Annotated in this window: 47 protein-coding genes and 1 pseudogene (2 of these 48 cut by a window edge); 31 read left to right on the forward strand and 17 right to left on the reverse strand. The window is 68.0% G+C overall.

Features of this window, described 5'->3' with window-relative positions:
• Positions 1 to 122: the 5' portion of an N-acetylglutaminylglutamine amidotransferase gene (locus LRR16_RS11775; RefSeq protein WP_232205947.1), read on the reverse strand. The gene continues 1660 nt to the left of window position 1, outside the view; the window shows 122 of its 1782 coding nt (coding positions 1–122); the start codon lies at positions 120 to 122; its stop codon lies off the left edge, out of view.
• Positions 123 to 424: 302 nt separating this feature from the next.
• Positions 425 to 1687 (reverse strand): MFS transporter, encoded by a 1263-nt coding sequence (locus tag LRR16_RS11780; protein ID WP_064576783.1) that lies wholly within the window; start codon positions 1685 to 1687, stop codon positions 425 to 427.
• 392 nt (positions 1688 to 2079) lie between these two features.
• On the opposite strand from LRR16_RS11780, the gene LRR16_RS11785 reads away from it, so the two are divergent.
• The gene (locus tag LRR16_RS11785; RefSeq protein WP_232205948.1) at positions 2080 to 4260 is read left to right on the forward strand and encodes a TonB-dependent siderophore receptor; all 2181 of its coding nucleotides are present in this window, start codon (positions 2080 to 2082) and stop codon (positions 4258 to 4260) included.
• A gap of 108 nt (positions 4261 to 4368) precedes the next feature.
• Here LRR16_RS11785 and LRR16_RS11790 read toward each other — a convergent pair whose 3' ends face one another.
• Together LRR16_RS11790 and LRR16_RS11795 are read right to left on the reverse strand one after the other, a co-directional pair.
• Positions 4369 to 5943 carry a peptide chain release factor 3 gene (locus LRR16_RS11790; RefSeq protein WP_006577923.1) on the reverse strand — a complete coding sequence of 525 codons (1575 nt, stop codon included), beginning with the start codon at positions 5941 to 5943 and terminating at the stop codon, positions 4369 to 4371.
• A gap of 168 nt (positions 5944 to 6111) precedes the next feature.
• Complete coding sequence (locus LRR16_RS11795) at positions 6112 to 7083, reverse strand: YihY/virulence factor BrkB family protein (protein WP_232206066.1); 972 nt, start codon at positions 7081 to 7083, stop codon at positions 6112 to 6114.
• Positions 7084 to 7309: 226 nt separating this feature from the next.
• Here LRR16_RS11795 and LRR16_RS11800 point away from each other — a divergent pair, with 226 nt between their 5' ends.
• A complete protein-coding gene (locus tag LRR16_RS11800; protein ID WP_006576720.1) occupies positions 7310 to 7492 on the forward strand; it encodes a hypothetical protein in 183 nt (60 codons plus the stop codon).
• Between the two features lie 861 nt (positions 7493 to 8353).
• Entirely contained in the window at positions 8354 to 8707 is a 354-nt protein-coding gene (locus LRR16_RS11805; protein WP_232205950.1) for a hypothetical protein, read from the forward strand.
• A gap of 68 nt (positions 8708 to 8775) precedes the next feature.
• On the opposite strand, the pseudogene LRR16_RS11810 reads toward LRR16_RS11805, so the two are convergent.
• The 3 genes and pseudogenes from LRR16_RS11810 to LRR16_RS11820 form a co-directional block, all read right to left on the reverse strand.
• Positions 8776 to 10145, reverse strand: a pseudogene (locus LRR16_RS11810) (sigma 54-interacting transcriptional regulator).
• 125 nt (positions 10146 to 10270) lie between these two features.
• On the reverse strand, positions 10271 to 10750 hold the full coding sequence (locus LRR16_RS11815; RefSeq protein ID WP_006576723.1) for a hypothetical protein: 480 nt from the start codon (positions 10748 to 10750) through the stop codon (positions 10271 to 10273).
• A gap of 531 nt (positions 10751 to 11281) precedes the next feature.
• Positions 11282 to 12601, reverse strand: a complete 1320-nt coding sequence (locus tag LRR16_RS11820) for an NCS2 family permease (RefSeq protein WP_006576724.1) — start codon at positions 12599 to 12601, stop codon at positions 11282 to 11284.
• A 423-nt stretch (positions 12602 to 13024) separates the two neighbouring features.
• On the opposite strand from LRR16_RS11820, the gene LRR16_RS11825 reads away from it, so the two are divergent.
• Together LRR16_RS11825 and LRR16_RS11830 are read left to right on the forward strand one after the other, a co-directional pair.
• The gene (locus tag LRR16_RS11825) at positions 13025 to 13228 is read left to right on the forward strand and encodes a cold-shock protein (protein ID WP_006576725.1); all 204 of its coding nucleotides are present in this window, start codon (positions 13025 to 13027) and stop codon (positions 13226 to 13228) included.
• Positions 13229 to 14745: 1517 nt separating this feature from the next.
• Entirely contained in the window at positions 14746 to 15840 is a 1095-nt protein-coding gene (locus tag LRR16_RS11830; protein ID WP_006576253.1) for a replication protein RepA, read from the forward strand.
• Positions 15841 to 15965: 125 nt separating this feature from the next.
• Here LRR16_RS11830 and LRR16_RS11835 read toward each other — a convergent pair whose 3' ends face one another.
• Entirely contained in the window at positions 15966 to 16169 is a 204-nt protein-coding gene (locus LRR16_RS11835; RefSeq protein ID WP_006576252.1) for a cold-shock protein, read from the reverse strand.
• A 362-nt stretch (positions 16170 to 16531) separates the two neighbouring features.
• Between LRR16_RS11835 and parA the strand changes: the two genes are divergently transcribed.
• A complete protein-coding gene (gene parA, locus LRR16_RS11840) occupies positions 16532 to 17188 on the forward strand; it encodes a ParA family partition ATPase (RefSeq protein ID WP_023263312.1) in 657 nt (218 codons plus the stop codon).
• Between the two features lie 5 nt (positions 17189 to 17193).
• Positions 17194 to 18222: a ParB/RepB/Spo0J family partition protein gene (locus tag LRR16_RS11845; RefSeq protein ID WP_006576251.1), complete on the forward strand. Its 1029-nt coding sequence runs from the start codon at positions 17194 to 17196 to the stop codon at positions 18220 to 18222.
• Between the two features lie 61 nt (positions 18223 to 18283).
• On the opposite strand, the gene LRR16_RS11850 is transcribed toward LRR16_RS11845, so the two are convergent.
• Entirely contained in the window at positions 18284 to 19969 is a 1686-nt protein-coding gene (locus LRR16_RS11850; RefSeq protein ID WP_232205952.1) for a phage integrase family protein, read from the reverse strand.
• Positions 19970 to 20513: 544 nt separating this feature from the next.
• On the opposite strand from LRR16_RS11850, the gene LRR16_RS11855 reads away from it, so the two are divergent.
• The 13 genes from LRR16_RS11855 to LRR16_RS11915 all read left to right on the forward strand — a co-directional run bounded on the left by LRR16_RS11855 (position 20514) and on the right by LRR16_RS11915 (position 36900).
• A complete protein-coding gene (locus LRR16_RS11855) occupies positions 20514 to 21371 on the forward strand; it encodes a response regulator transcription factor (RefSeq protein ID WP_232205960.1) in 858 nt (285 codons plus the stop codon).
• 159 nt (positions 21372 to 21530) lie between these two features.
• Positions 21531 to 21998 carry a response regulator transcription factor gene (locus LRR16_RS11860; protein WP_043436615.1) on the forward strand — a complete coding sequence of 156 codons (468 nt, stop codon included), beginning with the start codon at positions 21531 to 21533 and terminating at the stop codon, positions 21996 to 21998.
• Positions 21999 to 22096: 98 nt separating this feature from the next.
• A complete protein-coding gene (locus LRR16_RS11865; RefSeq protein ID WP_231906542.1) occupies positions 22097 to 22405 on the forward strand; it encodes a hypothetical protein in 309 nt (102 codons plus the stop codon).
• 408 nt (positions 22406 to 22813) lie between these two features.
• Positions 22814 to 23566, forward strand: a complete 753-nt coding sequence (locus LRR16_RS11870; RefSeq protein ID WP_232205962.1) for a phosphatase PAP2 family protein — start codon at positions 22814 to 22816, stop codon at positions 23564 to 23566.
• 183 nt (positions 23567 to 23749) lie between these two features.
• Entirely contained in the window at positions 23750 to 25162 is a 1413-nt protein-coding gene (locus LRR16_RS11875; RefSeq protein WP_232205963.1) for an undecaprenyl-phosphate glucose phosphotransferase, read from the forward strand.
• 107 nt (positions 25163 to 25269) lie between these two features.
• Positions 25270 to 25521, forward strand: a complete 252-nt coding sequence (locus LRR16_RS11880; RefSeq protein WP_006579866.1) for an acyl carrier protein — start codon at positions 25270 to 25272, stop codon at positions 25519 to 25521.
• Positions 25522 to 25619: 98 nt separating this feature from the next.
• Positions 25620 to 26750, forward strand: a complete 1131-nt coding sequence (locus LRR16_RS11885; protein ID WP_370646798.1) for an acyl-CoA dehydrogenase family protein — start codon at positions 25620 to 25622, stop codon at positions 26748 to 26750.
• Between the two features lie 11 nt (positions 26751 to 26761).
• A complete protein-coding gene (locus LRR16_RS11890; RefSeq protein ID WP_232205966.1) occupies positions 26762 to 27775 on the forward strand; it encodes an amino acid--[acyl-carrier-protein] ligase in 1014 nt (337 codons plus the stop codon).
• Complete coding sequence (locus LRR16_RS11895) at positions 27768 to 28760, forward strand: DUF1839 family protein (protein ID WP_023263316.1); 993 nt, start codon at positions 27768 to 27770, stop codon at positions 28758 to 28760. Before LRR16_RS11890 ends, LRR16_RS11895 begins: the two co-directional genes overlap by 8 nt.
• Positions 28761 to 28830: 70 nt before the next feature.
• Positions 28831 to 31422, forward strand: coding sequence for a glycoside hydrolase family 2 protein (locus LRR16_RS11900; protein ID WP_232205969.1), 2592 nt, complete (start codon positions 28831 to 28833; stop codon positions 31420 to 31422).
• A 315-nt stretch (positions 31423 to 31737) separates the two neighbouring features.
• The gene (locus LRR16_RS11905) at positions 31738 to 32460 is read left to right on the forward strand and encodes a Crp/Fnr family transcriptional regulator (protein ID WP_006577453.1); all 723 of its coding nucleotides are present in this window, start codon (positions 31738 to 31740) and stop codon (positions 32458 to 32460) included.
• 27 nt (positions 32461 to 32487) lie between these two features.
• Complete coding sequence (locus LRR16_RS11910; RefSeq protein ID WP_231906540.1) at positions 32488 to 34866, forward strand: polysaccharide biosynthesis tyrosine autokinase; 2379 nt, start codon at positions 32488 to 32490, stop codon at positions 34864 to 34866.
• A 186-nt stretch (positions 34867 to 35052) separates the two neighbouring features.
• Complete coding sequence (locus LRR16_RS11915) at positions 35053 to 36900, forward strand: alpha/beta fold hydrolase (protein ID WP_232205971.1); 1848 nt, start codon at positions 35053 to 35055, stop codon at positions 36898 to 36900.
• 82 nt (positions 36901 to 36982) lie between these two features.
• Here LRR16_RS11915 and LRR16_RS11920 read toward each other — a convergent pair whose 3' ends face one another.
• The 5 genes from LRR16_RS11920 to LRR16_RS11940 form a co-directional block, all read right to left on the reverse strand.
• A complete protein-coding gene (locus LRR16_RS11920) occupies positions 36983 to 37459 on the reverse strand; it encodes a hypothetical protein (RefSeq protein ID WP_232205973.1) in 477 nt (158 codons plus the stop codon).
• Positions 37460 to 37732: 273 nt separating this feature from the next.
• On the reverse strand, positions 37733 to 39976 hold the full coding sequence (locus tag LRR16_RS11925; protein WP_023265077.1) for a polysaccharide biosynthesis tyrosine autokinase: 2244 nt from the start codon (positions 39974 to 39976) through the stop codon (positions 37733 to 37735).
• The gene (locus LRR16_RS11930; protein WP_023265076.1) at positions 39973 to 40437 is read right to left on the reverse strand and encodes a protein-tyrosine-phosphatase; all 465 of its coding nucleotides are present in this window, start codon (positions 40435 to 40437) and stop codon (positions 39973 to 39975) included. Before LRR16_RS11930 ends, LRR16_RS11925 begins: the two co-directional genes overlap by 4 nt.
• 9 nt (positions 40438 to 40446) lie before the next feature.
• A complete protein-coding gene (locus LRR16_RS11935; RefSeq protein WP_052511460.1) occupies positions 40447 to 41628 on the reverse strand; it encodes a polysaccharide biosynthesis/export family protein in 1182 nt (393 codons plus the stop codon).
• A gap of 490 nt (positions 41629 to 42118) precedes the next feature.
• Positions 42119 to 43054 carry a response regulator transcription factor gene (locus tag LRR16_RS11940; RefSeq protein WP_023265075.1) on the reverse strand — a complete coding sequence of 312 codons (936 nt, stop codon included), beginning with the start codon at positions 43052 to 43054 and terminating at the stop codon, positions 42119 to 42121.
• A gap of 860 nt (positions 43055 to 43914) precedes the next feature.
• On the opposite strand from LRR16_RS11940, the gene LRR16_RS11945 reads away from it, so the two are divergent.
• The 6 genes from LRR16_RS11945 to LRR16_RS11970 all read left to right on the forward strand — a co-directional run bounded on the left by LRR16_RS11945 (position 43915) and on the right by LRR16_RS11970 (position 50254).
• Positions 43915 to 45120, forward strand: coding sequence for a glycosyltransferase (locus LRR16_RS11945; RefSeq protein ID WP_232205980.1), 1206 nt, complete (start codon positions 43915 to 43917; stop codon positions 45118 to 45120).
• Positions 45121 to 45141: 21 nt separating this feature from the next.
• Positions 45142 to 45903 (forward strand): ChbG/HpnK family deacetylase, encoded by a 762-nt coding sequence (locus LRR16_RS11950; protein ID WP_064576767.1) that lies wholly within the window; start codon positions 45142 to 45144, stop codon positions 45901 to 45903.
• The gene (locus tag LRR16_RS11955) at positions 45900 to 46847 is read left to right on the forward strand and encodes a glycosyltransferase family 2 protein (protein ID WP_232205982.1); all 948 of its coding nucleotides are present in this window, start codon (positions 45900 to 45902) and stop codon (positions 46845 to 46847) included. The genes LRR16_RS11950 and LRR16_RS11955 overlap by 4 nt, the downstream gene beginning before the upstream one ends.
• A gap of 31 nt (positions 46848 to 46878) precedes the next feature.
• Positions 46879 to 48024 (forward strand): glycosyltransferase family 4 protein, encoded by a 1146-nt coding sequence (locus LRR16_RS11960; protein WP_043442257.1) that lies wholly within the window; start codon positions 46879 to 46881, stop codon positions 48022 to 48024.
• A gap of 150 nt (positions 48025 to 48174) precedes the next feature.
• Entirely contained in the window at positions 48175 to 49095 is a 921-nt protein-coding gene (locus tag LRR16_RS11965) for an NAD(P)-dependent oxidoreductase (RefSeq protein ID WP_006577399.1), read from the forward strand.
• Positions 49088 to 50254, forward strand: a complete 1167-nt coding sequence (locus LRR16_RS11970) for a glycosyltransferase family 1 protein (protein WP_232205984.1) — start codon at positions 49088 to 49090, stop codon at positions 50252 to 50254. Before LRR16_RS11965 ends, LRR16_RS11970 begins: the two co-directional genes overlap by 8 nt.
• Positions 50255 to 50313: 59 nt before the next feature.
• Here LRR16_RS11970 and LRR16_RS11975 read toward each other — a convergent pair whose 3' ends face one another.
• The gene (locus LRR16_RS11975) at positions 50314 to 50871 is read right to left on the reverse strand and encodes a colanic acid biosynthesis acetyltransferase WcaF (RefSeq protein ID WP_006577400.1); all 558 of its coding nucleotides are present in this window, start codon (positions 50869 to 50871) and stop codon (positions 50314 to 50316) included.
• 154 nt (positions 50872 to 51025) lie between these two features.
• Between LRR16_RS11975 and LRR16_RS11980 the strand changes: the two genes are divergently transcribed.
• Together LRR16_RS11980 and LRR16_RS11985 are read left to right on the forward strand one after the other, a co-directional pair.
• Complete coding sequence (locus tag LRR16_RS11980; RefSeq protein WP_232205985.1) at positions 51026 to 51898, forward strand: MBL fold metallo-hydrolase; 873 nt, start codon at positions 51026 to 51028, stop codon at positions 51896 to 51898.
• A 208-nt stretch (positions 51899 to 52106) separates the two neighbouring features.
• Entirely contained in the window at positions 52107 to 52847 is a 741-nt protein-coding gene (locus LRR16_RS11985; RefSeq protein ID WP_232205987.1) for a hypothetical protein, read from the forward strand.
• A gap of 16 nt (positions 52848 to 52863) precedes the next feature.
• Here the strand turns inward: LRR16_RS11985 and LRR16_RS11990 are convergent, their stop codons facing one another.
• Both LRR16_RS11990 and LRR16_RS11995 read right to left on the reverse strand, forming a co-directional pair.
• Positions 52864 to 54129, reverse strand: a complete 1266-nt coding sequence (locus LRR16_RS11990) for a glycosyltransferase WbuB (protein ID WP_232205989.1) — start codon at positions 54127 to 54129, stop codon at positions 52864 to 52866.
• A 28-nt stretch (positions 54130 to 54157) separates the two neighbouring features.
• Positions 54158 to 55159: a GDP-L-fucose synthase gene (locus tag LRR16_RS11995; protein WP_006577970.1), complete on the reverse strand. Its 1002-nt coding sequence runs from the start codon at positions 55157 to 55159 to the stop codon at positions 54158 to 54160.
• A 277-nt stretch (positions 55160 to 55436) separates the two neighbouring features.
• On the opposite strand from LRR16_RS11995, the gene LRR16_RS12000 reads away from it, so the two are divergent.
• The 3 genes in view from LRR16_RS12000 to LRR16_RS12010 are tightly spaced (each overlapping or abutting the next) and all read left to right on the forward strand, a layout consistent with a single transcriptional unit that may run on beyond the window.
• The gene (locus tag LRR16_RS12000) at positions 55437 to 56708 is read left to right on the forward strand and encodes a hypothetical protein (protein WP_232205990.1); all 1272 of its coding nucleotides are present in this window, start codon (positions 55437 to 55439) and stop codon (positions 56706 to 56708) included.
• Positions 56705 to 57508, forward strand: coding sequence for a glycosyltransferase family 2 protein (locus tag LRR16_RS12005; RefSeq protein ID WP_006577968.1), 804 nt, complete (start codon positions 56705 to 56707; stop codon positions 57506 to 57508). Before LRR16_RS12000 ends, LRR16_RS12005 begins: the two co-directional genes overlap by 4 nt.
• Positions 57505 to 57671, forward strand: the beginning of a protein-coding gene (locus tag LRR16_RS12010) for a hypothetical protein (protein WP_006577967.1). Its footprint extends 508 nt past the window's final position; the window shows 167 of its 675 coding nt (coding positions 1–167); it begins with the start codon at positions 57505 to 57507; the stop codon falls past the right edge of the window. The genes LRR16_RS12005 and LRR16_RS12010 overlap by 4 nt, the downstream gene beginning before the upstream one ends.

The following is a 57671-nucleotide window of genomic DNA, read 5'->3' on the forward strand; positions in this document are numbered from 1 at the left end:
CCAAGGCCGAACAGCCCTTCGCCGTCAGGGCCGCGCGCGGCCTGCACCCGCGCCATGTCGGCCACGGCGTGAAGGTCCGCCATTTGTTGATCGAAACGTATTTCTCCTGCGATACCGCACATCGATGGTCTGCTCCCTTGCCCGCAGGCGCGCGGGACACCCTTGCTTATCGCACGGGGCGATTTCGGGGTCTGCCCGCGCTCATCCGACGCAATGTCGGATTTCGCCTACAGATAATCGAAATTGACAATATTTTCGGGACAGATCGATGGAGAAATGGTTTCCCTGAATATTCGGCGGGGAACCGGGCGGACGGGCGCCAGCCCTTGCTGGGCAAGGCCTGCAGCGGTTTGAAAAAATATTGGGAGTAGTGGCGCCGACGCCGCTTGCGCCGGGCCGGCGCCACGCAGAAACGGGTACGCCCTCAGGCCGGGCCTGGCGTGTCGTGCAGGCGATCGCGGCTCGCCAATGCCGGAAACAGACGCATCCACACCGCCACGACCACCAGCGTGCCGATGCCGCCAAGCAGCACGGCGCCGACCGGGCCGAGCCAGGCCGCGGTCACGCCGGACTCGAATTCGCCGAGCTGGTTCGAGGCGCCGATGAAGACCGAATTGACCGCACCGACGCGGCCGCGCATATCGTCGGGCGTATCGAGCTGGACCAGCGTCGAGCGCACCACCACGCTGATCATGTCGGAGGCGCCCAGCACCACCAGCGCCAGCATCGACAACGGCAGCAGCGTCGACAGCCCGAAGCAGATCGTCGCCAGGCCGAACAGCGCCACCGCGCCGAACATCACGCGGCCCACCTTGCGCTCGAGCGGATGGCGGGCCAGCCAGATCGCCGTGGCCAGCGCGCCGATCGCCGGCGACGAGCGCAGCAGGCCCAACCCCCATGGACCGGTGTGCAGGATGTCGCGCGCATAGATCGGCAGCAGCGCGGTGGCGCCGCCCAGCAGCACCGCGAACAGGTCGAGCGAAATCGCGCCTAGCAGCACCGGCCGGCTGCGGATATAGGCAAACCCGGCGAACAGCGTGCTGATGCTGACCGGTGCCGTCAGCCGCTGCGGCCGCTGGCGCAGCCGCAGCAGCGTGATCAGCGTCGCGGCCGCCAGGAACAGCAGCGCGCCGATGCCGTAGACCACGCCGGGACCCGCCACATAGGCGAAGCCGCCGAGCGCCGGGCCGACGATGATCGCCGTTTGCGTCGCCGAGCTCGACAGCGCCACCGCCCGCGGCAGCTGGCGCGGCGTCACCACGCTGGGCAGCAGCGCCTGCAGCGTCGGCGTTTCGAACGCGCGGGTCGCGCCCAGCAGCGCGACGAAGATGAAGATGTGCTCGTGCCGAACCCAGCCGGCCAGACTGGCCGCCGCCATGCCGATGGCGATCGCAGCTTCGGTCAGCTGGCAGATCCGGACGATCTGGCGGCGGTCGAAGCGGTCGGCCACGTGGCCCGACATCAGCAGCAGCACCACCGACGGCAGGAATTGCACCAGGCCGACCAGGCCCAGCATCAGCGCATCGCCGGTCAGGTCGTACATCTGCCAGCCGACGGCCACCGTCAGGATCTGGTAGCCGATCGTGGTGCACAGACGCGCGCACCAGAACATGCGGAAACCGGGGTCGCGAAAGACCGAATCCGGATCGGAAGCGGCCGGGGTCGTGCTGGCAGGGGTGGAAGGCATGGCGGGAGAGAGAAGCGGCGCCGCCTTGTGCGGTGACGGCTGCCGGGACAGCGGGAGGCCGGTGTGAGGCGCCCATGGGTCGCCATGGCTCGCTACGCCGGCAAGCCGCAATTCTAGCGGAGCGCCGCCATGCGCGCTCGACGCTACATGAGTCCCTTCCGGCGGCGCGGTGTTGGGCCGGTGTTGGGCCGGTGTTGGCGGTGTTGGCCTCCTGCAACGTCGACCATGACGGCGAGGCAGGTTTCGGGCGCTTGAGAATGCTTCGCATTTATAATCCGCCGCTTCTCGGGTGACGCCGACGCCGTGATGCCGCTCATCCGGTCACGTGTCGGTCATCGCGCGCCGTCTCGCGAACCCGATGCCGCTTTCCCGCCTTTCTTCAGGATCCGATCTTGCAAGCCGCCTTCCGCCTGACCGCCGCAGCCGCCGGCGTCGCCCTGCTGTGCCTGTCGTCCCCGGCCCGTGCCGCCGAGCCTGTCGTAACCGCCCAGGCGTCGCCGCAAACCCAGGCGCAAGCCGCCACCGCGGTGGCCGACGCCGACAAGACGCTGAGCACGGTGACAGTGGTCGGCAACTGGCTCGACCAGCCCAACGAAACCAAGGTGCTGGAGCATCCCGGCGCGCGCTCGATCGCCGACCGGCGCACCATCGAGGAAAGCGGCGCGACCAATGTGCGCGAGGTGCTGCGCCGCATGCCGGGCGTGCAGGTGCAGGACAGCAATGGCACCGGCGGCAGCGACATCTCGCTGAACGTCGGCGTGCGCGGTCTCGCCTCGCGGCTGTCGCCGCGCTCGACCGTGCTGCTCGACGGCATTCCGCTGGCGGTCGCGCCCTACGGCCAGCCTCAGCTGTCGATGGCGCCGCTGTCGATGGGCAATATCGACACCATCGACGTGGTGCGCGGCGCCGGTTCCGTGCGCTATGGCCCGCAGAACGTCGGCGGCATCATCAACTTCGTGACCCGGCCGATTCCGCAAACGTTCGCCGCGCAGGCGTCGGTGGAAACCGAGATCGCGACGCACGGCGGCAATGTGAAGACCATGCCGAGCGTCTTCATCGGCGGCACCAACGACAACGGCCTGGGCGGTGCGCTGATGTATTCGGGCGTGCACGGCGACGGCTATCGCCGCGGCAACGACCGCGTCGACGTCGACGACCTGATGCTCAAGGGTTCGTACCGGATCTCCAGCACGGACCAGATCACTGCCAGCTACCACTATTACGAGGCGCTGGCCGACATGCCGGGCGGGCTGACGGCCGCCCAATACGCCGCCGATCCGTTCCAGTCGGTACGGCCCTACGACACCTTCGCCGGCCGCCGCAACGACGTCTCGCTGAAGTACTCGCACCAGGACAACAACCGCAAGTTCGAGGTGCTGACGTACTACACCGACAGCTTCCGCGGCAGCCAGATCGAGAGCGAGAGCGCCGGCCGCCGCCGGCTGGGATCGTTCCCGCGGCACTACCACACCTTCGCCGTCGAGCCGCGCTATTCGCAGCTGTTCCGCGGCGCCAACGTCAGCCACGAGGTCAGCGTCGGCTACCGTTACCTGCGCGAGTCGAGCGACGAGCAGGCATCGCGCACGGCGTTCTACACGCCCGGCACCGTCGATCCGACCACGATCGCCTCGCCGATGTACCAATGGCGCAGCGGCGGCACCACCGCCAACGCGGTCTACATCGACGACACCATCAACGTCGGCAACTGGACCATCACGCCGGGCCTGCGCTATGAAATGATCCGCTCCAACGTGACCGACCATTTCACGCAGCGCCGCACCGACATCAAGTCGGACGAGCCGCTGCCGTCGCTGGCCGTGATGTACCACGTCAGCGACAACTGGAAGCTGTTCGGCAATGCCGGCGTGTCGTTCGGCCCGCTGCAGTACTTCCAGATCGCGCAGACCACCAATGGCCTGGCCCCGGAAAAGGCCAAGACCTACGAGCTGGGCACGCACTTCAACGCCAACGGCTGGGGCGGCGAGCTGACGCTGTTCAACATCGACTTCGACGACGAGCTGCAGCTGCGCGGCGGCACGATGGGCAGCCCGGACGCCTGGACCAATCTCGGCGCGACGCGCCACCGCGGCGTCGAGAGCTCGCTGCGCTACGACTTCGGCACGCTGTCGAAGACGCTGGCCGGGCTGTCGGCGTACGCCGGCTACACCTATACCGAGGCGACCTACAACCACGGCACCTTCGCCGGCCGCGACCTGCCGTTCTACTCGCGCCATGTGGCGACCGCCGGCGTGCGCTACAGCCGCAACCGCTGGACGCTGAACGTCGATGGCTTCGCGCAATCGCGCCAGCATTCGCCGGGCGATCCGACCGATGGCACGCCGTACCAGACTGAAGAGAGCGCCAACGGCGCGCTCGGCGACATCCCCGGCTACGCGCTGGTGCACATGCGCCTGGGCTACGACTTCGGCAAGTCGATGTCGAACCTGAAGCTGGCGGTCGGCGTCAAGAACTTGTTCGATCGCCGCTATTTCACGCGCTCGACCGACAACAACCTGGGCAAGTACGTCGGCATGCCGCGCACGTTCTACGTGCAGGCGACGCTGGCGTTCTGAGCGGCGGGTTGGAAGCGCGGTTGAATGCTTGCCCGCGGCACGATGGGTGTCCGCGGGCAGGACGGTGAGTCCCCGCATGCGCGGGGACGACGATGAGGCGCGAGCCGCCTAGACGATCTCGCGCGTTTCCATGAACTGCAGGTTCGGGAAGCGCTCCTGGGTCAGCCGCAGGTTGACCATGCTCGGGGCCAGATAGACGTGGTCGCCGGCGCCGTCCAGCGCGACGTTGTGGCCGGCCTTCTCGATCAGCTTCTCGATCTCGGCCGGGTCGCCCTTGAGCCAGCGCGCGGTCGCGCACTCGTGCGATTCGAAGATCGCGTCGACGCCGTACTCGTGCTCGAGCCGGTGCGCCACCACGTCGAACTGCAGGATGCCGACCGCGCCGAGCACCAGTTCGTTCGAGGCGATCGGGCGGAACATCTGCGTCGCGCCCTCCTCGGCCAGCTGCTGCAGGCCCTTCTGCAGCTGCTTGACCTTCAACGGGTTGTTCAGCCGCGCACGGCGGAAGAATTCCGGCGCGAACGACGGAATGCCGGTGAACTTCAGCGGCTCGCCTTCGGTGAAGACATCGCCCAGCCGGATCGTGCCGTGGTTCGGCACCCCGATGATGTCGCCGGCGTAGGCCTCCTCGGTGGTGTTGCGATCCTGCGCCATGAAGGTGATCGCGTTGTTGATGGCCACCGTCTTGCCCGCCGACACGTGCAGCAGCTTCATGCCGCGCGTGAAGCGGCCGGAGCAGACCCGCACGAAGGCAATGCGGTCGCGGTGGCGCGGGTCCATGTTCGCCTGGATCTTGAACACGAAGCCGCTGAACTTCGCTTCCTCCGGCTGCACCGTGCGGCTGTCGGTCGCGCGCGGCTGCGGCGCCGGCGACAGGTCGCACAGCGCGTCGAGCAGCGACTGCACGCCGAAGTTGTTGATCGCCGAGCCGAAATAGACCGGGGTCTGCTTGCCGGCCAGGAAGGCGGCCTTGTCGAAGGCGTGCGAGGCGCCGCGCACCAGCTCGATTTCGACGCGCAGTTCATCGGCCTGCGAACCGAGCACGCGATCGAGTTCCGGATTGTCCAGCCCGTCCAGGATCGCGGCGGTGCCCTTGTCGCCGTGCGGATCGAACAGCTGCACCTTGTCGTCGATCAGGTGATAGACGCCGCGGAACGACTTGCCCATGCCGATCGGCCAGGTCATCGGCGCGCACTGGATCTTCAGCACGTCCTCGATCTCGTCGAGCAGTTCGATCGGCGAGCGCCCTTCGCGGTCCAGCTTGTTGATGAAGGTCAGGATCGGCGTGTCGCGCAGCCGGCAGACGTTCAGCAGCTTGATCGTCTGCGCCTCGACGCCATTGACCGAGTCGATCACCATCACGGCCGAGTCGACCGCGGTCAGCGTGCGATAGGTATCTTCCGAGAAGTCCTCGTGGCCCGGGGTGTCGAGCAGGTTGACGATGTGCTCGCGGTAGGGGAACTGCATCACCGACGACGTCACCGAGATGCCGCGCTGCTTTTCCAGCTCCATCCAGTCGGAGGTCGCGTGGCGGTCGGCCTTGCGCGCGCGCACCTCGCCGGCGACCTGGATCGCGCCGCCGAACCACAGCAGCTTTTCCGTCAGCGTGGTCTTGCCGGCGTCGGGGTGGGAAATGATGGCAAAGGTGCGACGACGCGCAATTTCGGATACGAGCGAGCTCACGGTAGGACGTTCGGATGGCTGCGGATGGATCGGGACCCGGGGGGCACGGCGGGCGCGGCAGAAGCGCGATGGCCGAGCCGATCGCGCCGCGCCTGGTGTCGCGGTCCGCGCCGGCCGGCTTGGGATCGGCTGTCGCGGCGGGGCGCCCGAGGGGAATGGGCCGTTATTCTACCGGTTCCCGGCGCCGACCGGTTCCGGCGCCTCGCCGCGGCGCTGCCGCTCGCGCAGGCTGCCGAATTGCAGCGCGTACTGATGGGTCAGTTCGGCGCCGAAGAAAAAGATCTGGGCCGAGTAGTACACCCACAGCATCAGCGCCACCACCGACCCGGCGGCCCCATACGAGGACGCCACCGCGCTGTTGCCCAGGTAGATGCCGATCAGGCGCTTGCCGACCGAGAACAGCACCGCGGTGATGATCGCGCCCATCGCCACGTCGCGCCAGGTCACGCGCACGCGCGGCAGCATCTTGAACACCACGGCGAACAGCACGCTGACCACGACGAACGAGAAGCCGCTGGAGATCGTCGTGGCCACCGGCGCCAGCCACGACTCGAACCACATGCCGTCCCAGAAGCGCTGCACCACGGCAATCGCGGCATTGACGACCAGCGAGATCAGCAGCATCAGCGCCAGTACCAACACCAGTCCGAACGACAGCAGCCGCGTGCGCACCAGCGCGCGCCAGCCGCTGGCCGGCGTGGCGTCGGCCTCCCAGATGTCGTCCAGGCTCGCCTTGAGTTCGGCAAAGGCGCTGGTCGCGCCGACGATCAGGATGCCGGTGGCAATCAGCGCGGCCATGCCGCTGCCGCCGGCGCGATGCGTGGCCGCCAGGATCTGCTGGATCGCCGCCGCGCCCTGGGTTCCAAGCAGACCCTCCAGCTGCTCGAAGATCTCGCCGCGCGCCGCTTCGGCGCCGAAGAACTGCCCCGCGATCGAGATCACCAGCACCAGGATCGGCGCCAGCGAGAACAGCATGTAGAACGACAGCGCGGCGCCCTTGCTGGCGGCGCGGTGCGCGAACCACGACTGCACGGCCGCGGACACCACCATGGCGGTGCGGCGCAGCGTATGACGGTCGGGCAGCATGCGGGCCACGCCGTGCCGGCGGCCGTTGCGGTCCTCGGGATCGGGTTGGAACATCGGCAAGACGGCGCTCCCTGGCTTGGTCGGTGGGCTGAAGTCCGGATGGGCTGGGGTCCTGCCACCGCCGCCGCGGCGGGGCAGCGTTCAGGATACCGCGCCTTGCGGCTGTGCCCAAGCCGGCATCGGCGCAAGGGCCGGCGTGGCCAACTGCTAGAGTAAATGCGGACAGCGCGCCGATCCGTCGCGCACCGCCTTTCGTCCCCCCTTTCCATCAGGAGGTACCGTGATCCGTTTTCCGACCGCATCGTTGCGCACCGTCCGGCTCGGCACGCTGACGCTGGGCATCGCCGCCATGCTGGCGAGCGCCGGTTGCGACCGTAGCCAGCCCGGGCCCAAGCCGATTTCGGGCGACACGCCCGCCGCGGACACCGCGCCATCGACCAATCCGCCGGCCCGCAAGGAGTGACGCGCGAGCGCAGCCGCGGAGCGTACCCGTTTCTGCGGACGTACCGTGGCCGGGCACGGATCCCTCCGTCTGTGCGATCCGTGCGTGTCCGGATGCCTTGCATGCGCCCCTGCGCAGCGGATCCGCATGCCCGCGTCCGGCCCGCGCGCCGTTAAGCCGCTGCAACCTGCGGGCCCGGTGGGAGGAAGCGCCGCCGAATCGCGCCACTTCCGCCGTTTTGGCGAACGCATCCGGCCGCTCCTCGCCCTTGCTTCATCCAAACTTCCTCCGTAGGACGGATGTCCGGGCCGGTGCCGTTGTGCCGGCCGGCCGCGAGCCACCGTGCCGCCGATGGCGGCAGGCCCGGGACGGAAACACGGCAAGGGCCGACGCCGCCACCCGGGTTTCAGCGCCGCAACAGAATCGGACCGGCGCACAGCGGTGGACTTTCCGCGCTGGCGCGATATCCCGCCAATCCGAGCCTGGGCAAGGGCCGGCGCCGCTTGGCATGCTTGTCGCAACAGCCCCCCGGAAGAGCCAGGATCCACGCTTCAGCCACGGGAGAGCGCCCCACCATGCGTCACCCTCCAGCACGCATGACGGCACGACGCCGCGCCCAACGTCCGGCGCGAGCCGCGCCGTCGGTACTGCAACTGCTGTCGCCCCCGCTATTGCCTGCGCCGCGGTTGCCACATCGGGCGACATCGTCGTTCTGCCTGGAGTCCAACCGCGTCCCGCCGATCGCGGCCTTCCGCAGCCGGACGCGACGCTAGCTGTCCTCCCGTGGGTCGTCGGCGGCCTGATGCCGTCAGCCGGTCGCCTGTCCATGCGCCGCTGCGCGCGGGCGGCTCGTCCGGTATCCGAGCAGGGAGGAGAGAGACAATGGAAACGAAGCTTTGCGCATTGGCCGCGATGGCCACCTTCTGTACCGGCGCGGCGGCCGGCAGCTTCAGCCATCTGGACCGGTCCGACGATGCCGAGATCCATAGCCATACGGCACTGAGCAACGATATCTACGTCAGGGGCTTCGGCTTGTCATTGGGCGTGCTTGGCGGCAGCGCGGAGGACGGCGAGCCGCGCGGGCAGTGGTCCGCGGTGGATGACGACGGCAAGACGCGGCAGGTGGGTCGCCTGCCGTTCGATCTGCTGGCGGCGTCGGGCGACGCGGCCGGCTACGGCGGCGGTCTTGGCTCCGGATGCTGGAAGCCTGCGTCGTCATTGGCGCCGCGGCGCTGATCGCCTCACCATGAAAAAGGGCCGACGCATCGTCGGCCCCGGTGATCGCCGCTGTCCGCGGCGACGCGCTACTCCGCGTGGTTCGACTGCCCTTCGACGCGGATATTGTGCTTGTGCATCAGCCGATAAAGCGTGACACGCGACACGTTGAGCTCGCGCGCGGCGGGCACCACGTGAAAGCCGTGGCTTGCCATCACCGAGCGGATCGCCTCGCGCTCCGCCTCTTCGCGAATCGCGTCGAGGGTCTTGCGCGGCGCGTCGCTGTTGCCGTGCAACTGCAGGTCCTCGGCCGTGATCTTGCGATTGTCCGTCATCACGATCGCGCGCCGCACCCGGTTGATCAGCTCGCGCACATTGCCCGGCCAGCCGTACTGCATCATCGCCTGCGTCGCGCACGGCGAGAAACCGCGAATGCGCCGATGGCCTCGTGGCCATGCTCGGCGAGCACCGCGTTGGCCAGCAGCAGGATATCCTCGCCGCGCTCGCGCAGCGGCGGGATCGACAGCGTCAGCACGCACAGCCGGTGGAACAGGTCCGAACGGAAGCGCCCCTCGGCCTGCGCCGCGACCAGGTCCACGTGCGTGGCCGAGATGATGCGCAGGTCCAGCGGGATCGATTGATGTCCGCCCAGGCGCGTGATCATGCCCTGCTGCAGGAAGCGCAGCAGCGCGACCTGGCTCTCCAGCGGCAGGTCGCCGATCTCGTCGAGGAACAGCGTGCCGCCCTGCGCCTGTTCGATCCAGCCGATCTTGCGCTGGTTGGCGCCGGTGAAGGCGCCCTTCTCGTAGCCGAACAGTTCGGACTGCACCAGGTGCGGCGGAATCGCGCCGCAGTTGATCGCGACGAACGGCCCCTTGCGGCGGTTCGACGCTTCGTGGATCGCCTGCGCGGCCAGTTCCTTGCCGGTGCCCGACTCGCCCGAGATGAACACCGGGGCATCGTTGTGCGCCACCTTGGACAGCGAACGGAACATCGCGCGCATCGCCGCGCATTCGCCGATCATCTTGCCCTGCACCGCCGTGTCCGGCCCGCGCGCGGCGTGCAGCGCGGCCATGCCGTGCGCATGCTTGAGCGTGTAGGCGAGCTCGTTGTACGAGAACGGCACGCGCACGTAGTCGACGCAATAGTCGCGGATCAGGCGCCGCACGCGCTCGTCCTCGAGCCGCTGCGGCGACGTGATCGCGACCCACATCACGTGCAGGCATTGCAGGCTCTGCTCGAGCAGCGCGATCTCGGCATCGGTGTATTCGGTCTCCAGGTCGAGCACGCCGGCCATCGGCCCGCTGCCGCGAACGACCCGCGGCAGATCGCGCAACTGGTGGTGGTGGCGGATCTCCCAACCGGGACCGAACTGGCTCGCATCGATGCCGAAGTTCTGCTGTCGTGATACCACCAGGACCTGCGCGGCCCGCGATGGCGGCTTGCTCAGTCGGTCCATGCCGTTCTCCCGCGCGTTTGGCGTGGCCGCATGCCTGACCGTTTCGCCGCGCCGGCTGGCGGACGGGATCGGGCCGCGGTCCAGTGGTAAGCGGTGCGGCTGGGCACCCATGTGCGGGGCCGCCATTACACGCTCGACACGCTGTGGGGAGGCAGATCGAACATCGCGGTCGGCGTCGTGCCGCTGCGCAGCTGTTCACGGATGGTCCGGCGCATGCTGTCTCGCTCGCGCATCAGGCGGTCGCTGGGGTCATGCAGGGTCTGGCCGGAATAACGGTGATAGAGGGCCTGATAGGTCAGCACGTTGACGATCCATTCCTCGCGCTGCGCGCGCAGGCGGGCGACATCGGCTTCGAGCTGGCGGTGGCGTTGCAACAGGCTCTCGATGGCCTGCCGTATGTTCGGCGGCACGCTGTCGTCGGCCGCGAGCAGGGCGGCAACGGCATCGGCGATCGATTCGTCGCGATGCTCGCGATGGGACTGGCTGGGATCGTGATCGGGTTTGGCGCTGGCGACATCGGCCAGATGGCTCCAGGCGCGGGCAATCGAAGGCGTGGCGGATCGAGTCGGCTCGAGAACGGGCCGATGGACTTCTCCTGCGGTCATGATTCTTCCCCGTTGAACAACATCCCCCGGCACTACACGTTCGCGATTACCACTTGTTCCGCTTATTGTTCCGGCACGCTTGGCGCATGCTCTCGTCGTGGAGGCGAAGCCGCCTGGCGGCGGTCTGTCTGTACGTCCGCTGCAGCGGATCGAATGGGTCTGCGTCGCGCCACTGGCGCACTCCGTTTCCCGGAGTCAACAAGGGGCGCCTCGAAGCGCCCCCGGAAATATGCCTCTAGTTCAGTGCATTTGGCTTCGTTTGTCTAGCCCCCGCGCGGGGCATGCCCCCAAAATCATCCTTCGGGATGACCGTAACAACGGCGACCCACCATGGTGCGCAAGGTAAATAAGCACTTACCTTGGACGCAGAAACGGGTACGGTATCAGCGTTCCGCCATGCCTGGCCGTGCGCAGAAACGGGTACGGTTGGGCAAGTATGCAGCGAAAATTCGAACGTTTCCGGACACATCGCCGGCGACGGACGTGAAAAAGGGCGGCCGTGGCCGCCCTGTTCGCGAAACGCTGCTCCCCTCAATGGCCGGGCAGATAGTAGAACTTGAAGATAAAGACCGCGGCGATGATCCACACCATGATCGGCACGTCCTTGGCCCGGCCGGTCAGCAGCTTCAGGCCCGCATAGGTCACAAAGCCGAAGGCCACGCCGTTGGCCACCGAATAGGTGAACGGCATGCCCAGCGCGGTCAGCACGGCCGGCACCACCTCGGTCGCGTCGTTCCAGTCGATATCGACCAGCTCGCGCAGCATCAGGCAGGACACATACAGCAGCGCCGGAGCGGTAGCGTAGGCCGGCACGGTGCCGGCCAGCGGCGCGATGAACAGGCAGGCAAGGAACAGCACGGCCACCGTCACCGCCGTCAGGCCGGTGCGGCCGCCGGCCTGCACGCCGGAGGCGCTTTCGATATAGGCGGTGGTCGACGAGGTGCCGAGGAAGGAGCCGGCCATGATCGCGGTGCTGTCGGCCATCAGCGCCTTGTTCAACCGATCCATCTTGCCAGCCTTGAGCAGGCCGGCTCGGTTGGCCACGCCCATCAGCGTGCCGGTCGCGTCGAACAGCTCGACCAGGAAGAACACCAGCACCACGTTGATGATGCCGATCGACAGCGCGGCGGTGATGTCGAGCTTGAACAGCGTCGGATCGATCGACGGCGGCGCGGAGACGATGCCGTGGAAGGTGTTGCCGCCGAAGGCAAAGCTCAGCAGCGTGGTCAGCAGGATGCCGATCAGGATCGCGCCCTTCACCTTGAGGCGGTCGAGCGCGACAATCGCCAGGAAGCCGACGATGGCCAGCACCGCCGAAGGCTGATGCAGATCGCCGAGCGTGACCAGGGTGGCGGGACTCGCCGTAACGATGCCGGCGTTCTTCAGCGCGACGATGGCGAGAAACAGCCCGATACCGGCGGTGATCGCCACGCGGATCGAATGCGGGATGCCGTTGACGATCATCTCGCGCACGCGCAGCAGCGTGACCAGCAGGAACAGACAGCCGGAGATGAACACCGCACCGAGCGCGGCTTCCCATGGCAGCCCCATGCCCTTGACGACCGTATAGGCGAAATAGGCGTTCAGCCCCATGCCCGGCGCCATCGCGATCGGGTAGTTGGCATAGAACCCCATGATCAGCGTGCCAAGCGCCGCGGCCACGCAGGTCGCGACGAACACGGCGTCCTTCGGCATGCCCGCATCGCCCAGGATGGTCGGGTTGACGAAGATGATGTACGCCATCGTCAGGAAGGTGGTGACGCCGGCCAGTATCTCGGTGCGCACGTCGGTCTGGTGCTCACGCAGCTTGAACAGGCGTTCGAGCGGGGAGCGGCGCGACGGCGCGGCCATGGCGGGTGTGTCGTTGGGTTCGGAAAGGGGTTCGGGCATCGACATGCTGTGTCTCCTGTATCGTTTTGTCCCGTCTCTCGCAAAAGGCAAGAGCCTCCCCGCGCATTGGCCAGGGGAGGCACACGTAATGTCTTACACTTTTGTATACAGGTGCGCCGATACGGACAAATAGACTGTATGCAAAATGGGTGATGATCGCACGAGGGCACGCGCGTGATCTAGCCTGCAGCAGGGGAACTCAGCGCTTGACGTGGGCTCCGATCCCCCGTATAAAGCGCGCTAGATTCAAGCGACGAGGCAACAGCACATTCGTTAGCCACCGTCATGGTACTTCGGTTGTCCATGGTGTCCTTTCCTTGAGTTGCTCTGCCGGAAGCGCCACGCGCCTTCCGTTTTTTAATTTTTTTTAGGAAATGCAAGACCATGAAAACCGGTATCGTCAAATGGTTCAACGACGCCAAGGGTTTCGGTTTCATCAAGCCGGACGAAGGCGGTGATGATCTGTTCGCCCACTTCTCGGAAATCCAGGGCTCTGGATTCAAGTCGCTGCAAGAAAACCAGCGCGTTTCGTTCGAAGTGAAGAATGGCCCGAAGGGCCTGCAAGCAGCGAACATCACCCCGCTGTAAGGCATCGCGCCCCTCGCCTTTCCGGCGAGACGACGCTGAAAGCCCCGCCCCGTGCGGGGCTTTTTGCTTTCCGGGCGTCCGGTCCGGTCGGCCCCACTCCCCCCGCCTTCCCCGCCTTCCCGCCTTCCCGCCTTCCCGCCTTCCCGCCTTCCCCTGGTAGCGCGCGCCGGGGCGGATGGGGACCCGATTTCCCTGGGCCAGCGCCGCAGAAACGGGTACGGGTTCGCGCTGTATCGTCCGCAGAATCGGGTACGGATTCGCGGCGCGCCGCCTTTGTCGAACCATCAACAGTCGCAGAAATGGGTACGCGTGCCGATCATGGCCACGGTTCGAAGCCCGCAGAAACGGGTACGGGTCCGCCGACTTGAAACGCCGTTCAGCGATCCCTGCACGGTGGCGCGCGCAGAAACGGGTACGGTCCGAGCAATTTTTTTGTGCCGCGCAGAAACGGGTACGGTCTTTTTGGGCTGCGTTCTGCCGGCCGTCAGCGCGCTGTTGGCCGCAGAAATGGGTACGCGCCATGGCTGGCCGATTCCCTGCCTCGACGCGCAGAAACGGGTACGCCCCGGCGGAGAACTCGTCCCTGCGCCGAGCGCGGACGCAGGCTGCCGTCGCAGAAATGGGTACGTTCCGGGGCGAGGCCATGATTGTTCGGCCCGATAAGTTTGCAAGTGCCCGCTTTTCGTATGCCGTGCGTATACGCGGTGGCGCGACGGCAAAAGTGCCGTCTGTCGAGCCGGAAGCCTCGCAGAAACAGGTACGCTGGCCGTTCGATCGAGGCTCGGTTCGGTACGCAGAAGTAGGTACGCTTTTCGGAAGCCACGCCAGCCCCTTCGGCTTGCAGAACTGGGTACGCCGCAGAAACGGGTACGCCGCAGCGGAGCGCAGGTTCGCGCTGGCCGGGCGCAGAAACGGGTACGGAACCGGAGAGATTCGGCCCGGATGCGACGTAGAAGTGCGCCCAGGCACGCTTATGCGGTGATTCCGCGCGGCCTGCGCTCCCATTTCGGCGCAGAAACGGGTACGCCTGGCATCGCCGCAGCTGTGGATAAGCCTGTGCAATGCCGAAGTTATCCCCGCAGAAAGCGGTTCGGGCCTTGCGCTGAAACGGGTTCGGGTATACGCAGATTCGGGTTCGAGGCTTCGCAGAATCGAGTACGCTGCAGCGCAGAATCAGGTACGGAGACGCACGGTTTACGTTTACGGTTCAACGGCTTGGCCGCGCGTATACGGTTTACGAGTAGTTAACCGTAAAGGTATGTATTGCTTGTAGTGGATGACCGCGCGGAAGTGGACAACCCTGCCGGGTTGCCCCCTGCCGCACGGCATGCGAGCTGGCAAAAGAGAGAGATCGCGACCAGATCAGGGGTGGCGGTAGCAGCCGCGAAGCTGGCGTATACGCCGGCCAGACTGGGTGCCGCTTCGGGGTATACGCCCGAATCCCCGAACGTACCCGTTTCTGCGTGACAAGGGTGGCGTCATCAAGTAAAAAGGCGGGTAATTCGAAGCACGCCGATATGCCGATCAAACGTTCCCTGGCCACCCCGGACGACCGCACCGTCACTGACGTCGAAACCGGACCCTCGCGCATCATCGTTCCTGGCAACGAGGCGCCGTTGGTTCCGTCCGAAAAATTTCAGCGGCTGTTCGACGAAGCGCAGGCCATGGAGCGCGAGGACGCCTGGCAAAGTGGCGAAGTCGGCTTCCTCAGCCGCGCGAGTGTCCAGGTCACCCTGCCCTACCGTGCCCCGAAGGGCGCGCCGCCCGTCTGGACGCGCACCAGCGGCAATATCTCGCTGATGATCCAGCCCGGTTATTTCACGCAGCAGCGTTCGGAGCGCGCCAGCAATGGCCGCCAGAAGCTGGTGTCGGAAACCGTGTCGCTTGGTTATCCCTACGGCTCCTATCCACGCCTGATGCTGGCCTGGATCGGCAAGGAGATCATGGCGAAGAAGAAGCGCGGCGAGTTTACCGGCACCGTCGAAGACCGCCGCATTTCGCTGGGCAACTCGCTGTCCGAGTTCATGTACAACCTCGGCATCCCGATGGCAACGGGCGGCAAGCGCGGCACGATGACGCTGGTGCGCCAGCAGATGATCCGCCTGTTCTCGGCGACCATCGCGATCGTCCAGAACAAATCCGCGCCGACCCAGAACCAGACCAACAACCACGAGCCGATGTCGATCGATCGCGTCGGCTATCTGCTGGCCGACCAGCTGTCCACGTGGTGGGATCCGATGCAGCCCGGCCAGGGCTCGATGTTCGAAAGCTTCGTGGTGCTGTCCGAGCCGTTCTTCAACGAGCTGGTCAATCGTCCTGTGCCGGTCGATATGCGCGCGCTGAAGGCGCTGAAGCAGTCGCCGTTCGCGCTGGACGTCTATTCCTGGCTGACCTACCGCTTCTTCACGATTCAGCGGCGCACCGAGATCCCCTGGGAAGCGCTGCAGATGCAGTTCGGTACCGAGACCGAGAGCGAGCGCAAGTTCCGTGCGTTGTTCCGCAAGGCGCTGAAGGACGTGCTGGTGGTCTATCCGGACGCCAAGGTCGACGCCGATTCGTCGAAGGCGCTGATTTTGCAGCCGTCGCGGACCAGCGTGCGCAAGCTGGCCTGAGCAGCGAACCACAGCGGCCGCGGACGCCGGGCCCTGTTCGTTGGGGCAAAAAAAAAGCAGGTGTTGAACACCTGCTTTTTTGCTGGTTCCCGACGAGTGCCGCGAACCAGCGGCGACGCGGGCGATCAGGCCGGCTTGATGCCGGATGCTTGCTTGCCCTTCGGACCTTCCTTGACTTCGAAGGTCACTCGCTGGCCGTCCTTCAGCGTCTTGAATCCAGTGCCCTGGATTTCCGAGAAATGGGCGAACAAGTCCGCGCCACCATCGTCCGGGGTAATGAAGCCGAACCCCTTGGTTTCGTTGAACCACTTAACCGTACCGGTTGCCATGTGAGTTTCCTTTCCGACGCAAGTTCTTTGTACACGACGCAAACAACCGTTCAAGCACGTTGATTTCTCGCAGATACCGAACGGAAGCCGACGAGGGTGACACGACTTGACGCGACTGTGTTGGGCATCATATCCAGTTTGTCTAACCGTGTCATGTGCGGCGTACAACGCACAACCTCTAATGTAGGCCGATTCTCGACCGATTTTCAAGCACAAGTTTTGAAGATACTTGCGCGGCTTTTGGCATCTCCACTGTAACTAATTCGTGTATTTGAAGAAATCGGTTGATAGCACGGAGGCGATTGTCTAAAGTTTCGCCTACAGTCAAACCGCGCTTTCAGCGCTGAAAGAGAGAGGCCCCGGTGGCAGCGAAAATCATCACGGTGTTCAATCAGAAGGGCGGCTGCGGCAAGACGACGGTCAGCATGCATCTGGCCGGCACCCTGGGTTTGCGCGGCGCGCGCGCGATGCTGGTCGACATGGACGAGCAGGGAACCGCGACGCGCTGGGCGGCGCAGGCCTCCGACGAGCGCCCTTTTCCGGCGTCGGTCATCGGTCTGGCGGCGTCCGGCGGGGCAATGCACCGGGAAGTGCGCAAGTTCGTACAGGACTACGACTATATCGTCGTCGACTGCCCGCCGGCGGTGCATTCGGCCGCGCCTTCCAGCGCGCTGCTGATCTCGGATCTGGCGGTAATACCCGTGGTCCCGTCGCCCCCCGATCTATGGGCCGCGGTGGCGGCCAAGACCCTCGCGCAGCATGCGCAGGTCCAGAACGAAACGTTGACCGTCCGTGTGATGGCCAATATGGTTCAACGCCGCGTTTCCATCGCGCGCCAGGCCATCGAAATCCTGGGCGATGACGGCGACTTTCCTCTGCTGCAATCGATGATCGGCTCGCGCTCCGCGTTCCGTGAGTGCCAGGCGATCGGTTGTACCGTGCACGGCGTGGCCGGCGCCCGGGAGGCGGTGCAGGAGGTCGACATCATGGTGGACGAGGTGCTGTCCCTGATCGAGTAAAGAGAATGGCAACGAAGATCAAGAATCTGCGGGCCGGCATGCTGGCGGGCATGGCGGCGGAGAAGAACCGTGCCGACACACTGGATCGCTTCGCCCGCGCCGAAGCCGCGATCGCCAAGCACCCGCACGGTTTGCTGCAGGCGAAGGGCGCCGAAACACGGCCGCCTTTCAGCGCTGAAACTTTCAGCGCTGAAAACGAGGAACGCTCGGCGGACGGCCGGGTCCTGAAGCGCATCCCCCTGGCCCAGCTGCACGACAACCCGCTGAACGCGCGCCGGATCTACGATCCCGCGGTCGTTCAGGAGCGCGCCGCCTCGATCGCGACCCACGGTCAGAAGACGCCGGGCCTGGCGGCGCCGGACCCGTCCCGTCCCGGGCACTACATCCTGATCGATGGCCACTACCGCAAGCGCGCGCTGGCGGCTGCCGGCAAGCTCGAGATGGAGTGCTTCGTCGAGAGCGACCTCAGCGACCTCGACTTCTACCGGCTGTCGTTCCTGCTGAACGAGCAGCGCTCGGACCAGTCGGCCCTCGACAATGCCATCGCCTGGCGCCAGTTGCTGGACGAAGGCAAGGTCTCCAAGGAAGAAGATATTTGCGAGCTGACCGGCATGTCGGCCGGCACCGTCAACAAGACGCTGGCGCTGCTGAAACTGCCGGAGTCGGTGCTGATGGTGATGCGCGAGCGTCCCAGCGCGATCGGCATCGCGGCCGGCTATGAGCTGACGCTGTACTGCAAGCTGGCAGGCGAGGAGCGCACGCGCGAGCTCGCGATGCGGATCATGAACGACGGCCTGTCGAGCCGCGAAGTGGAGGCGATCCGCAAGCAGGCGCAGGAAGGCAAGGCGCGCAAGGTCAAGGAGATCAGCCGCCAGTACAAGATCCGCACCAGCGGCGGGGAGTTGCTGGGCACGATCAAGGAATGGGATTCCGGCCGCGTCGTGCTCGATGTCCAACTGACCGATCGCGACGCGCGCGAAGCGCTGCTGGAAGCCCTGAAGGCACGCTTCGGCCTGGACAAATCGCTGCTATAGCAGGCTGCGGAAGGCCGCGCCCCGCTCGGACGAGAACCCGGCCGAGGCGCCCGGCCGGCTATCACGGCTCTCCGGCTTGCCCCCGCGCCAACAGACGTGGCGTAAAACGAACAGTACGGTGCTCCGCATGTTCGGGCAACGCCACGAAATCACGCCACGCAGCGCGCAGCAGCCGATCCAGTCCACTGGCGGAGTAGCCGGCAAGCGGCTGGCTGGCCTGCTTGGCCTGGCCCCGGGAGGTGGGCGGCAATCTCAGCGGACCCAGCAACGGCGCCGCCGGCGGCAGCCCGTCCGCCGCCAGGCCACGGTCCGCCCAGTGCCGCGAGAGCGCGACCCAGGCTTCATCGCCCAGCGTGGCGAGCCGCATCTCAGACTGGCGCGATTCAACGTCCGGCACAACGATCGCCATCCGTCCCGCGGCATCCAGGGCATCCAGGGCACCCAAGGCTGACCGCGGCCGAAGCAGACAGCGCCTGCCGCCGTCCAGCCGTAGATGCTCGCCGGTGGCCAATACGACTTCGCCGATCCGCATTTCGCAATCGCCGATCAGATAGGCCGCGGCATTGGCGGTCCGCCATATCGGCGTACCGTCCGGCCCGTCAAGCCAACGGCGAAACGCGCTCACGCTCTGGGCGGCGATGCCCGTCGCGCTGCCATCCGCACCGTGTCCGCCAAGGGACGCCACCGCAGCACCCGGAATCATGAACCCGTCGAAGGGATGGCGCGTCAGCACGCCACGCTGCAGCAGCCAACCAAACATCGCGCGTATCACCCGCATCGCCGCCTGACGCGAACTGTCGCGCAGCCCGCCTTCGAAGGGCCGCCACGGCCTGCGATCGCGAGGGCCCGCGGGTCCTTGCCAGAACGACGCCGGTTGCGGATCGGCGAGGAAGTCCCAGTACGCCGCCAGATCGTCCGCCGTCATCGTGCGCAAGGGACGCCGCCGCCGTGCCGCCCACAGCAGCAGCCGCTCGGCCTCGCGCCGATAACTGGCCCAGGTATGCGAGCCGGGCCGCTTGCCGTCGAGCCATTGGCGTACCAGCCGTACCTCTTCGCCCAGCGCAAAGCGCCAGTCGCCGGAAAGTGAAGCACAAAGCATATATTCCAGCGGAACGGGATCGCCGAGCCGATCATCCAGCAGCGCGGGCCCCATCGGCGGCCGCTGCGACGGCACCAGCAGCGCGCCGACCTGCGGCCCGAGTACCGGCCCGCCGTCGCTGGCACGCAGCGTCTCCCGCTGCCGCTCGAGCCAGTGCCGCACCACGTCGGCCGACTTGGCGCCCAGGCGCGGCACCCCGCGCCACCAGGCGGCGCCGCGCCGGTTGACCCGTTCCACCAGCTCGCCGATGCTGCCGATACCGCCCGCCACCAGCCTGCGCGACAGGCTGGGCCCGAACCACAACGAGACCGCATGGTCCAGCGCGGGCCGCCCCGGGGACAGTCGCTCCAGCGACGACAACGCGTCGACGCGTCGGTCCATCGCGACATTGGAACGGCCCTTCAGCGAGTCGAACATCGCCGCGATATCGGGGCGGTTGTTCTGCAGCGCGAACTGCACCAGCCGATCGCGCAGCCGCAGGATGCGCTGTACCGCCTGGTGCTCGGTCAGCGCCTCCTCCTCGTCCGGGTCCAGCAGGTAGCGGTTGGCGATATCGACCGCCGCCATGCCCTGGGCATACGCCCGCACCACGGCGAATTCCGTTCGCGTCAGTTTCGAAGGATCCAGCGTGTCGTCCCGTACAGACATCGACAATCGGCCTTAAGTGATTGATTGATAACGACTTTCGGCAGACGGGTAGCGCAACCTGCCCAAATTGCTACCCGAAGTGTAATGTAAATTATTTTCTCGGCACACCTGCCCGCCGGGCCTTCCACCGGGCCGAGCCCCGCCAAAAAGCGCCCCGGACATCGGTCCGAACCCTAAGAAGGCGGCCGCTTTGCGATTGACGTAAGGGAAAATCCTTAGCCCGCCTCCAGCCTTGCGCTGCGTACGCATTCGCACAAAAGCGACTTACCAACCATCTGGCGAGCCTTGCTTTCCTGTTTTGCCCTGCATATGCTGGACCGCAGAATAAGTGAAAGTTAAGTCTGTCTTTAGAGGGATCGAAAGCGTGCAAACACGCAAACGGGGCGATTGCATCGCGCTTGACGGGAAGGGACGGCTGCGCTGAACGCTGCGCCGTACTAAAGCGGGGTGGATCGTAGGGAGGGGCAGGCGCAACATAGCGCCGCACTTCCGATCACACGGGCGACCGTCGCGGCGCACGTGTCGCAACAAGAACGAGAGCGGCATGGCCACCATTCTGTTGATCGAGCCTCATCCACTACTGCGATTGGGCCTGCGCCAGCTACTGGCGCAATCCGAACTCCCCGTCCACGTCATCGATGTCGAACCGGCCGCGCTGCCGTCAGCCGATGATGCCCGGCTGCGCGACGCCGACCTGCTGATCTACGGCTGGCACGACGATGGCAGCGGCACCTGGCGCGCGATGGAGGACGTGTGCCGCTACCTGGCGCCGCAGCGGGTCCTGGTGCTGGCCGATGGCCTGCCCGCCGCGATGGCGCAGGAATCGGTGCCGCCGATGGTGGCGGGCCTGCTGTCGAAGAACTGTTGCGCCGAAGTCCTGGATGCCGCCATCCGGCTGGTGCTTGCGGGCGGCGAATGTTTCCCGGCACTGATCTACGCCGATCCGACGCAGCAGGCTGCCGCGCGCAGCCCCGCCGCGGACGGGGAAGGGCAAGGGGACGTGAACCGGCCGGACGAACCGATCGAGTCGACGCGCGCGGTGCCCGGCTGGCCCACGGACATTGCCATCCGGACCGCGCCATTGATCCAGCCCGATATCGAGACGCCGTCGTTCGGCTCGCATCTGCTCAATATCACCGAGCGGCAATACGAGGTGCTCGCGCTGCTGGCGCGCGGCTACCCGATCAAGACGGTCAGCCGCGTGCTCAATATCTCGGTGGCCACGGCCAAGACCCATGCCTGCACGCTGTACCACCGTCTGCATGTGCGCAACAAGGGCGAGGCGGTCTACGAAGCGCTGCGGCGCGGCGCCAAGCTGAACTGGCCCGGACCCTCGGCGCTCGGGGCGGTGCCGTTGCACGCGGACGGCGTGCGGATGCCGGCGGTCTGTCAGGCGGCGTGATCTCGGCAGCGCCGGTGACGGGGGCATGTGCTGGCGCGAACTCATCCTTTCGGCTGAGACACTTCATGCCAATGGTCGAGGCGGCCCGGGAGGCGGCTTGCTAGGCTTATGGACATGCACGCCGGCAGTCACCTCGCCCTCCTGAGCTCGCCCGAGTCGATGACGACCATCCTTCTGGCCAACAACGCGATCATGGTGCGCGCGCTGTCGCGCTACCTGGGCAAGCGCCAGGCCTCTCGCCCGCTGACCTTGCAGTCGCCGGAATGGCTGCTGAACGCCCCCTCGACCGAACTGCCCAAACAACCCGTCGATTTCGCGCTGCTCGATTGCAGCAGCAGCGAAGCGGACCCGGTCGCGCTGATCGACGCCCTGTGCCAGCGCATCGCGCCGTGTCGATGGCTGCTGATCGCCCGGCCGGGCGCCACCGCGCTGACCCAGCGCGCGGCCCGGGCCGGCGCCGGCGGCTGCCTGCTGGCCCCGGCTTCTCCGGACCTGGTCTGCGCCGCGGTGGCGCTCGTCAGCGCCGGCGGCCAATGCTTTCCGCGCGCCAGCATGGCCTGGTTGATGGCGCCCGCTCCCGCACCGGCCTCCAACTTTTTGCGCCCTGGTTCTACGGCAAGCGGCTGATGGTCGCCCACCGGTGATGCCGCCTATGCTGGCACTACGCTGCTGGCGTAGCCGGACCCGGGATCAGAAGGTCCGCCGCCGCAGAAGCGGGGGGTCATATGAATGGAGGATCGGCGGTGCTGATCGTGCGCGGCTTCGCCGTGCCGGAGGGCCGCAACAAGTGGGCATGTTGTTATGAAATCCGGCTGGCATCGGCGTGCGATGGGCCGCTGGTCCATCGCGGCGAACTGCATGGCCGCGCATTCTGCAGCGAGGATGCCGCGGTGATCGCCGCCCGCGAAGCCGGCGAGCGCGAGGCGCGACGGCGTATCGCGGCAGGACTGGCGACGTCGTTCCTGTCGGTGGCGCCCGGCACGTGCGCAAGCAAGGGCGGCGACATCGAGACACCGCGGCCGGAAGATCGATAAGCGAAGCCTGCCGAACGTACACGAAGGGGGGAAAACAAGGCGCGTGCTCGGGGGAGCCGCATGTCGGATGACGAGTCGAACGACATGCGTACACGCGCGTCTCGGCCGCGGCGATCGCCCGGCCGGATCTGCGGACCACGGCGGAGCCGCCGCTCGATCGGCGGCACGCCGGGGTCCTTTCTTTTTTTGAAGGGTCGCGGGCAGGTCGACGAGGCGACGACGACCGCAGCCGGGAAGGGGGAAAAAAGAAGCCCGCAGACCGGGGGACCATGCGGGCTCCAAAGTGGCAGGCCGATTCCGCCTGGCCCACCACAAGACTGACGATATCCAATCGATCTTGCGACTTCCATCAACCAAAAGGACCAAAAGCCCACGCCTGAAGCGCGGCGGCACGGGGCCTTCGACACCATGTGGAACTGGCATTTGATCTCGCGCTTCGGCGACACCGCGCTGCTGTTGCCTTGCGCCGCGCTGTTGCTGCTGTCGCTTTGCCATCGCGGCGAATGGCGCGCGGCGCGCGACTGGTGCCTGGCGTTCGCCGCGGCGGCGGGACTGACACTGGCATCGAAGCTCGCCTTCATCGGCTGGGGCGTCGGCGTGCCTGCGCTCGACTTCACCGGCTTCTCCGGCCACAGCATGATGGCGGCGAGCGTGCTGCCGGTGCTGATGCATCGGCTCGCGCCGGGGCGTGCGCCGCGACTCGGGTGGGCCGCGGCAATGCTGGGCGCATCGCTCGCGCTGCTGGTGGGCTATTCGCGTCTGCCGCTGGGCGCGCATTCGGCCAGCGAAGTGATCGGCGGACTCACGCTGGGCTTTGCCGTCAGCGGCGGCTGTCTGCTCGCGACCGCGCCGCGCCGGCGCCGTTCGCCGCGCGCACCGCTGTTGCTGCTGCTTGGCGCCGTGCTGCTGGGCGTGCCGGCATCGGGCGCCCACGCGCCGACCGAACAATGGATCGAGCAGATCGCGCTGTATCTGTCCGGACGCGCGAGGCCGTTTCAACGCGCGGATTGGCCACGGCGCGAAGCCGCGACGATCCCGCCATCGTCACCGTCGTCGCTCGCCACGCCAACGTCCACGCCCACCACCATCACGCCTGCTGCACGGCCGCGGCCGCTTCCCGCGCAATGGCGCATCGATTCGATCTCCGCCACGCGCGACTAAAGAGCAGGCACAAGACGAAAGACCAACGAGAACGACAAGACCCGCCACCGCACCGTCGACCGCACCGCGCCGCCGTCCCCAAGTGTGTGTGGGCGAGCCAACAGACCCCACGCCGACCCGGGCGCGACGATGTTCCCGATATGCCGGCGCACGGCATCGACGGGGCAGCAAGGGGAGAGGGTCATGGCAACGGCAAGCGCGCAAGCGGTCGTCGAGCGGCAGACAGCGCTGCAACTGCTGTATCGGGTCTCGGATGCATTGACGGTCGGCATCTGCGGCATCCTGGTCGGCGAATTCTGGTTTCCCGAGGGCGGACTGGCATCGGCGGCGCCGGTGCACGGCTTCCTGACCGCGTTCTGCGCGGTCGCCACGCTGATCGTGTTTCCAGCCTGCGGACTGTACGAATCGTGGCGCGGCCGCAGCCGAGCCGCGCTCGGGCTGCGCACGCTGGCGGCATGGAGCCTGGTGGCCGTCAGCGGCCTGGTGCTGGCCTATCTGATGCATCAGATAGGCGCGGTGTCGCGGCTGTGGTCGACCAGCTGGTTCGGCGCCGTCTCGCTGGCGCTGGTGGGCTCGCGGCTGGTGCTGTACCAGCTGCTGGGCAATGTGCGGCAGCAGGGCATCAACGCCAAGCGCGTGCTGATCTTCGGCTACGGTCCGCTCGGCAACGAGATGTACCGGCGCGTGCAGCGCATTCGCGAGGCTGGCTATCACGTGGTGGGCATCTACTGCGACCACGACGACGACACGCTGCCGACCGGCGTGCCGATCCTGCGCGAGATGCGCGACGTCACGCGCTTCGTGCGCAGCCACGACGTGCGCGAGATCTGGCTGACGCTGCCGATGGCGGCGTGCCGCGACCTGTGCGACGTGGTCTACCAGTTCCGCAACGACCTGGTCGACATTCGCTGGGTACCCGACATCATGTCGGTCGAGCTGCTCGGTCACCGCTTCAGCGAATTCCTGGGCTTGCCGGTGATCGATCTGAACAGCCCGCCCGATTCGCGCATCACCGGCCTGCTCAAGGCAAGCTTCGATCGCGTGTTCGCCGCCGTGGCGCTGCTCGGCATGTCGCCGCTGCTGATCGCCATCGCGATCGGCGTCAAGCTGTCCTCGCCCGGTCCGGTGCTGTTCCGGCAGAAGCGCCTGGGCATCGACGGCAAGCCGTTCGACGTCTTCAAGTTCCGCACGATGGTGGTCCACCAGGACCGCGGCGTCACGCAGGCGACGCGCAACGATCCGCGCGTGACGCGCATCGGCGGCTTCCTGCGCCGTACCAGCCTCGACGAGCTGCCGCAGTTCTTCAACGTGCTGCGCGGCGAGATGTCGGTGGTCGGCCCGCGCCCGCATGCGCTCGAACACAACGAGATGTACAAGGAGCTGATCGACCGCTACATGCTGCGCCATCGCGTCAAGCCCGGCATCACCGGCTGGGCGCAGATCAACGGCCTGCGCGGGCAGACCGACACGGTCGAGAAGATGCGCGCCCGCATCGAGTTCGACATCTACTACATCCGCAACTGGTCCTTCCAGCTGGACCTGCGGATCATCGCGCGCACCGCACTGCACGGCTGGACTGGCAAGAGCGCGTTCTGAACGGGGTCCGGCCCACGGCGGTGGCGAACGTGCGTTGGCAAGCGCACGGTGCCGGCGGGTACGGTCGAGCCAAATGGGGCATACCAAGACCCCAGGGAGAGGAGACCATGAAAGCCACCCTACGCACGATCCTGGCGGAGGTGGGCCGGCTCGAGGTGCCAGCGGACACGCTGGACGACCAGGCCGACCTCTACGAAGCCGGTCTGTCGTCGCTCGCCACGGTGCACGTGATGCTGGCTATCGAGAACGCCTTCGATATCGAGATTCCGGACCGTATGCTGACGCGCCAGCTGTTCCGCAGCATCCAGTCGCTGGCCGACGCGATCGTCTATCTGCGCCAGCAGCAGGAGGCAGCATGAACGCGTTCGCCGCGCATGCGGTGCAGCCCCGCCCGCACGACGCCGCCGATCAGGGGCAGGACGATGCGCCGGAGTCCGGGCATCCGCCGCGGGACGCGATGGCCGCCGCGCGCGACGTCGTGCCGCTTGCCGCGGCGCAGGCCGATCGCGTCGACCGCGAAGCAGCGTTTCCCGAGCTGGCGATCGCCGCGCTGCGCGAGCGCGGCCTGCTCGGCGCGATGGTGCCGATCGAACTGGGCGGCGGCGGCGCAACGCTCGACACCATCGCGGCGATCTGCCGCGTGCTCGGCGGCGCCTGCGCGGCCACCGGCATGATCTACGCGATGCACCAGATCCAGGTCGCCTGCCTGGTCGCTCATGCGCGCGGCAGCATCTGGCACGAGCGCCTGCTGGCGCGCATCGCCGCCGACCAGCTGCTGCTGGCGTCGGCGACCTCGGAGCAGTCGATCGGCGGCGCGCTGCGCACCAGCGGCTGCGCGGTGGCCACGGACGGCGGGCGCTTTCACCTGGTCAAGATAGCGCCGACCATTTCGTACGGCGCGCAGGCCGACGTGATTCTCGCCACCGCTCGCCGGCATGCGGAGGCGCCGCAGTCCGACCAGGTGCTGGTCTGCGTGCTCGATGGCGATTGCACGCTGCAATGCACGAGCGGATGGGACACGCTGGGCATGCGCGGCACCTGCAGCAACGGCTTCCGGCTCGAGGCGCGCGGCGCCTGCGAGCAGATCGTGCCGGTGCCGTTCGGCGAGATCGCCGACGCGACCATGACGCCGGTGTCGCACATGCTGTGGAGCGCGTTGTGGACCGGCATCGCCGCCGACGCGGTGCAGCGGGCCAAGGCCTTCTTCCAGGGCCAGGCGAGGGCCCGGCCCGGCACGCTGCCGCCCTCGGCCACGCAGCTGGCCGAGGCCGCGGCGATGATCGACACGATGGAGGCGCGCGTGCAGATCGCGCTCGCGCATTACCGCCAGCACACGCCCGGCCGTTCCGTCTCCGCGGACTTTGCCTTCGCCGCCGAAATGAATGGCCTGAAGACCAGCGTGTCGACGCTGGCGCTGGAAGCGGTGCAGATCGCCCTGCTGATCTGCGGCATGGCGGGCTACAAGCAAGGCACGCCGTTCAGCGTCGGCCGTCATCTGCGCGATCTGTGGTCCGCGCCGCTGATGATCAGCAACGACCGCATCCTGACCAATACCGCCAGCCTGCTGCTGGCCGAACGTTCGCATTGAGGAGAATCGGCATGGACTACCAGAGCGGCCAGCACGATGGCGCCGTCGGGCCTGCCGACACCACGGCGCCGCCGCAGAGCCTGTCCCGGCCACCGGAGGAGGCCGCGCTGGCGGCGCAGCGGCGCTTTCGCCAGGCGCTGATCGAGGCGGGCCTGCTGATCCCGACCGGCGTCGATGGCTTGTATGGCCGCAGCGCAGACTTCGAGGCGATTGCAGACGGGCTGAACGCCGCCATCGGCGCGCTGGGCGCCGACCAGCAGGCCGAGGTGATGCGCTTTCCGCCGGCGATGGCGCGGCAGGACTTCGAAGCCAGCGAATACCTGAAGAGCTTTCCGCAACTGGCCGGCACCGTGCACAGCTTCTGCGGCGGCGATCGCGACCATCATCGGCTGCTGGCGCGGCTCGATGCCGGCGAGGAATGGGCCGACCAGCAGCGGCCCACGCGCGTGGTGCTGACCCCCGCCGCCTGCTATCCGATCTATCCGGTGATGGCCGCGCGCGGTCCGCTGCCGCCGCAGGGCCGCGTGGTCGACGTGCTGTCGTACTGCTTCCGCCATGAGCCCTCGGTGGATCCGGCGCGCATGCAGCTGTTCCGCATGCGCGAGTACGTGCGGCTGGGCACCGCCGAGCAGATCGTCGCGTTCCGCACGCAGTGGATCGAGCGCGGCAGTGCGCTGGCGCAGCAGCTGGCCCTGCCCTGGCAGCTCGATCTGGCCAACGACCCTTTCTTCGGCCGCGGCGGCAAGATCGTCGCCGACGGCCAGCGCGAGCAGAAGCTGAAGTTCGAACTGCTGATTCCGATTCACGACGACGCCCCGCCTACCGCCTGCATGAGCTTCAACTACCACAAGGACCACTTCGCCGAAGTCTGGCCGCTGCGCACCGCCGACGGCGCGCGAGCCCATACCGGCTGCGTCGGCTTCGGCATCGACCGGCTGATCCTGGCGCTGCTGCGCCACCACGGTTTCGCGCTGGCGCGCTGGCCGAGCCAGGTGCGCGAGCTGTTGGGACTGCGCCATGTATGACGGCACCGGGCGGCTGGCGCCATCCGTGCATGCCTCGCATGTGCTGCATACCGAGCAGGCGGTGTGGCCGCAGACCAACTGCTATGTCGACCTGTGGATCGAGTTGCTGCACGGCTGGCAGCTCGATCCGCTGGCGGCGCTGCCCTTTACCGTCGCGCAGGACTTCGAGGGCGACCAGTTCACCTTCTTCAAGTATCCGGTTGACGATCTCGAACGGCTCTATGGCGTGGTCGTGCAGGAGCTGTCGCTGTACGACGCGATGGAGCGCCATGTCGCGACGCAGACCGCGCGCGGCCACGTGGTGCTGCTCGAGGTCGACGGCTACTACCTGCCGGACAATCGCGCCACGTCGTACCGGCGCCAGCACACCAAGACCACCATCGGCATCGACGTGCTGATGCCCGAGGCGCGCGGCGTCGGCTACTACCACAACGACGGCTACCACGTCGCGCGCGGCGACGACTATGCGGGCCTGTTCCGGCTGCTGCCCGAGCTGCAGGCCGATCCGCACCTGCTGTTCCCGTATGCCGAGGTCGTGCGGCGGCGCTTTCCGCCGCTGTCCGGCCCGATGCTGCTGCGCGCGTCTTTGGCGCTGTTGCGGCGGCATCTGGCGCGGCGCCCGCGGCAGAACCCGATCGCGGCGTACCGGCAGGTGTTTCCGCAGCACCTGGACGAACTGGCGGTACGCGGCGAGCCGGCCTTCCACCCGTACGCGTTCAACGTGCTGCGCCAGCTGGGCGCCAACTTCGAGCTGCTCGGCAAATACCTGCGCTGGCTCAGCGTGCAGGGACAGCCGTTGCCGGCCGCGATCGCCACCGCCTGCCAGCGCCTGGCGTCCGAGGCGATGGTGATGCAGTTCCGGCTGATCCGCTCGATTCTCGGACGCCGGCCCGACCCCTGCCAGGATTGCCTCGATCAGATGGAAGCCTGCTACGAGGCCGCGGTGCCGGCGCTTGCCGCCTATGTCGGCGAGGGCGAGCCCTGACGCCGCGGGCGCGGCGGGCGCCGTGGGCGCCGGGGAGGCCGCGGTAACCGCGACGGTTGGGAGCGAGCGCATGGCGCCGGCCATGCCGCTCGGCCGGCCGCTGGTGCACCAGCCTCTGGCCGGCCCGTGGCGCATGCTGGAGACCGACGCCGATGCCATCGCCACGCCGCTCGACTTGCCGGCCGGCGGCGACTGGCTGCCCGCTCCGGTCCCCGGCACGGTCGCGCGGGCGCTGCAGGCGGCCGGCCGCTGGTGCGACGAGGCGCCGCCTGCCTTGCACGGGCGCGACTACTGGTATCGCGTGCCGATCTCCGGCGAGGGACTGCACACTCTGCGGCTACGCGGCCTCGCCACGATCTGCGAGGTGTGGCTCGACGGCACGCGCGTGCTTGACAGCCGTTCGATGTTCGTCGAGCACGAGATCGCGCTGACGCTGTCGGGTACCCACACGCTGTCGCTGTGCTTTCGTTCTCTCGAACGTGCGTTGCGGGGCCGCCGCGGCCCGGTGCGATGGAAGCCGCGGCTGGTGTCGTTGCCATCGTTGCGGCATGTCCGCACCACGCTGCTCGGCCATATGCCGGGCTGGTGTCCGCCCGTCCACGCGGTCGGGCCATGGCGCGAGATCGATCTGTTGCCGGCGCCATCGGCCACGCGAGCGCTCGACGCCGCGCGCTGCGAGATCAGCGCGCGCCTGGACGGCAACGATGGCGTCGTGTCGGTACAGGTGCGCGGCGTCGCTGCACCGCTCGACAGTCCGCTGATGCTGGCGATCGACGGCCACGAGGCCGCGTTGACGTGCCGGCAGATCGAACGACTCGGCCCGCACCACTGCCCGGAGCACGACACCATATGGCACGGCACCGTATCGGTGCCCCGCGTCCGCAAATGGTGGCCACACACACACGGCGAGCCGGCGCTGTACGACGTCACGTTGCGCGCCGGCGCGCAGACGCTGCATTGCGCGCGGGTCGGCTTCCGGCAGATCGATGTCGACGACAGCGATGGCGGCTTCGTCGTCCGCGTCAACGGCGTGCCGGTCTTCTGCCGCGGCGCCTGCGTGGCCAGCCTCGATCTGCACGGCCACGCGCCCGACGCGCGGAACTGCGCCGCGTGGCTGGCGCAGGCGCGCGAGGCCAACATGAACATGGTTCGCGTCAGCGGCGTGACCTGCTACCAGGGCGAAGCGTTCTACGCGGCCTGCGATGCGATGGGCCTGCTGGTCTGGCAGGACTTTCCATTCGCCAACTTCGACTATTCGAACATCGATGGCGCCAACCCCGCCTCCGATGCCGGCACCGCACTGCTCGACGACGTCCGCCAAGAGGTGCGCCAATGGCTCGCCGCACATGGCCATCATCCGAGCCTGGCGGTGCTGTGCGGCGGCAGCGAAGCGGAGCAGCAGGCCGCGATGCTCGGCGCTCCGTGCGAGACGTGGCGCCAGCCGCTATTCGACACGGTGATTCCCGACTGCCTCGCCGCGCACGGCGTCTCGGTGCCTTATGTCCGCAATTCGCCGAGCGGCGGTGCCTGGCCGTTCCAGCCCGATCGCGGCGTCAGCCACTACTACGGCGTCGGCGCCTACCAGCGGCCGCTGGAGGACGCGCGGCGCGCGCGTGTGCGCTTTGCCGCCGAATGCCTGGCCTTCGCCAACGTGCCATGCGAGCGCACGCTGCGCGAGACGATGGCCGGTGTGGCGCCGGTGCACGATCCGCACTGGAAGCGCGCGGTGCCGCGCGATGCCGGCGCCAGTTGGGATTTCGAGGACGTGCGCGACTTCTACCTGCAGTCGCTCTATGCGGTCGATCCCGCGCGGCTGCGCCGGGAGGATCCGGCGCGCTATCTGTATTGTTCGCGCGCGGTGGTCGCCGAGCTGATGAGCGAGGTCTTTGCCGAATGGCGCCGCGCAGGCTCGTGCTGCGCCGGCGGGCTGGTATGGCAATGGCAGGACCTGGTACCCGGTGCGGGCTGGGGCATCGTCGATGCGCTGCGCCGGCCCAAGTCGGGCTGGCATGCGCTGCGCCAGGTCTGGCAGCCGCTGCAGGTGCTGATCACCGACGAAGGCCTGAACGGCGTCCATCTGCATCTGATCAACGAGAGCGCCGTCGCGCAGCCGATGCGCCTGCAGCTGCGCTGCCTGCGCGATGGTCTGACGCCGCTGCTCGACGTGGCGCGCGACTTCATGCTGGCGCCGCGCTCGGTGCAATGTGTCAGCGGCGCCGAGCTGGCCGGCGAGTTCTTCGACTTCGCCCATGCCTACCGCTTCGGCCCGCGCCTGCATGACGTGGTCCATGCGGCGTGGCTCGATGGCAGCGGCACGGTGGTCAGCGAGGCTTTCTATCTGCCCGATCGCAGCGCGGCCGCGCTGTCGCCGCCGGAGCTGCATGCGCAGGTCGAGCGTGTCGATGGCCAGTGGTGGCTGACGATATCGGCGCGCCGTTTCGCACGCTGGGTGCAGATCGACGATGCCAACCTGCAACCGGCAAGCGATTACTTCCATCTCGCACCCGGCGCGAGCCGCCGTGTGCTGCTGCGTGCCGACGACGAACCGGGTCACGGGGACAGGCGCGCCGCAGAAGGCCTAAACCGTCTGGCGAGCGCAGCCATCCCGATGGGTGAGATTCGCGCGCTGAACGCACCTCGTCCACTTGGCTACGGCGCCTGACGCATCGGCGCGCAGGCCAGTCCCCATCACGACCCGCCGACGCGTCGCCGAAGTGGTGCGCCAAACGGTTGCATCGCTGTAACGCGGCTCCCTTCCGATTCCCACCTACCGAAGGATGAGCAGGTTTCAGCCGTGCGGCTACTGTTGGGCGTCCCACAGATGGAACTTAATGGAAGCACGCAAGCCGCACCGCGTCGCCGTTACGGTCAGCGTGTTGTCTCGTGGTTGTGACGGACGTCGTCGATGGGCATCGGTGCGAGGCGGGGGAAAACAGGGAAAGCCAGGGAACAAAAAGGACAAGAAGGGAGAACAGAAATGATCGGTCAACGTTCGGATTTGCACGTCAACCACCTGCTGGCCTCGCTGCCGCGCAAGGAATGGGAAACGCTGTCGGGGCACCTGGAGCTGGTACGGATGCGTGCGGGACAACTGCTCACCGACTCGGGTCAACGCATCCATCATGTGTACTTTCCAACCACGGCGATCGTGTCGATGCTGTCGCTGCTGGAAAACGGCGCGACGGCCGAGATCGCCGCGATCGGCAATGAGGGGCTGGTCGGCATTCCGGTGCTGACCGGTGGCGACACCATGCCGTGCCGCGTCGAGGTCCGCACGCCGGGCTTCGCGTACCGGCTGTCGGCCGGCACGTTGCGCCAGGAGTTCATGCGCTCGCCGACGATCCAGCGCGCCACGCTGCTGTACGTGCAGGCGGTGCTGACGCAGATCGCGCAGACCGCGGTCTGCAATCGCCATCATTCGTTGAACAAGCAGCTGTGCCGCTGGCTGCTGCTCGCGCTCGATCGCATGGCGACCAACGAGCTGGTGATCACGCAGCAGGTCATCGCCAACATGCTGGGCGTGCGCCGCGAGGGCGTGACCGAGGCCGCCGGCAAGCTGGAGGACCTCGGCCTGATCCACCACAGCCGCGGCCATATCACGGTGCTCGATCGTCATGGGCTCGAAGCGCATTCGTGCGAATGCTACAAGCTCGTCAAGCGCGAATTCGACCGGCTGCTGCCGGCCCTCGCCGAAGCGTGATTTGCGCCAGTGCGTCAGGAGATTGCCGTGGACAGGTTGTCTTTCGCCGGAACGATGCCGGCTCCCAACGTGGTGCCGCAGCGGCCGGCCGGCTATGCGCGTGCGCTGCAGGATCGCGCGGGCTTGCTGGTCGGCGCGACGCTGGCCGGCGCGGCCGTGGCCGGACTGGCGGCGCTGACGGTGCCGCCGCGCTACGAAGCCGCGGCGCTGATCCAGGTCGCGCGGCCTGACGTTGCCGTCAGCGGCACGCCGGGCGCGCCATCGACGCCCGCCGCCGGCTTCGACGCCAGCATTCTGAAGAGCCGCGCGGTCGCCGCGCCGGTGATCGAGCAGCTCAGGCTGGGCATCACCGCCGAGCCGGTACGCGCGCCGCTGGTGGGCGCGCTGGCGGCGCGGCTGTCGGAGCCCGGACAGGTGCGCGGCGCCTGGCCGCCGGGAATGGGCTACGCATGGGGCGGCGAGCGCATCGCGCTCGATACGCTCGCAGTGCCCGAGCGGCTGCTGAACAAGCCGCTGACGCTCGAGGTGCTCAGCGGCGGCGCGTTCCGCCTCGGCGATGCCAACCGTACGCTGCTCGAAGGCCGCGTCGGCGAGACGGCCGCGGTCGACGGCGTCGAGGTACTGATCTCGCGCATCGACGCGCGGCCCGGCACGCGTTTCACGCTGATGCGCCGTGATCCGGTCGCGACCGTCGATGCGATCGCGAGCCAGCTCAAGGTCAGCGAAATGCCGGGCGGCACCGTGCGGCTGTCGTGGCAAAGCGGCGATCGCAAGCAGGCCGCCGATCTGATCAACGGCATCGCCGAGGGCTATATCCGCGGGCAGACCAGCGCCCGTCGCGGCGACGCGGCCGAATCGCTGGCGTTCCTCGCGGCCGAGCTGCCGCGCGTGCAGGCCGAGCTCGAACGCGCGGAGTCGGCGCTGACCCGCTATCGCTCGCGCTCGGGCTCGATCCAGCCGACGCAGGATGCGCAGTCGTATCTGCAGGGCAGCATGGAATATCAGCGCCAGATCGCGGCGCTGCGGCTCGAGCGCACCAAGCTGCTGCAGCGTTTCACTACCGATGCGAACGAGGTCAAGACCGTCGACAGCCAGATCCAGCAACTGATCCGCGAGCGGCGCGAACTCGACGAACGGATGCAGAACCTGTCGCTGTCCGAGCGCGAATCGGTCGCGTTGACGCGCGACGTCAAGGTGGCCGAGGACATGTACATGACCCTGCGCCGCAAGATCGAACAGCTGTCGCTGGTGCAGGCCGACCGCAGCAGCGCGGTGCGTGTCGTCGATGCGGCCGCTGCCTCGACCGTGCCCGTCGGTATCGGCCCATGGCCGGCCGCGGTGGCAGGCGGCGCGGCGGCGCTGGCGCTGGCGATCGGCGGCGTGATGCTGCGCCGGCGCGTCAAGCCTGTGGTCGCCGATGCCAACGAAGCGGAGGCGCGCCTGGGACTGCCGATGCTCGGCGACGTCGCCTTCAGCGACGAACAGGCCGAACTTGAGCGCCAGGCCGAACTGGAGCGGCGCTTCGGCGCGATGGCGGCGATGGGACTGGCCGACGCCGCGCGCCAACGGCTGGCCGCGCCCGCGCCAGGCACCGCGCTGGCCGAGGCGCAAGGCGGCGCGGACCCGCAGGCCGGCGCCCGCAACGGCAACGGGCTGCACGACCGCTTCCTGCTGGCGCGCCGCTCGCCGCATGCCTTGGCGGTCGAAGGCTTGCGCAGCGTGCGCGCCTCGCTGTACTTCGGCCTGCGCGGCGCGCCCGATGGCGTGCTGGCGATCACCAGTCCCGCGCCCGGTGCCGGCAAGACCTTCGCCGCGGTCAATCTCGCGGTGCTGTTCGCCGAGGCCGGGCAACGCGTGCTGCTGATCGACGCCGACATGCGGCGCGGCAAGGTTGCGACGTGGTTTGGCCAGGCCGCCGAGCCGGGCCTGTCCGATGTGCTGGCCGGCCGCATTCCGGTCGGCGCGGCGGTGCAGCCGACCGTGGTCGCGGGCCTGTGCATCCTCGGTGCCGGCGCGACGCCGGCCAATCCGTCGGAACTGTTGATGCTGCCGACGCTGAAGGACGCGCTGCAGCAGTGCAAGGAGCGCTTCGACCTGGTCATCGTCGATACGCCGCCGGTGCTGTCGGTCGCCGACGCGATGCTGATCGCCAGCCTGGCCGGCTCGACGCTGCTGGTGATGCGCGCAGACGTGACGCTGCCCGGCCAGGTCGACGACACGCTCAAGCGGCTGTCGCGCGCCGATGCGCGCATCGCGGGAGGCATCATCAACGGCGTCGCGCAGCGTCGCAGCAACCGCGCGGACTTTGCCACCATCAATCCGTATCTGGGCATGCCGCTGCCGCCTGCAACACCGGCGGCCCGTGCCCTCGAACGTCCGGTGGCGGCCGCCGCGGGCAAGGCGTGAAGCGGGCAAGGCGTGAAGCGGGCAAGGCGTGAAGCGGGCAAGGCGTGAAGCGGGCAAGGCGTGAAGCGGGCAGCGTACCAGTTTCTGCGTAGGTGTCGGGCAGGATTGCGGAGGCAGTAGGAACGTTTCGAGCAGGCACGCGCGGGCTCTTGTCCGCGCGCCTTCTCGGCATCCGGGGGAAGACCGATGAAGCGAGTGGCGTTCGACCACTGCGTCGGCTGGCTGCATCCAGGCCCTGGCGCAACCGGCGTGGTGTTGTGCGCGCCTTGGGGTCACGAAGCGATGTGGTCGCATCGCGCGTGGCGGCATCTGGCCGACGACCTCGCCAGCGCCGGCATGCCGGTGCTGCGCTTCGACTATCCCGGCTGTGGCGATTCCGCGGGGACCGAGGACGGTCCCGATCGGCTCAGCGCCTGTGCGCACAGCATCGTGCGTGCGGCCCAGACGCTGCGCGCGCATACCGGCGCCGAACGCGTGGTGCTGTGCGGCCTGCGCCTGGGCGCGACGCTGGCGGTGCTGGCCGCCGAGGCAATGGCCGCCGACGGCGGCCAGCGTGCCGATGGACTGGTCCTGCTGGCGCCTCCTGTGACGGGCCGCAGCTATCTGCGGGAGCTGCGCGCGCTGCAGCGCAGCTGGTGCAATAACGCGATCCCCGATATCCCGGTCGCGCCGCCGGGCGACGGTTCCTGCGAGGTGCTGGGCTATCGGCTGCCTTCGGATGCGGTGGCCTTGCTCGAGAGCCTGCGGCTCGAGCGCCGCGCGGTCTGTCCCGCGCCGCGCATGCTGCTGCTCGATGCGTGGCCCGGGCCCGGTTCGCCGGTCGCCGCGCTGGCGGGCCGCTACCGTGCGCAGGGCGCGCAGGTGACGCGGCTCGACTTCGACGAGTATCCCGCGATGATGCGTTCGGCCGAGCACAGCAGCGTGCCCGAGCAGGCGTGGCAGCAGGTCGCGCAATGGCTGGGTCCGGCCGCATCGGTCGCGCGCCGTGGGCAGCCGTCGTGCCATGTCGACGGCGATGCGGTGCTGCGGGTCGCGGGCGCGGTGGAGCAGCCGGTGTGGCTCGATGGCGGCCGTCAGTTCGGCGTGCTGTGCGCGCCCGACGATGGCGGTAATGCGACCCGCACCGCGGTGCTGTTTCCGAACACAGGCGGCAACCACCATGTCGGCGACTGCCGGCTGTTCGTCACGCTGTCGCGCCAGCTCGCCGATGCCGGCGTGGCGGCATTGCGGCTTGACGTATCGGCGCTCGGCGACAGTCCGCTGGCGGCGCGCACGATGCGCATTGCGACGCTCTACGGCGAACAACCGGGGCGCGATGTCGCGGCGGCGGTGGCGTGGCTGAGGGCACGCGGATATCGGCGCGTGGTCGTCGGCGGGGTTTGCTCGGGCGGCTTCGTCGCGCTGCAGGCCGCGCTGGCCGGGGCACCGATCGACGGGCTGGTGCTCGCCAATCTGCTGAAATTCCGCTGGGACAGCCGGGACGGCGACGATGACACCGATGCGCAACTGCAATCGACACGCGTCTATCTGGCGGCGGCGCGCAATCCCGCGCAATGGCTGCGGCTGCTGCGCGGCGAGATCGATCCATGGCCGCATGCCGCGGCGCTGGCGCGCCGGCTATTTACCGGCCGTGCGAATGCCGGCGCCAAGCCCGGCGCGAACGATCCGGACACCTGGGCGCGCGACGCGATGCACAGCCTGCAACGCCGCGGCGTGCGCGTCGACCTGCTGTATGGGGCGGGGGATATCGGCCTGGAGGAAGCCCGCTCGTGCTTCGGCCGGCATCTGGAGGCGCTGGCCCAGTTGAGCGGCATTCGGGTCCACGTGCTGCCGCGGCTGGACCATTCGCTGTTCCTGGCCGAGAGCCGCGCGCAATTCGCCGCTGGCCTGATGCGGCATCTGGCGGCGCTGGATTTGCTGGATGCATCGAGTGCGCCAATGGAAGCGGCGCCGGCTTCTTCGCGGGCCGCTTCCACCGGCATCGCACCGGCCACGACGCCGACCGCGCGAGCCGCATCCCGGATGCTGGACTAACGCCGCGGCGTCGTCCAGCGCCCGGGGCGGCCCTACGCTGCGTCAGCGTCTCAGCGTCTCAGCGTCTCAGCGCATCAGCGCATCAGCGCGCCGGCGGCGTCGTCAGTTCGCGCTTGGCCTCTTCGTTGGCCTCGCGCATTTCCGCCTTGCGCTCCTGCTTGGCGGCGTTCACTTCCTGCCGGTATTCCTGCCGCGCTTCGGACTTGCGCGCGCGGTACTCACCGCGCGCCTCGGCGCGCGCCATGCGCCGCTCGACCAGCGGGTCCAGCTTCGGCTGGAGCTGGTAGACACCAGGCCCGTGAGGAACGGCCACCATGCCGGCCGGAACGCTGCCGGGGGCGGGGCCGGTCGTCGGCATGGTCGAGGCTCCGGCGGGGGCCATCGTGCCGGCACCAGCGCCGGCGCCAACACTGGCACCAGCACCCGCGCCAACGCTGGTGTCGGCACCGGTGCCGGTGGAAGGCGCCATCGGCGTCTGGGCAAAGGCAGTTGCGCTGATCAGACCCGCGGCCAGCGCCGCCAGGGCGGTTCGGGTGCGCACAGTCAGGTTTCGGGACATATCAGACCTCGTGAGTTGTTATCGAACGAAGCCCGCGGCCGTGCAGGCCGCGGGGACGACGGTGGCGGCGCACGCCCGGAGGATGCTGCCGCTCGCTCGATTTTTGATGGCAAGCGGCCGTCGCCGTTTCCGCGTTCCAACAACTCCTTACAAATGGCAAAAAGACCGACAGCGGCTTCCTACGCGGCGCGCGCCCGCTGTCCTACAAAACGCCGATCCCCGCGCGCGGCGGGGATCGGTGCCGATACGACGGTAGGGTCAAAGCTGCCGGTATCAGGCCCGCTTGGCCTTGATCGCGCTGTACTGGTTCATATAGCGATACTTGCCGAAGTGGTAGTGCGAGCGGTACCAGCGGCCCTCGACGTGCAGGCCGTTGAACAGCACGCCCTTGACGTCGCCGCCGGCATGGCGGATCGCCTTGTCGGTCGCCTGCAGCTCGCTGGCGGTGGTGACATCGGCGCGCGCCACCAGGAATACCGCGCCCGCGCGGCTGGCCAGGATGCCGGCATCGGCCGCCGCCAGCACCGGCGGTGAATCGATCAGCACCACGTCGTAGCGCGCCTTCAGTTCGTCGATCAGCGCCTCCATGCCGGGGCTGTTCAGCATGTCGGCCGGCTGCGGCGCCTGCGCCCCGGTCGGGATGAAGTCCAGCCCCGGCGCGACCTGGCGCTGCACCACCTTGTCCAGCGGCGTGCCGAGCAGCACGTCGCTCAGGCCCGGCGAGCGGCGCGAGCCGAAGCGGTGGTTCAGCCCGCCGCGGCGCAGGTCGGCGTCGACCAGCGCGACGCGCTTGCCGCCCGCGCCGAGGATCGCGGCGAAGTTCGCGGCGATGAACGACTTGCCGACGCCCGGCGCGGGGCCTGTGATCACCACGATGCGGTTGCGGCTGCCGACCAGCGCGAACTGCAGCGCGGTGCGGAAGCTGCGCAGGCTCTCCATCGCCGGGTCCTCCGGCTCCTGCAGCGCGAGCAGGCCGGGCAGCGGCTTGGCGCCGCCGAACTTGCGGGTCTGCTGCTGGCTCAGCGGGATCGTGGCGTAGACCGTCAGGCCGGTCTGCTGCTCGATCTCGTCGGCATCGGTCAGCCCGCCGTCGAGCGAGCGGCGCACCACCACCATCAGCAGGCCGGCCAGCACGCCCAGGCCCACCGCCACCGCGACGATCAGCGGGCGGTTCGGCCGCACCGGCTTGAGCGGCACGTTGGCCGGGTCGACCAGGCGTGCGGTGCCGACCTTGCTCGCCTTCATCAGCTTGAGCTGCTGCACGTCGTTGAGCAGCGCCTGATAGAGCTCGGTGTTGACCTTGACGTCGCGCATCAGCCGCAGCACGTTCTGCTCGACATCGGGCAGGCGCTGGATGCGGCCGGTGACGCCGTTCAGCTGCGCGGTCAGGCTCTCGATCTGGCCGTCGATCGCGGTGATGCTGGGGTGATCGCCGACGAAGCGCATCGCCAGTTCCTGCCGCTTCTGCTTCAGCTCCTGCAAGCGGGTCTGGATCTGCACCGACTGCGCCAGGATCAGCTTCGATTCCTCGCTCAGGTCCACCGTGCCGCGCTGGTTGCGCATCGCGTTATAGCGCGATTCGGCGGCCTCCACCTGCTGGCGCAGCTGCGGCATCTGGCCCTGCAGGAATTCGAGCGACTTCTCCGCTTCCGCGGCCTTGCGGCGCACGTTCTGCTCGACGTACTCCATGCCGATCTCGTTGAGGATCGCCGCGGTCAGCTGCGGCGAATCGCCTTCGAGCGTGACGCCGATCACGCCGCTCTGCTTGCCGCGCTCCATGATGTGAAGCTGCTGCTGCAGGCGGGCGATCGCAGCCAGGCGCGGCAGATGGCGCAGTGCGAACTGCGCGCCGGGACGGCCGTCGAGCTTGCTGATCGTCAGGTTGACCGGGCCGTAGGCGGTCTTGACGGTCAGCGGCTCGCCGACCTTGCCGTTGGCGCGGGCCGGATCGCTGTCGAAGCTGACGCGGTATTCGCCCTTGCCGAGCGCGGTGACCGTGATCTTGCGTTCGTCCATCTCGGCCGGCACCGTCAGCTCGCTGACGGCGATCGATTCGCTGCCCCAGGCGAAGCCGCCCCAGCCGAACAGCCCCGGCCGCGACAGCTCGCTGTTGTTCTGCGCGATCGCGCGGCCGATGATCGGGAAGTAGCGCGGCGACGCCTCGACGTTCAGCATCAGGTTGTCGACCGCGCGCCCGACCACCATGCGCGATTGCAGCAGCTCGATCTCGGCGGAGGCGGCCGACTTGACCTCGATTACCGGCGAGATCTGCGCGGCCACGCGGTTGGTCGCCGCCGTGGTGTTGGTGCTTTCCTCCACCTGCACCATGATGTCGGCGCGATAGACCGGGCGCGCGATCAGCGCGTAGATCGTCCCGAGCGCGATGACCAGGCCCGCCACCGTCAGGAAGGTCCACCGGTATCGCGCCAGCACGTCGAACCAGGATGTCAGATCGACCATGCCATCGCGCTCGTCCGCGCGCTCGGAGTGGGTGCTCCGGATGTTGTTGCTGTTCATGATGCCTCCCCGTGACATTCGGCCGGCGCAATGGCTCTTATGCGTGCCGACCAGGATTCGATGCCCGTCTTGATCAAGCCGAGTGCGATGGTGAACATGCTGTGCGAACCGCCGAAGGGATCGGGCACATCGGCCGCGATGAATTCGCCGATGCGATAGACGCGGCCGCGTGCGTCCGGAAACCGGCGCTCGACCTCGTCGCGCTGCTCGAGGTCCATCACCAGCACCAGATCGGCCCACTCCACCAGTTGCGCATCGACGGCGCGGGCACGGTGCCCGCGCAGTTCATGCCCTTCGGTGGCCATCAGCGCGATCGCGCACGGATGCGCTGCCGCGCCGACCGGCGGTGCCAGTCCCGCGGAGGCCACCTCGCACGTTGGCAGCGCCTGCCGCAGCAGGGCTTCCGCCATCGGACTGCGACAGGTATTGCCGATGCAGACCACCAATATGGTTCGGATCATCGCGCCCGCCTATCGGACCACGCCGGCCGTGCCGATCACCGGCTGGGTCGACGGGATCAGCAGGTTGATGACACGGCTCCAGCGCACCAGTTCGCGCGCGTCGACGTAGACGACGTCCTTCGGCTCGAGCTCGAACCCTTCGGCGATGGCCAGCGCCACCGGCGAGCTGCCGTCGAGATGGAACACCTTCGGCTCTTCCCCGGCGGTGGTCTTGCGAATCACGTAGATCTGGTCGGCGCTGGCCGAGCTCGGATTGACGCCGCCGGCATCGCCGAGGGCCTCGTTCAGCGTCATGCGGCCGTTGCGCATCAGCAGCGCGGTGGGACGCAGCACTTCGCCGGTCACGAACACCTTGCTGTCCTCGCGCTGTTCGACGCGCACGATGTCGCCATTGCGCAGCAGGATGCGCGACGGGTCGACGCCCTTGGCCAGCAGCGCCGGCATGTTGATGTACCAGCTGCGCTCGCCGCGCGTCACGCGGATGCGGCTGCTGTCGCCGGTCTGCGTCAGCACGCCGCCGGCGCGGTTCAGCGCCTCGACCAGCGTCATCGGCGCGTCGTCGATCGGCAGCATGCCCGGTGTCTTGACCTCGCCGTCGACATAGACGCGCTGGCTGCGGAAGGCCAGCACGCGCACCGTCATCTGCGGATCGCGCACCACGCGCGACAGCGCCTTGGCGATCTGATCGCGCACCTCGTTGGCGGTCTTGCCGCCGACCTTCATCACGCCGGCATACGGAAACTGGATGTCGCCGTGCGGGCTGACCACATAGCCCGGCACGTTGGGGCTGCCGCCGGTGCTCGGCAGTTCGTAGGCCTGGCCGATGCTGTAGGTCTGGGTCGGGAACACGAGCTCGGGGTGATCCCAAACGACGACCGAGATGATGTCGCCCGGGCCGACGCGGTACGGCTGCGGCGCGGCGAACAGTTCCTCGACGTTCTCGTTGTCGCGGCGCGAGTTGTTGCGCAGCTCGCGCACGAGGTCCATCGTGATCGGCGTGATCTTGGGCACCGCATCGGGGCCGATCGCGGAGACCGGCGCCTGCTTGTCGAAATACATGCCAGGCGAACTCGCGCAACCGGCCAGCAGCGCCGCCGCACCCATCGCGCTGGCTGCGACCAATCCCGCCACCGACCGACCGCGGCGCACACTGCGTGGACCGCGTTGCTGATGCTGTTCCAATGCTTTCATGGCAACCTCCCCCCACTGCGACTTGCACATGGACACGCGCACGGCCATGTCCCCCGGATGCTGCCATCGTGTCCGCCGAGGCACTGGGTATCGGTGCGTTGTCACACATTTGATGCGGTGTGGAAGGGCAGGACAACGGAAGGGGGTCGCGGGCGGGTGCGGTTGCCCTTGCCCTCTCTCCAACCCCTCTCCCGCAAGCGGCAGAGGGGAGCGAACCAGCGCCGCGCGCTTGCTGTCGGTGCTCCCTCTCCCCGCTTGCGGAAGGGAGGCACGCGTGGCGGCGCGCTCGCCGTTGGTGTTCCCCCTCCCGCGTGCAGGAGTGAGCAGCAACCTGTGGCGCACGCTCGCTGTCGGTGTTCCCTCTCCCGCTTGCGGGAGAGGGGCAGGGGAGAGGGCAGCCAGCGTTCCACCCCGCGCGAGCGTCCGCAGTACCCAAACGAAAACGGGCCGGATATTCTCCGGCCCGCCTTCGTTGGTAACCCGCGCAGCGTCAGCGCATGCCGCCTCCCGCCTGCAGCGGCAGTTCGGCAATCTCCGCGCGTTCGTTCGTCGGCCGCGGCATGCGCGTGACCGACGCCACCGGCGCCGCGCCGTCGCCGTTGACCCATTCGAGCTTGGCGCCGCGTTGCAGCGCGGTGTACACCGCCTCGCCCTTGTTGCGCACCTTCAAGCGCTGATACAGCGTGCACGCGTGGCTCTTGACCGTCGCCACCGAGATATTGAGCATGCGGCTGACCGTCTTGATCGGATGGCCGCGTGCCAGCAGCACCAGCACCTCGTATTGCCGCGGCGTGATCTGCAGCATCTCGGCTTCGTCGTAGTAGGTCGCTTCCGCGCTGCCGGTGTCGACCGGCGCGGGACGCGGCGCCGCCGCGGCGGCGTGCGGCGGCACGATGCCGCTGCGCGAGGAGGCCGGCATCGCCGGATGCGGCGACACGGTGGCGGTACCGGCGATCACGGGGCGCGTGCCCAGCGACGCCGGCGCGACCACCGGACCGCCATAGCCGGCGCCTGGCAGCGACGACGACAGCGTGCCGGCGGCGCCATTGCCTCGCACGAAATAGCCGCCGACCATCGCCAGCCGAATGGCCGCTTCCAGCACGGCGAGCGAGGCGGATTTCGGCAGGCAGCCGCAGACGCCTTGCGCCATGGCGGCAGCGGGAACCTGCAACGGAACCATATCGGACAACAGCAGCACGCGCTGTGCGTTGAGCACGCGGCGGACCTGGGTCAGCAGTTGCCATCCGGCGTCGACATCCTGCGGCATGCCGAACACCATCAGGTCGGTATCGCCGTCGGTGCCGTCGAGAAGAGAGACATCGGCGGGATCGATCGCGATGACCTGATCGATTCCCTCGATGCGCTCCAGCATCTGGTGCAGGCCCAGCCGGAGCAAGGGATGGCTTTCAATCAACAGTGCATTCATCTTCTTTTTCCCCCGTATCTGTGGGTGGAAAACAGGCAAACACACTGGCGAATGCAGTTGCCTCATCGCAGGCGACTTCCCGGCGAAGCGGCTCAGGCTTTCCCCCCGTCTGTCGGTATCGGCATCACCAGGCCACTGTGGTGCGCCGGCCCGATAGCCGACCCTGATCCCCACCCCAAAACATTTATCTTTAATCCGTTTAGGGCATCTTATGGGTTGAGTCAGTCGAAATCAAGTCACCTCCGGGGGGGCCCGGAAGGATGGGATTACCACCGCTTTTCATAATCCGGTAACCCTTGATCCATAAGCGTTTCCAGCCTCCCCAAATGGGTGAGAATAAATCGGGCCATTCGAGTTTCAATAATGAAACAACGCTCGTCCGATAATGTTTCAGCGTTGAAACTCGTCTCATCGTCGATGACGTTCCGACCGCAGTGGGCCAAGCCCGGCGCGGCCTGTCGATACAGCGCTGAAACAGCGGCCGCCCATCGCGCCATGGAGCCCGCCGTGCACACGGGCCGGACCCCGCGAACGGGGGGCCCGCCAAATGGATGAGTGGGTTCTCCACCATCAGGATGATGGCCGCGAGGCAGGGCCCATCGTCCCTTTGTCCATCCTGCCTTCCCCCCACTTCCACCCTCCGCTCGCCGGCCATCGGAGCGGGGCCGGCCGGGAGGTTGGCCGCCCCACTGGCCGCCCCGCGGCCCGTCCGCTGGGTGCGCCAGCGAACAGAGCTTGCCCATCGCGCTGCCTACGCTTTGTGGCACGGAGCGCCGCCCATCAGCACGGCGCGTCTTGGCGCGGCACCGTCCGCCGTGGTGCGCCATCCCATCCTGCTGCATGCCGATACGGTCAGGGCCATGAAGCTTCTTCACATCATCGCGACGATCAATCCGGCCGGCGGCGGCCCGATCGAGGGCCTGCGCCAGCTGCGGATGCCGCTGGTCGAACGCGGCGTGCATGTCGATGTCGTCTGCGGCGACGACCCCGCCGCGCCATGGGTGCGCGAGAGCGAGCTCAACGTGATCGCGCTGGGGCCGTCGAAGGGCATCTACACCTACAACCCGCGCCTGGTGCCATGGCTGCGCGAGCACGGCGCGCGCTACGACGCGGTGATCATCGAAGGCCTGTGGCAATTCCACAGCCTTGCCGCGCTGCGGGTGCTGCGCGGCAAGGTGCCGTACTACGTGTTCACCCACGGCATGCTGGACCCGTGGTTCAAGGCCCGCTATCCGCTCAAGCATCTGAAGAAGCTGGCGTACTGGCTGCTGTTCGAGCGCCGCGCGCTGCGCCATGCGACCGCGGTGCTGTTCACCTGCGACGAGGAGCGCCGGCGCGCCCGCCTGTCGTTTCCCTGGTACCACTGCACGGAACGCATCGCGTCCTATGGCACCGCGCAACCGCCCGCCGACGACGGCACGCTGCGCGCCGCCTTCCACGCTGCCTTTCCGCAGACCGAGGGCAAGCGCATCGTGCTGTTCTTCGGCCGCATCCACGAGAAGAAGGGCTGCGATCTGCTGATCGAGGCCTTCGCGCGCGTGGCCAACGTCGATCCGGCGCTGCAGCTGGTGATCGCCGGCCCCGGCACGCCGGCGCTGCGCGAGGAACTGGAGATGCTGGCCGAACGGGTCGGCATCGCGCCGCGCGTGGTGTGGACCGGCATGTTGTCCGGCCCGCAGAAGTGGGGTGCCTTCCATGCCGCCGAGGTGTTCTGCCTGCCCTCGCACCAGGAGAACTTCGGCGTGGCCGTCGTCGAGGCGCTCGGTTGCGGCGTGCCGGTGCTGATCTCGGACAAGGTCAATATCTGGCGCGAGATCGAGGCCGACGGCGCGGGCATCGTGCAGACCGATACGGTCGACGGCACCGAACAGGGGCTGCGCGAATGGCTGGCCGCCGATGCGGTCACGCGCGCGCGCATGCGCGCCGCCGCGCCGCTCTCGTTCGCGCGCCGCTTCCAGAGCAGGCAGGTCGGACAACGCCTGCTCGACATCATTCAGGGCCGCACCGATGGCGCGCCGCCGGCCGACCGCGATTCGGGACCGGCGCTTTCGCATGCGGCCCCTTAGCGGTTGACCGGGAGACCTCAGATGCGAGAACTGATCCTCAATGCCGATGACTTCGGCTGGGATGCCGATACCTGCGACGCCACCATCGCCTGTTTCGAAGGCGGGCTGCTGACCAGCGCCACCATCATGACCGGCCGGCCGGCGTCGCAGCAGGCGTACGACTACGCGCGCCACAATCGCGGCCGCTTCTCGTTCGGCCTGCACTTCAACATGGTCGATGGCCATCTGCCGCATGCGGGCCGCCCTTCGTCGCTGTGCACGCGCGACGGGCGTTTTCGCGCCAGCCATCGGCAGCGCGTGCGCGCGCTCGCGTGGATGCTGTCCGAGGACGATATCGCGCGCGAGTTCCGGGTGCAGCTCGAAGAGCTGCGCGACAACGGCGTCGAGGTGACCCATGTCGACAGCCACGGCCATCTGCACAAGTTTCCGATCGTGATCAGCGCCTTGCGCACCGAACTCGAACGCGCCGGCCTCGAATGGGTACGGCGGCCGCAGAACTTCTACTTCACGGCCAATCCACGCCAGGCGGTGATGAACAACTATTGCCAGCGCTATTTCAACGGGCTGCGCCATACCCATTACTACGGCGCGATCAACCACGACAACACCGACTGGGCCGCGCGGCTGCCGGAGCTGCTGCGCGACGGCATCACCGAGATCTCGGTCCATCCGGGCTACGCGGAACCGTGGCGGCGCGGCGAAACCGAACCGCTGGTCAACGCCGCCGCCTTGCGCACGGCGCTGCAGCGCGCCGGCATCGCGCTGCGGAGGTACGGCCAATGACCGCTCCGCTGGCCCGTAGCCTGCCGGCGCAGGCGGTGGCGCGTCCCGACACGCCGCAGGCCGCCGGCGACGGCACGCATGCCGTGCCGTGCCAGACCGCCAGGGTGTCGGTGCTGATCCTGACGCTGAACGAGGAGAAGAACCTCGCCCGGTGCCTGGAGTCGGTGTCGTGGTCCGACGATGTGGTCGTGCTCGACTCGTACAGCACGGATCAGACGCTGGAGATCGCGCGGCGCCACGGCGCGCGCGTGTTCCAGCGCAAGTTCGACAACTGGTCGGCCCATCAGAACTGGGCCAACGAGAACATCGACTTCAAGCACAAGTGGGTCTACTACTCCGACGCGGACGAAGTGGTCAGCCCGGAGCTGGCGGCGGAGCTGCGCGAGATCGCCGATCAGGTGCCGGCCGACGGCAGCTCGGCGCCTGTCGCCTACCGCGTCCGCTACAAGAACTACTTTCTCGGCAAATGGATCCGCTTCGCCGGCGGTTATCCGATCTGGGTACTGCGCTTCTTCCAGCCCGACAAGGTGCGCTGGGAGCGGCTGGTCAACCCGGCGCCGGTGGTCGACGGGTCGGTCGGCTTCCTGCGCCATCATTTCCTGCACTACAGCTTCAACAAGGGCTTCGACGCCTGGTTCGACAAGCACAACAAATATTCGATGGGGGAAGCGCTGGAGACCATCCGCAGTCTGGACGAGGACAAGTTCCGTTTTTCCTCGCTGTTGGCCTCCGATCCGCCGGCGCGCCGGCGGGCGCTGAAAGAGCTGTCGTTCCGCCTGCCGATGCGGCCGGTGGCGCGCTTTCTATACCTGTACGTGCTGAAGTTCGGCTTCATCGACGGGAAGGCCGGATTTCATTACTGCGTGCTGGTATCGATCTACGAATACATGGTGGTGCTGAAGGTACAGGAGCAGCGACGACGGGCCATGCAGTTACCCCTGTAGCCGGCTTGCGCCGCCACCGCTGGAGAGAACCATGCGAGTGGCCTATGTGACGACATACGATGCCTCCGATCCCCATGCCTGGTCGGGATCGGCAAGCTATATCCCGCGCGCGCTGCGCAGCAGTGCGATCGAGACCGAAGTGATCGACAAGGTCGACGAGGGGCCGGTGCTGGCCTGCCTGCTGCGCGCCAAGGCGCTGGCCTATCGGCGGCTGCTGCGGCGCGACTACCAGCGCGACCGCTCACCGACGGTGGCGCGCCGCTATGCGCAGCGCGTGCAGCGCCGCCTGGAGGGCGCGCATTGCGACGCGGTGCTCAGCCCGGGCACGCTACCGGTGTCCTGCCTGGACACCGACCGCCCGATCGCGATCTGGACCGACGCCACCTTCGACGGCATGGTCGGCTTCTATCCTGGCTTCAGCAATTTCTGCGCGGAAACGCTGCGCGACGGCCACCGGCTCGAACAGCAGGCGCTGTCGCGCTGCCGGCTGGCGATCTTCAGCTCGGAATGGGCCGCCGCCACCGCGCTGCGCCATTACGACGTCGATGCGGCCAAGGTCAAGGTAGTGCCGTTCGGCGCCAACCTGGACTGCCGGCGCACCTCGCAGGATATCGAGCGGATCGTGCTCGGCAAGGACTACCGTGTCTGCAGGCTGCTGCTGATCGGCGTGGACTGGATCCGCAAGGGCGGCGAAACCGCGCTGGCGGTGGCGCAATGCCTGAACCGCCGTGGACTGCCGACCGAACTGCACGTGGTCGGCTGCCGCCCGCCGTACGAGCCGCCGAGCTTCGTCAAGCTGCACGGCTTCGTGCCGAAGACCACCGAGGAGGGCCGCCGCCGTTTCGAGCGGCTGATGAGCGAGGCGCATTTCCTGCTGCTGCCTTCGACCGCCGAGTGCTACGGCGTGGTGCTGGCGGAGGCCAGTTCCTTCGGCCTGCCGTCGCTGGCCACGCGCGTTGGCGGCATTCCGACAGCGGTCCGCGATCGCCGCAACGGCATGACGTTCGAACTGGAAGCCGATGCGGCCCAGTGGTGCGACTACATCGAACGCGTGTTCCAGTCCGCCCCGCACTATGGCGCGCTCGCACGGGGCGCGTACCGCGAGTACGCCGAACGGCTGAACTGGCGCAGCGCCGGCGAACAGGTCAAGCAGCTGCTGCGCAGCCATTGCGTCTAGCACGCACGGCCCCGCAGTTCACGCTTCACGACCGTCAGCAAAGAATCTTTACGTTATGAGGCCCAGGCAACGATGGATTGCCGGTCTCAACGCTATATTGTTCACACAACCAAACGTTTTGGTTGGCAACGCGTCGCAGGCGATTTGACGATGACCGAGAAGACTGTGCTGGTTACCGGGGCGAGGGGCTTCTTCGGCGGCTACGTCGCGGAGCACTATCTGGCCGCGGGTTGGCGCGTGATCGGTCTTGGCCATGGCGTGCCGGGGTGCACCTGCGAGGGCCGCATGGTCTGGCACCGTGCCCATGTCGTGCTCGAGAGCCTGGAACGGCTCGAGATCGAGCCCGACCTGCTGGTGCATTGCGCCGGCAGCGGTTCGGTGTCGGCGTCGCTGCGCGATCCCTTCGGCGACCACGCGCGCACCGTCGACAGTATCGCCGCCGTCCTCGAATATGTCCGGCGGCATTGCCCCCACACGCCGGTGGTCTATCCGTCCAGCGCCGCCGTCTATGGCGACGCCGCGCACTGCCCGGCCCGCGAAGGCGGCACGGTGCCATTGCGGCCCGCTTCCCCCTACGGCACCCACAAGCTGATGGCCGAGCAGCTGTGTGCCTCGTATGGCGCGCATTTCGGCGTACCGGTCGCGGTGGTCCGCTTCTTCTCGCTGTATGGGGAGGGCCAGCGCAAGCAATTGCTGTGGGACGCCTGCCGCAAGATCCGGCAGCGCGACGACCTCTATGGGGGCACCGGCGAGGAGAGCCGCGACTGGCTGCATGCCGAGGATGCGGCGCGCCTGGTGGCCGCGGTGGCGCTGCATGCCTCGCCGGCGTGCGCGATCTACAACGGCGCCAGCGGCACGGCCACCACGGTCAGGCAGGCGCTGACGCTGCTGTATCGGGAGCTCGCGCCGGGCCGCCGTCCGTGTTTTTCGCGCGAGGCCCGCCATGGCGATCCCTGCGACCAGCGTGCCGACGTCGGCCATACGCTGAGCACCGGGTGGGCCCCGCAAATCCGGCTGGAAGAGGGCGTGCGGCGCTTTGCACGCTGGTTCGAGGCGGTGTGCGATGACTAGGGTCGGCTTCGTCTTTGCCTTTCAGGATCGTGGCTGGCTCGGCGGCATCAGCTACTTCCGCAACCTGCTGTGGGCGCTGTACACGCTGCCCGAACGCACCATCGATCCGGTGATCCTGACCGGCGCGCGCACGCCGGCGTATCTGCTCGACGGCATGCCGCCGCTGCCGGTCCACCGCACGGGACTGCTCGATCGCCGCCATCCATGGTGGTACATGCGCAAGGCATGCCAGGCGGCCAGCGGCACCGATCTGATGCTGGCGCGCTATCTGGTCCGCAAGGGCATCGCGGTGCTGTCGCACCACAACCCGCTCGGTCCGCGCGCCGGCGTGCCGACGCTGGGCTGGATTCCGGACTTTCAGCATCTGCATCTGCCCGAGATGTTTTCGGCCGAAGAGATCGCGATGCGCGATCGTCTGTTCGCGTCCTTGTGCGAGGGCTCGGCGCGCGTGCTGGTCAGCAGCCATGCCGCGTGCCGCGACCTGCAGCGCTGCTTTCCGGCGCAGGCGCATCGCGCCCGCGTGCTGCAGTTCGTCGCCAGCGTGAATCCGCTGGCGCCGGCGCCGCCGGTGTCCGAGCTGGAACGCCGCTACGGCTTTCGCGGCCCCTACTTCCACTTGCCGAACCAGCTGTGGCAGCACAAGAACCACGGCATCGTGGTCGAGGCGCTGCGCCTGCTGCGCCAGCGCGGGATCGATGCGCTGGTGCTGTCGACCGGCCAGACCGCGGACCATCGCAAGCCCGGCTATGGCCAGCGCCTGCTCCAAAGCGTCGAGCAGGCCGGGCTGCAACGGCATTTCCGTTTCCTCGGCGTGGTGCCGCACGGCGACCTGACCGGCCTGATGCGCGGCGCGGCCGCGCTGATCAATCCGTCACGCTTCGAAGGATGGAGCACCACGGTGGAGGAAGCCAAGTCGCTGGACAAGCCGATCCTGCTGTCCGATATCGAGGTCCATCGCGAACAGGCGCCGCCGCGTGGCCTCTATTTCGCGCCGGACGATGCGCCGGCGCTGGCCGACGCCATGGCGCAGGTCCTTGCCCGCCCGGCGTCGCCCGAGCGGGACGCCGAACAGGCGCGCCTTGCGCGCGACGACCTGGTACGGCGTCGTCGCCGCTTCGCCGAGACCTACCAGCAGATCGTGGTGGAGCTGGGCGCCTGAGCGCAGACCGACGCAGACCGACGCAGACCGAGCGCAGACCGAGTGCGGCGCGTCGCGAATCAGCGTCCCTGCGGCTTGCGCTTGCCGATCGGCCTTGCCGGCGTGCCGCCGTAGACGGTCCACGCCGTCGGCAGCGGCTTGGTGACCACCGAGCGCGGCGCGACCACCGCGCCTTCGGGCACCGACACGCCGGGCGCGACGAAGCTCTCCGCGCAGATCCATACCCGCGGTGCGAGCGTGATCGGGAACGCGATCAGCTGGAAATTCGGGCTGTTGTAGTCGTGGGAACCGGTGCACAGGTGCGCGCCTTGCGACACCACGCAGTACTCGCCGATGTCGATCCGCTCGATGTTGTACAGCGTGACGCCGTCGGCCACGCCGGCATTGTTGCCGATGCGCAGATTCCACGGCGCCCAGATGCGGACGCCGGGATAGACATGGACATGCCGCCCAAGCTGCGCGCCGAACAGCCGCAGCAGCGCGGCGCGCCACGCGTGCGCGGGCCGCGGGCTCGGACGGAACAGCAACAGCCAGACCCAGTTCCAGATCTGCCGCTGCACGCGGTTGCCCAGCGAGAACGAGGGGCCCATGGTCGGATCGTCTTGCGTAATCAGCATCGGCTGTCCCGGTAAGCGCGCGGCACGCACGGGACGATGGTGAGCCGGCCCACGCAGCGGGTCGGTGCGGCCGGTCACAGACCTTCGCCATGGACGCGGCGGGGCGGCCTGGAATGAGACTTGCACGAGCGCAGGATCCTGCAGGAGGGCATTCATGCGGATCCATCATCTGAACTGCATCTCGACCTGTCCGCTTGGCGGGCGGCTGATGGACGGGCGTTCGCGCTCGATCCTCGAGCGCGGCGAACTGGCCTGCCACTGCCTGCTAGTCGAGCTGCCGGAGTGCCTGCTTCTGGTCGATACCGGCCTGGGCCGGCGCGACGTGCAGGATCCGCGCTCGCGCCTGAGCGGCTTCTTCCTGACGCTGCTGCGGCCCGATTTCCGCGACGAGATGACGGCCTATCGTCAGGTGCAGGCGCTCGGCTTCGATCCGCGCGATGTGAGGCACATCGTGCTGACGCATCTGGACTTCGACCACGCCGGCGGCCTCGACGATTTCCCCTGGGCTACCGTCCACCTGATGGCGGCCGAACGCGACTATGCGCGGCTGCAGCGCACCTGGCTGGACCGCCAGCGCTTCCGCCCGCAACAGTGGTCGACGCAGGAGCGCTGGCGCACCTACGCGCCGGACGCCGGCGAGCGCTGGTACGGCTTCGACCGCGTGCGCACGCTCGACGGCCTGCCGCCGGAAGTCGCGATGGTCGCTTTGCCGGGCCACACCTTCGGCCATGCGGGCATTGCGGTGCAGGCGCAGGGCGAATGGCTGTTGCAGGCCGGCGACGCCTACTTCCATCATGGCGAACTCGACCCGGTGCGGCCGTACTGCACGCCGGGGCTGCGCTTCTATCAATGGATGATGGAAAAGGACCGCGCCGCGCGGCTGGCCACGCAACGGCATCTGCGCGAACTGAAGGAACGGCGCGACGGCCACATGACGGTCTGCTGCGGCCACGACATGGTCGAGTTCGAACGGCTGGCGCGGCGCTCGGCGCGCGTGCCGGCCAGCGCGTTCGCCGCCGCGCCGTGATCCACGGGGAAGCGTTCGCCGATACGCGCGGCGTGCCGGCCCCAAATATGCAAGTCCGTGGAGCAAATTCTGCAAGCACGCCGCGCGGTGCGGCGTCCGCATGTCGCGGATCGTGCCCACATGCCGGCATGCGGCTTGCGTGGAGAGGGGCATTGGAGACCGCGCAGAGATCGCGTGGATCGCCACGTCGACAATCAGGAGGGACAGCATGAAACCACGACATCTGCTGGTGGTGGCCGCATCCTGCCTCGCGCTGGCCAGCCAGCTCGCGATGGCGCAGGGCCGCTCCAGCGGCGGCAGCGGCAAGGCGGGATCGACCGGCATGAGCGATGGCGCCAGCGCGCAGGGCAACACGGGTACGGGCGCGACATCGTCGGGAACCGGCGCCGAAGCTGGTGCGGCGACCGGCACGGCGGGCGGCGCCAGCGGTCCCCTGAGCGGCGGTGCGCGCGGCGCGGTCGGTCCCGGGCAGGGCGCGCAGTCGAACACGCAAGGAAGCGGGCAAGGCGGTGTCCAGAGTGGCGCTCAGGGTGGCGCTCAGGGTGGCGCACAAGCCGGCGCCGGCGATTCGCGTCAATCCCGCGCCGGCGATGTCGAGCATGGCGGCAGTCCCACCACCGGATCGCCGTCCGGCGGACGTCAGCCGCCCGGCAGCGCGAAGGCAGCGCCCGGCGGCGGGGGGACGGCGAACACCGCGGGCAATACCGCAGGCAATACGGCAGGCAATACGGCAGGCAATACCGCGGCCAACCGCGGCGGCGACGCGACCAGCGGCAGGCCGGCGGGCGACTCGCGCCGTGCCAGCGGCGTGTCCGACTCGACCCAGGGCAGCAGCCGCGCCAGTGCCGGGGGCGGCAAGGCCAGCACGCCGTCCGGCGCGACCAAAGGCAGCGGTACCTCGGATCGCGGCACGGGCGGTGGCGGTGTGACCAGCGGCAGCGACCGGTAAGGCGCAGCCGCGCGATTCATCGTTCGGTGCCGACGCTTGCCGCGGACACGCTGACCGCCGTGTGCTCGCCGCACAGGGCCTGCATCGCGGCCTCCCAGCGGCCCAGCACCGCGTCGCGGTCCAGATGGCGCTCGGCCCAGGCGCGTCCCGCCGCGCCAAGCGTGTCGCGCGTGGCGGGGTCCCCGGCCAGTTGTTCGATCGCCGCGGCGAGCGCGAGCCCATCGCCGGGCGGCACCACGCGGCCACAGCGCGCCACCAGGCGGGCCAGCTCGGTGCCCGCATGGGCCGTTGCGATGACCGCCCTGCCGCTGGCCAGCATGCCGGCCAGCTTCGACGGCAGCACCAGGTCGGCGGCGTCGGCACGCTGCGGCAGCAGGTGCAGGTCGGCGGCGGCCAGCAGCGCCGGAAAGCGCGAGGCCGGCTGCAGCGGCAGGAAGCGGACCTGCGGCAGCCCGGCGCAGGCCTGCTCGAGCGCGGCGCGCCCGGCGCCGTCACCGCACAGCACGAACCAGATGTCGGGCCGGTCGCGCAGCTGGCGCGCCGCCTGCGCCAATACCTCCAGCCCTTGCTTGTTGCCCATGTTGCCGGAGTACAGCGCCACCGTCGCATCGGCCGGAATGCCGAGCCGGCGCCGATAGAGGCTGCCGCGGCCGGGCCGGATCGCGCGCAGGTCGACCCAGTTCGGCAGCAGTTGCGTGCGTGCCTCCGGCGCGCCCTTGTCGCGCGCCAGCCGCAGCATCGCCTCGGAGATCGTCGACACGCGGTCGAAGGCCGCCATCGCATGGCGTTCCAGCGCACAGGCGAGCTTGCGCAGCAGCGGCTGTTTCAGCAGGCCCAGCGCGAAGGCGGCATCGACCTCGTAGTCCTGCACATGCAGCCAGGTCTTCGCGCCGGTCCAGCGTCCCAGCAGCAGCGCGGCGGGGCTGCACAGCAGCGGCGGCTCGACCACCATCACCACGTCCGGACGCCAGCGCCATTGCGCCAGCAGGCAGGGCAGGCTGCTTGCCGCGAAGCTGGCCAGATGCAGCAGCCGCTTCAGGCCCGATGGCCGGCTGGGCACCCACAGCGGCGCGCGCCATACCTGCACGCCGTCGTGCTGCTCGCGCCGGTACTGCCATGCGCGGTAGCCCGCGCCGACGCGCCAGGCCGGATAGTAGGGTGGCGCCGTGATGACGCGCACCTCATGCCCGCGCGCGGCGAACCAGCGTGCCTGCTCGCCGGTGTATTTGCCGATGCCGGTCAGTTCGGGGGAGTAGTTCAGGCAGTACAGGAGGATCTTCATCGGCGCGCGCCGTTCTCGATGCGCGCGATCAGCGCAGCGCCACCAGCCGCGGCTGGCGTCTGGGCGGGCTTTCCAGGCGGCCGCTTTGCAGCGCGTCCCGATAGGCCAGCCGCAGGCCGTCGACCAGCGACACGGTCGGCTTCCAGCCGGTTGCCTCGATCCGGTGCGAGTTCAGCCGCTTGCGCGGCGTGCCGTCGGGTTTGCTGGTGTCGAAGCGGATCGCGCCGCGGAAGCCCACGGTGTCGGCGATCAGCTCGGCCAGCACGCGGATGCTGACCTCGTCGGGGCTGCCGACATTGAAGAAGCCGGGTGCGCCGGCGTGGTTGCGGTATTCCTGCTGCGGCAGCGCCATCAGGTGCACGCAGGCCTGGCCGAGATCGTCGGCGTAGAGGAATTCCCGCAGCGGCGTGCCGGTGCCCCACACCACGACCTCGCTGGCGCCGTTCTGCTTGGCTTCGTGGAAGCGCCGCAGCAGGCCCGGTATCACGTGGCTGTTCTCGGGGTGGTAGTTGTCGCCGGGGCCGTACAGATTGGTCGGCATCGCGCAGCGGAAATCGGTGCCGTATTGCCGGTTGTAGCTCTCGCACAGCTTGATGCCGGCGATCTTGGCGATCGCATACGGCGCGTTGGTCGGCTCCAGCGCGCCGGTCAGCAGCGCCGCCTCGTCGATCGGCTGCGCGGCGAAGGCCGGATAGATGCAGCTCGAACCGAGGAACAGCAGGCGCTTGACGCCGGAGCGCCACGACTCGTGAACGACATTGGCCGCGATCATCAGGTTCTGCTGGATGAACTCGGCCGGATACGTGTTGTTCGCATGGATGCCGCCCACGCGCGCCGCGGCCAGATAGACCTCGTCGATGCGCTGCTCGGCGAAGAACGCGCGTACCTTGGCCTGATCGCACAGGTCCAGTTCGGCATGCGTGCGGGTAATGACGGTGATGTCGCGACGCGTGCCGAGCGCACGCACGATGGCGCCGCCGACCATGCCGCGATGGCCGGCGACGAAGATGCGGTGTGGAGGCTGATTCATGGCTGTGACACTGACTGTGGATCGGCGAAGTGGACCACCAACGTGGCGGTCGGACGATGGGCGGGCACACCGGGCTGCACCCGGAAGGGCGTGCACTGGACGGACTCTAGCGCGCGCTCCCGCCGCCGACTGTGGGCTTGCGCACATTCGCGCAGGCCGCCTCGAACCGGTGTGCGCCATCGAACGGAAAACATGCTTACCCCCCGGCATCGTGCGGCCATGCGGGTCCATGGCCCGCACGGCATACCCGCTCACCGACTCAGAAGGCGGCCAGACCATGCAAACGACCTCGACCCTGCCGATCGGCGCCCGCACCAGCCACTCGGCCATGCTGCTGTATCTCGGGCTGGGCGCACTGTGCGCGATCAAGGTCAACGTGATCGGCGAAGTGTATGTCGGCGAATTCCTTGCGGCCGCCTACGCGTTGGCGATGCTGTCCACGCTGCGGATCGAGCGCGCCTATGCCTCCTTCCTCGGCCTGACGCTGATGTGGGCCTTCGCGCAGGCGCTGTCGGACCTGTCCAATGGTACGCCGCTGAACTCGTCGATCAAGGGCGTGCTCGCGCCCGGCGTGTTCTTCCTGACGGTGTTCGCCATCGGCACCCACTTCAGCCAGGGCAGCTCGAAGCGGATCTGGTACTTCCTGATCGGCGCCGCGCTCAGCGAGATCGTCAACCTCAGCCGCGCGCCCAGCGAAGAAATGCTGTTCAACCCCTGGAAATGGGGCTATGCGATGCCGGTGCTGATGCTGCTGCTGTGCTATCTGTCGATGGCGCGTGCCGGCGCGCTGCGCATCGCGCTGTGCATCATTGCCTATTGCGCGGTATCGGCGGTGTTCGACTTCCGCAGCGCCGCCGGCCTGCCGCTGCTGGCATTGGCGATCTACCTGCTGCGCCGCTCCTCGGTAGTCGCATGGATACGCAGCCTGACCAATACGCGCGGCGGCATTCCGCTGCTGTTCGGCGTGCTGGTGCTGGTAATCGCCTCGCTGAACGCGCTGTTCTCGATGATCTTCGCGCACGCCGGCGAGTTCGGTTTCCTGACGCCCGAAGCGGCGCACAAATACACGGTGCAGGCCACCAGTGACCTGGGCATCCTGTTCGGCGGCCGCTCCGAGATCCTGATCTCGGTACGCGCCTTCCTCGATGCGCCGCTGCTCGGCCACGGTTCGTGGGCGGTCGACCGCAACGGCTACCAGGACGCCTACAGCGTGATGGTCTACCAGATGGGCGCGGCGCTCGACGACAAGATCGTCGTTACCGACGACACGCTGATTCCCGCGCACTCGTTCCTGATGGGCGCGCTGATCTGGAGCGGCATCGTCGGCGGGCTCTACTGGATCTGCATGCTGGCGCGCACGCTGTGGTTGTTCGTGCGCAATATGCCGACGATGCCGATCTTCTTCTATGTCGGCACCGCGCAGTTCGTCTGGGACGTGTTCTTCTCGCCGTTCTCTGCGGACCACCGCTGGGAGTCCGCGATGTTCCTCGGCATGCTGTTCGCCTGGCACCATGCCTCCCGCTATCGCCAGCTGCGGAGCGTGCGATGAAATTCAGCGTGGTCACGGTCTCGTTCAACCAGGCGCGCTATCTCGAGCAGGCGATCCGCTCGGTCACCGGCCAGCGCGGCTGCGAGCTCGAATACATCGTGGTGGACCCGGGCTCGACCGACGGCAGCCGCGACATCATCGCGCGCCATGCGGGCTCGATCGACCGTTGCATCCTCGAGCCGGACAACGGCCCCGCCGACGGACTGAACAAGGGCTTCGCGGCGGCGACCGGCGAGATCTTCTGCTACCTGAACTCCGACGACCTGTTCCTGCCCGAGGCGTTCGCCAAGGTGGCCGCGTATTTCCGCCGCTATCCGTCGGCCGACGTGATCTGCGGCAACGGCTACGTGATCGACGGCGAGGGCGCGCTGGTGCGGCGGGTGTACTCCGACCGCTTCGGCCTGCGCCGCGCGGCCTATGGCGCCAGCATCGCGATCCAGCCGTCGACGTTCTTCCGCGCCGAGACCTATCGCGCGGTCGGCGGCTTCAATGTCGAGAACCGCTCGAACTGGGACGGCGAACTGGTGGTCGACATGGCGCTGGCCGGAGCGACCTTCCGCAATGTGCCGGACTTCCTGAGCTGCTACCGCGTCTACGCCGAGTCGATCACCGGCTCGGCCAGGCTCGCCGAGGCGCACCGGCAGTTCGAGCAGCGCATGTTCCGCAAGATTCTTGGGCGCGATCGGCGCCGCTACGATGACCTGGCATCGGCCTGGTATCGCGTGACCAAGCATCTGGCCAATCCGCGCGCGACCTATGAACGGGTGGTGCGCGGCCCCGTGTTCGGGAGGCAGTCATGATCCGGAAAGTGCTGGCGGCCGTCTCGATCGGCCTGCCGTGGCCGCTGCGGCGGCGGCTGCTGAACCGCTTCTGCGGTGCCCGCATCGATCCGAGCGCGCGCATCGGCTGGTCGCTGGTGCTGTGCGACGAGCTCGAGATGGGGCCGCACTCGCATATCGCCCA

Origin of the sequence: Cupriavidus sp. UGS-1 (assembly GCF_021213615.1) — a bacterium.
GTDB lineage: Bacteria > Pseudomonadota > Gammaproteobacteria > Burkholderiales > Burkholderiaceae > Cupriavidus.

Excerpts from the sequence above, each read along its gene's own strand:
- LRR16_RS11930 (WP_023265076.1), bottom strand. The coding sequence starts at position 40,437 with ATGATCCGAACCATATTGGTGGTCTGCATCGGCAATACCTGTCGCAGT.
- LRR16_RS11865 (WP_231906542.1), top strand. The coding sequence starts at position 22,097 with ATGAATGGAGGATCGGCGGTGCTGATCGTGCGCGGCTTCGCCGTGCCG.
- LRR16_RS11880 (WP_006579866.1), top strand. The coding sequence starts at position 25,270 with ATGAAAGCCACCCTACGCACGATCCTGGCGGAGGTGGGCCGGCTCGAG.
- LRR16_RS11970 (WP_232205984.1), top strand. The coding sequence starts at position 49,088 with ATGACTAGGGTCGGCTTCGTCTTTGCCTTTCAGGATCGTGGCTGGCTC.
- LRR16_RS11895 (WP_023263316.1), top strand. The coding sequence starts at position 27,768 with ATGTATGACGGCACCGGGCGGCTGGCGCCATCCGTGCATGCCTCGCAT.
- LRR16_RS11945 (WP_232205980.1), top strand. The coding sequence starts at position 43,915 with ATGAAGCTTCTTCACATCATCGCGACGATCAATCCGGCCGGCGGCGGC.
- LRR16_RS11820 (WP_006576724.1), bottom strand. The coding sequence starts at position 12,601 with ATGGCCGCGCCGTCGCGCCGCTCCCCGCTCGAACGCCTGTTCAAGCTG.
- LRR16_RS11905 (WP_006577453.1), top strand. The coding sequence starts at position 31,738 with ATGATCGGTCAACGTTCGGATTTGCACGTCAACCACCTGCTGGCCTCG.
- LRR16_RS11900 (WP_232205969.1), top strand. The coding sequence starts at position 28,831 with ATGGCGCCGGCCATGCCGCTCGGCCGGCCGCTGGTGCACCAGCCTCTG.
- LRR16_RS11830 (WP_006576253.1), top strand. The coding sequence starts at position 14,746 with ATGCCGATCAAACGTTCCCTGGCCACCCCGGACGACCGCACCGTCACT.
- LRR16_RS12000 (WP_232205990.1), top strand. The coding sequence starts at position 55,437 with ATGCAAACGACCTCGACCCTGCCGATCGGCGCCCGCACCAGCCACTCG.
- LRR16_RS11850 (WP_232205952.1), bottom strand. The coding sequence starts at position 19,969 with ATGTCTGTACGGGACGACACGCTGGATCCTTCGAAACTGACGCGAACG.
- LRR16_RS11890 (WP_232205966.1), top strand. The coding sequence starts at position 26,762 with ATGGACTACCAGAGCGGCCAGCACGATGGCGCCGTCGGGCCTGCCGAC.
- LRR16_RS11825 (WP_006576725.1), top strand. The coding sequence starts at position 13,025 with ATGAAAACCGGTATCGTCAAATGGTTCAACGACGCCAAGGGTTTCGGT.
- LRR16_RS11780 (WP_064576783.1), bottom strand. The coding sequence starts at position 1,687 with ATGCCTTCCACCCCTGCCAGCACGACCCCGGCCGCTTCCGATCCGGAT.
- LRR16_RS11915 (WP_232205971.1), top strand. The coding sequence starts at position 35,053 with ATGAAGCGAGTGGCGTTCGACCACTGCGTCGGCTGGCTGCATCCAGGC.
- LRR16_RS11795 (WP_232206066.1), bottom strand. The coding sequence starts at position 7,083 with ATGTTCCAACCCGATCCCGAGGACCGCAACGGCCGCCGGCACGGCGTG.
- LRR16_RS11870 (WP_232205962.1), top strand. The coding sequence starts at position 22,814 with ATGTGGAACTGGCATTTGATCTCGCGCTTCGGCGACACCGCGCTGCTG.
- LRR16_RS11990 (WP_232205989.1), bottom strand. The coding sequence starts at position 54,129 with ATGAAGATCCTCCTGTACTGCCTGAACTACTCCCCCGAACTGACCGGC.
- LRR16_RS11935 (WP_052511460.1), bottom strand. The coding sequence starts at position 41,628 with ATGAAAGCATTGGAACAGCATCAGCAACGCGGTCCACGCAGTGTGCGC.
- LRR16_RS12005 (WP_006577968.1), top strand. The coding sequence starts at position 56,705 with ATGAAATTCAGCGTGGTCACGGTCTCGTTCAACCAGGCGCGCTATCTC.
- LRR16_RS11815 (WP_006576723.1), bottom strand. The coding sequence starts at position 10,750 with ATGACCGCAGGAGAAGTCCATCGGCCCGTTCTCGAGCCGACTCGATCC.
- LRR16_RS11860 (WP_043436615.1), top strand. The coding sequence starts at position 21,531 with ATGACGACCATCCTTCTGGCCAACAACGCGATCATGGTGCGCGCGCTG.
- LRR16_RS11875 (WP_232205963.1), top strand. The coding sequence starts at position 23,750 with ATGGCAACGGCAAGCGCGCAAGCGGTCGTCGAGCGGCAGACAGCGCTG.
- LRR16_RS11980 (WP_232205985.1), top strand. The coding sequence starts at position 51,026 with ATGCGGATCCATCATCTGAACTGCATCTCGACCTGTCCGCTTGGCGGG.
- LRR16_RS11805 (WP_232205950.1), top strand. The coding sequence starts at position 8,354 with ATGGAAACGAAGCTTTGCGCATTGGCCGCGATGGCCACCTTCTGTACC.
- LRR16_RS11940 (WP_023265075.1), bottom strand. The coding sequence starts at position 43,054 with ATGAATGCACTGTTGATTGAAAGCCATCCCTTGCTCCGGCTGGGCCTG.
- LRR16_RS11975 (WP_006577400.1), bottom strand. The coding sequence starts at position 50,871 with ATGCTGATTACGCAAGACGATCCGACCATGGGCCCCTCGTTCTCGCTG.
- LRR16_RS11985 (WP_232205987.1), top strand. The coding sequence starts at position 52,107 with ATGAAACCACGACATCTGCTGGTGGTGGCCGCATCCTGCCTCGCGCTG.
- LRR16_RS11960 (WP_043442257.1), top strand. The coding sequence starts at position 46,879 with ATGCGAGTGGCCTATGTGACGACATACGATGCCTCCGATCCCCATGCC.
- LRR16_RS11995 (WP_006577970.1), bottom strand. The coding sequence starts at position 55,159 with ATGAATCAGCCTCCACACCGCATCTTCGTCGCCGGCCATCGCGGCATG.
- LRR16_RS11835 (WP_006576252.1), bottom strand. The coding sequence starts at position 16,169 with ATGGCAACCGGTACGGTTAAGTGGTTCAACGAAACCAAGGGGTTCGGC.
- LRR16_RS11855 (WP_232205960.1), top strand. The coding sequence starts at position 20,514 with ATGGCCACCATTCTGTTGATCGAGCCTCATCCACTACTGCGATTGGGC.
- LRR16_RS11965 (WP_006577399.1), top strand. The coding sequence starts at position 48,175 with ATGACCGAGAAGACTGTGCTGGTTACCGGGGCGAGGGGCTTCTTCGGC.
- LRR16_RS11925 (WP_023265077.1), bottom strand. The coding sequence starts at position 39,976 with ATGAACAGCAACAACATCCGGAGCACCCACTCCGAGCGCGCGGACGAG.
- LRR16_RS11955 (WP_232205982.1), top strand. The coding sequence starts at position 45,900 with ATGACCGCTCCGCTGGCCCGTAGCCTGCCGGCGCAGGCGGTGGCGCGT.
- LRR16_RS11950 (WP_064576767.1), top strand. The coding sequence starts at position 45,142 with ATGCGAGAACTGATCCTCAATGCCGATGACTTCGGCTGGGATGCCGAT.
- LRR16_RS11920 (WP_232205973.1), bottom strand. The coding sequence starts at position 37,459 with ATGTCCCGAAACCTGACTGTGCGCACCCGAACCGCCCTGGCGGCGCTG.
- LRR16_RS11845 (WP_006576251.1), top strand. The coding sequence starts at position 17,194 with ATGGCAACGAAGATCAAGAATCTGCGGGCCGGCATGCTGGCGGGCATG.
- LRR16_RS11885 (WP_370646798.1), top strand. The coding sequence starts at position 25,620 with ATGGCCGCCGCGCGCGACGTCGTGCCGCTTGCCGCGGCGCAGGCCGAT.